Below are 57,204 nucleotides of genomic sequence, written 5' to 3'. Positions count from 1 at the left end.
CCAGAGGCTGTGACGCAGATTCAAGCAGCCGCGCAAATGCCCAACGCCGCATGTAAGGCGGTATTGGGCCTCCTCTACGAAAATGGTAGGGGCCTGCCCCAGGATTACCCCAAGGCTAAAGCCCTGTATCAAGACGCCGCGGCTCTGGCCCCTGCCTTCTATAGTCAGCTGGGGCGGATGGCCGAGGAAGGCATTGGCGAGCCCGTCGACTATGTAGCCGCCCGACGTTACTACGAGCAGGCGAGCAAGGTAGCCGGCGAAACCCAGGCCCCTTTGCGCCTGGCCAGCCTGATGGAGCAAGGCAAAGGCGGCCCGAAAAACCCGCAAGGGGCGCTCTCCCTTTACCTACAGCAGCCAGCAGATTACCTACAGCAGCCAGAAGACACCCTGGAAGCATTGAGTGGTATACAACGGCTGCGCATGGGAGGCCTGGCACTCTCCGCCGAGCAAGCGAAGCGCTATAACGCCCTATGGGTGCGGGGTGTATCGACCGGCTTGAGGCATCATCTTTCCATGATGTACCCCGCATTGCCGGAAGAACTCAAGACTGCACCGGATGCCCCATGGGTCAATGTGCAGCTGGAATACACTGTAGGTTCACTGGTTCCGCAAGTTTCAATCCTTGAAAGCTCAGGCAAGGCTGTTTTCGATCGGATGGTACTGCAGCAGCTAAACAGCTTTCGATTTCCCGCAGACCCTATCTTGGCTGAAGGCCAGAACACGGTAAAAGTCGCTACGAAGGTTGTTCTACCCAAGTCCACCACAGCGAATGCCGCCCGACGCGGCCGTGAACTTAAGTAAGGATGATCACCCGATAGTGGCAGCCGGTGAGATCATCAACTATAACGACGAAAAGATACGTGGCACGGTGCCACTTCCTATCCATGGAGCTGCCCATGCGTGTTTCAGGCGTCGTTGCTTGTGTGCTGCTGTCGGCGCTTTCAGTGGCGCAAGCCAAGCCATCTCAGCCTTCTGACGATGAAATCGCCAGTCGCATCATCGCCGAGTCCATCGCATCGTATTCCGGCGCCTGCCCTTGCCCCTATAACCAGGCGCGCAATGGCAGCTCGTGTGGCCGCCGCAGTGCTTACAGCAGGCCGGGCGGTTTCTCGCCCAAGTGTTATCGAGATGACGTAACCGTCGAGGACATCAGGCAATACAAGCAGCGGCTGCGCCAGCCGTAGCCGCACTTGGTGCCCGGAATCGGCCCCACGAAGGGCCGCCCGGGTGCCGCGGTTGCCGCGGTTGCCGCGCAGTTCTGACGCTGGCGATCCTGGCCTGCCTTCCAATGTTTGCCTCCGGCCACGTACCCTTAGGCTTCCACCCGCTAACGCCGCGCGCCCATGCCCAGCACTTCCCATACCCACGAAACCGTTCTGCGTTATCACCTGGCCTGGAAGCACCGCGACCTGGAAGCCATCCTTGCCCTTTACCACCCGGACGTGCAGTACAACGACTTCTTCCAGAACCGCACCATGGGCCTGGCGGAGTTGCGTGAGTATGTGGCCAGCACCTTGCCTCGGCATCCAGAGGAGTACCTGGAGCACACCGACCGTATTCGGATCGACGGCAGCACGGCCTTTATCCAATACCAGACGGCCCTGCAGGGTGGTGGGCAGCGGGTGGTGTTTCGGTCCAGCGAAGCGATCACCGTGCGGGATGGGTTGATCTGGCGCATCAACGAGTACGCCTCGCTGGTGCGCGAGGCCCCGGCGGCGAGCACCAGCCGTGCGCCGGCGATCAGCAAGCTGGGGTTATCGGCGCGACAACTGAGCTACATGGCGCGAGACCTGGACGACTATTTCCAGCGGCAGCGGCCCTTTCTCGACCCTGATCTGGACCTGCAAGCCGTGGCCGCTGCCACTGGCTACAGCCGCAACCAGATTTCCTACCTGCTCAACCAAGTGCTAGGGCAGAGCTTCTATCGCTATGTGAACCAGGCGCGCGTGCGCTACCTGTTGGGCCGGCTGGCCGAGGAGGGCGAGGCGGCCCCCGTGGATGCCCTGGCCGCGAGTGCTGGGTTCAACTCGATTTCCGCGTTTTACAAGACTTTCCGCGCACACACCGGGTGCACGCCCAAGGCTTGGCTACAGGCGCATTACACGCGTACCCGCAGATAAGACAGCGCGCCGGTGCGCTGCTTACACTCCTCGCCGAATCAACAAGCGGGGTGTGGCATGGCTGGGTGGCGCGGAGTGAGTTTATGGATGGACCAGTTGCAGGAGCCGCTGCAACCGCGAGCCGCGCTGGCTCAAGACCTCCAGGCGGACGTAGCGATCATCGGCGCTGGCTACACCGGCTTGTGGACCGCCTACTACCTCAAGCGCCAGGCGCCCGACCTCAACGTTGTCATCGTTGAAGCGCAAATCGCAGGCTTTGGTGCCTCCGGCCGCAACGGCGGCTGGTTGATGGGCAACCTGCTGGGTGAAGATCGGCTGCTGGGCAAGCTGCCCGCGGCCCAGCGCGCAGAAGGCTTCGAACTGCTGCATGGCATCCCTGACGAAGTCGCCAGCGTATGCCGGCAGGAAGGCATCGACTGCGACCTGCGCAAGGGTGGGGTGCTCTACTGTGCTGCACGCTACCCCGAGCAAGAGCGCCGCCTGCGCGAGCAATTGGACGCCTACCGCCGCCTAGGCCTGGGTGAGGCGGACTACCGCTGGCTGGGCCGCGATGCCTTGTGCGAGCAACTGACCGTTGCCAACGCCTATGGCGCGCTGTACTCGCCGCACTGCGCGACTGTGCAGCCCGCCAAGCTCGCCCGTGGCCTCGCCCGCGCCGTGGAAAAACTGGGCGTGCGAATCTTCGAGCAGAGCCCGGTGCTGCGCTGGCAGCCCGGTGAGCTGACCACGGCGCACGGGCGGGTTCGGGCCAGTTGGGTCGTGCCGGCGGTGGAAGGTTATTCCAGCGAGCTGCCGCCCTTGGGCAAGCACCAGTTGGCGGCGCAGAGCCTGATCGTTGCCACCGAGCCGCTGCCGGCGGACCTATGGGCGCGGATCGGCCTGAGCCGCGGCCAGGCCTTCAGTGAGAACAGCCGCCAGGTCACCTACGGCCAGCGCAGTGCCGACGACCGCCTAGTGTTCGGCGCTCGTGGTGGCTATCGGTTTGGCGGCCGCTTGCGGCAAGACTTCAACCTCAGCGCGGACGAGCGGGAGCTGCGCAAGCGCCTGTTCGGCGACCTCTTCCCCGTGTTGCGCAACGCTCGCCTGACCCATGCCTGGGGCGGCAACCTAGGCGTCGCCCGGCGCTTTCATCCACATATGTTGGTCGATCGCCGCCAGCAGGTGGCGCTGTCGGGCGGTTATGGCGGTGAGGGCGTGGGCGCCAGCAACCTCGGTGGGCGCACCCTGGCCGAGTTGATCCTTGGGCGCGACAGCCTGCTCACTCGCCAGCCGTGGGTGCTCAAGGAGCGGGCCGTCACTTCACTGCCGCGCTGGGAGCCCGAGCCGCTGCGCTGGCTGGGCTACAACGCGATCATCCGCAGCTTCGTGCTCGAAGACCGGCTGCTGGCCAGCCCACACACCCCAAAGTGGCGCCGGCAGATGGCCGAAGGCCTGGCCGCCGCCATGGAAAGCCTGATGCACTGAGGAGCCGCGCATGAACATCGAACATTTTCGTAACACCGCCCAGTTGGCGCTAGGCGAGGCCAGCCCCGTGGCCGTGCCGATCGGCGAGCCCGTGGCCAAGGTCGCCAGCCGTGGCGTGGAACGCGACGACGGCGTGGAAGCCGGGGTGTGGGAATGCAGCCCCGGCCGCTGGCGCCGCCAGATCGTGCAGCAAGAGTTTTGCCACTTCATCCAAGGGCGTTGCACCTTCACCCCCGATGACGGTGAGCCCATCGAGATCCAGGCCGGCGACGCGTTGATGTTCCCCGCGAACACAACGGGCATCTGGGACGTACAAGAGACCGTTCGCAAGAGCTACGTATTGATTTTCTGACTGCCCCTTCCATAACGCTTAAAACAAAGGTTGAGGTATTTGCATGTTGAAGCTGATCGCCCCCCTGTTGTTGGCCAGTGCTACCGCCCAGGCAGCGGACATCGTGAAAATCTACAACTGGAGCAGCTATATCGCCCCAGATACCCTCCAGCAATTCACCGCCAGCACCGGCCACCCCACCCAATACGACCTCTACGACAGCAACGAGATGCTCGACGCCAAGCTCATGGCAGGGCACTCCGGCTATGACGTGGTGTTCCCGTCCAACCACTTCATGGCGCACCAGATCACCGCGGGCGCGCTCAAGCCACTGGACCGCAGCCGCCTGCCGAACTGGAAAAACCTCAACCCTACGTTGATGAAGGCGCTGGAAGCCAACGACCCGGGCAACCGCTATGGCTTCCCTTACCTGTGGGGCAGCACCGGGATCGGTTACAACCTGGACAAGGTCAAGGCCGTACTCGGCGATGTGCCGGTGGATTCCTGGGACCTGGTGTTCAAGCCAGAAAACATGCAGAAGCTGGCGCAGTGCGGGGTGGCGTTCCTGGACAACGGCCCGGAGATCCTGCCCATCGCCCTGAACTACCTGGGCCTGCCTCACCACAGCCAGAACAAGGCCGATTACGACAAGGCCCAGGCGCTGCTGATGAAGGTCCGCCCCTACGTGCGCTACTTCCACAGCTCCAAGTACACGGGCGACCTGGCCAACGGGGACATTTGCGTGGCGGTAGGTTTCTCCGGCGACGTGATGCAGGCGGCTTCACGCGCGCAAGAGGCCGGTAACGGGCAGAAGATCGCCTACGTCATCCCCAAGGAAGGCTCGCCCATGTGGTTCGACATGGTCGCGATGCCGGCCGATGCGCCAGATGAAGCCGCCGGCTACGCCTTCATGAATTACCTGCTCGAGCCGAAGGTGATGGCCGACATCAGCAACCACGTGCAATACGCCAACGGCAACGCCGCCGCCGAACCCTTGGTGAACGCGAACATTCACGACAACCCGATGGTGTACCCGCCGCAAAGCGTGATGCAGAAGCTGTTCGTGCTCCAGGCGATGCCGCAGCCGGTCGACCGTATGCGCACCCGGATCTGGAGTGCAGTCAAGAACGGCGGGTAGCCGCCAACGCGGCAGGAGATTGCAAGAAATTATTTCGCGTGTTAAGTAATTACTTCACACGCGAAATAATTACGGATGCGCCCATGACTACTGTCCCGGTTTCCATCGCTTGCGCCGACGGCCTTGAGTTGCAAGGCACCCTGCACCCCAGTGCCCAGGCAGCCGCCGCGGTGGTGATCCTTCACCCCGCCACGGGTGTCACCGAGCGCATGTATTTCGCCTTTGCGCGTTATTTGAGCGAGCAGGGCTTTCATGCCTTGACCTACAACTACCGCGGCGTTGGCCTAACGGCCAGGCAAGTGTTGGCGGGTTTCAGCACCTGGGCTGATCAGGACGTGGAAGCCGTGACCGGCTGGGTAGCGGCGCAGTATCCGGACCTGCCGCGCTTCGCCATCGGGCACAGCTTCGGCGGCCACGCCATCGGCTTATGTGCCAGCAGCCAGCAGCTGCAAGGCGCGGTGCTCATCGCCTCGCAGGCAGGTTGCCTGCGCTTTATCACGCCGCTAGCGGAACGCCTAAGGGTCGCTGCCTTGCTCAAGGTCATCGGGCCGCTGTGCGCGCGGCTGCTCGGTTATGTGCCGGGCAAAAGGCTGGGCATCGGCGAAGACCTACCAGCCCAGGTGATGCTGGAATGGTGCCGATGGACCTCCTTGCCGCGCTACTTCTTCGACGACCCGAGCATGAACGCGGCCGCTCGCTTCAGCCGGCCGCGCATGCCGGTGTTGGCCATCGGCCTGGACGATGACCCCTGGGCGCCGCCCGCCGCCATCGACCTGATCAGCCAGCAGTTGACCGGCTGCCAGGTAGAGCGGCGGCAATTGAGCCCCGCGCACAGCCAGGGCCAGGCCATCGGGCATATGGGCTTCTTTCGCGAGCGTCATGCCGCCACGTTGTGGCCTGGGGTGGCCCAGTGGTTGCAGCGCCAGCTGGCGGTGAGCCCATGAGCGGGACCCACGACCGCCGCTATATTTTTCTGCTCAACGTGGCACAGCGTCGCATCCAGCGGCAGATCGAGCGCCGCGCCGAGGCCCAACTGAAGATCAGCGCCGTACAGGCCGGCGCGCTCTTCGCCATGGCTCGCCAGGACGGCGCCCTCAGCGGCGACCTGGCCGCCGCCCTGGACATTGCGCCTTCGGCCATGACCGGCCTGGCGGACCGCTTGATCAAGGCCGGGCTGGTCATGCGCCAGGCGGACGCCCAGGACAAGCGCATCAACCGGCTATGGCTGACCGCCGCCGGCCGCGAAACGGCCAGCAAGGCCATGACTGAACTGGCAACGCTCAACGATGGCCTTACCGAAGGCTTCAGTGACGAGGAAATGGGCGTTGTATCGCGCTGGTTGGAGGCGATGGCGAAGCGGTTCTAAGGGATGGTGAGTTTTTCTCGGAGCGGGCACGCCCCGAACAGGGCCTCCCTGAAGTTTCTTTCCTGCACATTAACCGAACCCGCCGCGAGATGGCCGGTCGACCCATGGGTGCCCCAGACGCTTGCAAGGAGTATTCATGTCGTCATTTCCCCGCGCCACCACGTTGGCAGTTTCCATCACCCTAGCGACGATCTATGGCTGCGCTAGCCCGGCGCAACAAGTGCAAGGCCCACAGTGGTCCTGGCAGGAGGTGTCCGCCGGCCGGGAAGTGCCGCCGGATCAGGCCTACCCAGAGCTGTTCCTAGCGGTGCAGCAAAGCGGGCTGTTCACCGATCAGAAGCACTTCGTCGATGCGCTGCCCCGGCAGGCACCGGCGAACATCCGCGCGGCCTACCTGAGCCAGAAGGACCGGCCCGGTTTTGACCTCAAGGCGTTCGTTACGGCGAATTTCGAGGAGTCTGGCACCGCGGATGTGCAGCCGCCCAAGCCTGGCGCCGACCTGCCCACCCATATCAATGATCTGTGGCCAGTGCTCAGCCGCCATTACCAACAGGTGCCGGCCTATAGCAGCCTCTTGCCCTTGCCGCGGCCGTTCGTGGTCCCGGGTGGGCGCTTCCGAGAGATGTATTACTGGGATTCGTACTTCACCATGCTGGGCCTGGCCGAAAGCGGCCGTACCGCCCAGGTGCGCGATATGGTGGACAACTTCGCCTACCTGATCGATACCTATGGGCATATCCCCAACGGCAACCGGACGTATTACCTAAGCCGCTCGCAGCCGCCGTTCTTCGCCTACATGGTCGACCTGCTGGCCCGCCTGGAAGGGGAGTCGGCCTACCAGCGCTATCTGCCGCAGTTGCAGAAGGAATACGCCTACTGGATGGAAGGCGCGCAAACCCTCAAGCCAGGCGAAGCGACCGAGCATGTGGTCAAGCTGGCCGACGGCACCGTGCTCAACCGTTACTGGGATGCCAACGACACGCCGCGCCAGGAATCCTGGGCCGAAGACCGCGCCACGGCGGCCGAGGCGCCGGACCGTCCAGCGGCCGAGGTATACCGTGACCTGCGTGCCGGCGCCGAAAGCGGCTGGGACTATTCGTCGCGCTGGCTGGGCGACGGCAAGACCATGGCCAGCATCCGCACCACAGCCATCGTTCCGGCAGACCTGAACAGCCTGCTGTTCCACCTTGAACAGACCATCGCCAAAGCCTGCCAGCAGGGTGGGCAGGCGGCCTGCAGCCAGCGTTACACGCAGTGGGCGCAAGCGCGGCAAAGCGCCGTGGAGAAACACCTGTGGAACCCCGCCGGGTTCTATGCCGATTACGATTGGAAGAAACAGGCGCTCAGCGACAACATCACGGCCGCCAGCCTCTACCCGCTGTACACCGGCCTGGCCAGCCAAGCCAACGCCGAGCAGACCGCTGCAAGCGTCAACCAATGGTTGATCCGCCCGGGTGGCCTGGCCACCACGACGATCCACAATGGCCAGCAATGGGATGAGCCCAACGGCTGGGCGCCGTTGCAGCTGATCGCGGTGGAAGGCTTGCGTGCCTATGGCCAACCGGCCCTGGCCGAGACCATCGGCCGCCGCTTCCTGGCCCAGGTGCAGGGGCTGTACGACCGGGAAAACAAGCTGGTGGAGAAGTACGACATCGAAGGCGGGAAGGGCGGGGGCGGTGGCGAATATGCCTTGCAGGACGGCTTCGGCTGGACCAACGGCGTGACCATGGCCCTGCTGCGCCTGTATGGCCCGGCGCAGCAGCCCAAAGCAGATAGCGCTCAATGAGCCAAGCAAGCTCTGGCGCTGGCGAGCGACAGCCCGCCTGCGCCAGGGACCTCGGGCTGGACCTGCAAACCGACGGCGACGAGGCCCTGTTCGGCTGGTTTTTGGCCAGCTACCTGTTTGGCAAGCGAATCTCCCAGGGCATCGCCGCCGCGACCTGGGAGGTAATCTTTTGCAAGTACGGCTTCAACAGCGTGCGCAAGCTGGGGCAGTGCCCTCGGTCGCGGTTGGTGGCGATGCTCAATGAGGGCCGCTACAGCCGCTACGACGAGTCCACTGCCAGCCGTTTGCTCGAAGTGTGCGGTGTGCTCGAGGCAACCTGCGCCGGCAGCCTTGGCACGTTGGCGGCGGGCAGCGCTGGGCGATCCGCGTTTGAGGCGCGCCTGCTGGCCTTGAAGGGGGTAGGGCCGAAAACCCTGGAGATCTTCATGCGCGAGGCCGGCCCCGTGCTGTTTCCGCCCTCACCATGAGGCCTCAGCCCCAGAAGTTGTTGCAGATCCTTTGAGTCGCGGCGCTGGCGGCACGGGGGTCGAAGGTCTCCGGATCGAACCCTTCCCCTGCCCATTGCACAAAGGCCTGCGCTTCTTCGTCGTTAGGCGTGCGCTTGAGCAGCGCGAGCATGTCCTGATACATGGCCACGCCGCCGCAATCTTCCGGCGGGCAGGCACGTTCCCCTCCAAGCACCTCACACCAACTCCCGGTGCTTTGGTCCGGCTCTTGGGCTTCGACTGCGATCACGTGTTGCCAGCTGTCGCCAAAATCGTAGGTGTAGCGCAGGCGATCTCCCACGTTCAGCACACGGCTGAGTTTGAACTTGCGGTCGTCGCACAGCCGCGGGTCTGGAAATTCCCGGTCCGGTGGGCCATAGCGCTGTTCGTTGAGGTCGAATTCGTACAGGTGCTTACTGGACCAGCCCATGGCGGCCTGGATGAAGTGGTGCAACTTGCGCAGGGTCGCGTCGCCACTGACTACCATGCGCCGCCATACTGGCGGGTTCAGTTGCAGAGGTTCGAGCTGCACATACAGCACGAAACGGGTAGGGGCTGTGGCCATCGAAGGTCCTAGGGCAGCAGTCAATAGGCGCGGGCGGCCCATCGGCCAAAGCCCCGCGCACTTATTACACTATATTTCGCCGGCCTGCGGGCTCGCTGTGCGGGTGATCATGCGCCCTTGGTGGCGTCGCAGCGATAGAGCACAGAGAGGTCGGTGCGCTTGCCGTTGAGTTGGGCGGCCTTTTCCTGGCATTGCTCGACCCGCTTGTCTTCCCGGATAAACGTCTCTGCGGCCCAGACGAACTGAGCCGGCATGCAGGTGGTATGAGCTTCACTGGTGCAGAATACGGCGTTGAGGAACAGGGCGGGCAAAGGCATCGCGAAACTCCAGGCGAAATACCGCGCCTTGTTGGCGCGTCACGCAGGGGACCATGCGCAGGCCATCTCGGTTCAGCGCACCGGCGAAAATGTTGCAGGATATGTGAACCAGCTCTAAGCTCGCGCCCGATTATTGTTCACATTAAGCCAAGCGACGATTTTTTAGTGTCCCAATCTTGGCTTTGCAAATCCGCCCGATCGGCGGAGCGCAGGCTGGCTCAAAGGCGTGGAACGTTAGGGCGCGTCGTCATGCCCAACCTGTGAACGGTCGCCAGCGTGCAGCTTTTGGCGCACGGCGCGGTCACTACCTTCTCTACAAGGGCATTTGTGCTGTCGGAGGCTATCCTGAACACAACGGGCAGGCAGTTTGAAGGGGCCCACAGGGAAGAGGCACGATGACCACACGGACACGTTCCAGTTTCTATCCGACCGCTTTGGTCACCTTGGTGGTCGGGCTGATCCTCTCCGCCACCTGTGCCTGGCTGATCGCCCGGGCCAACGAAATTCGGGTGAGCCAAGCGGTAGACGACGTGGTACAGGACACGGTCGACGCCGTATTCAACCGCGTGCAGCTCTATCAATACGGTTTGCGCGGGGTGCGCGGCGCTGTGCTGACGGCCGGCGACTCGCTATCGCTCGATCTGTTCCACCGCTATAGCGAGTCGCGTGACATTGGCGTGGAATTTCCCGGCGCCCGTGGCTTCGGCTACATCCGCCGGGTGCCGGTCGAGAGCGAGGCGGCGTTCCTGGCCAAGGCGCGGGCGGACGCCGGCGCAGACTTCAAGATCAACAGCCTGGGGCCCCACAACGGCGATCGCTGGGTCATCCAGTACCTCGAGCCAACCCGCGGCAACCGCAGTGCCTTGGGCTTTGACATCGCTTCGGAGCCGAACCGGCGCAAGGCCGCTCAGGAGGCGGTCGACACCGGTGAGGTCCGGCTGACGGCGCCGATCACGCTGATGCAGGAACAATCCAAGCCCCAACAGTCCTTCCTGATGTTGATGCCGGTTTATGGCGGCTCGAAAACGCCGACAACCCTCGAAGAGCGTCGCAGCGACCTCATCGGCTTCAGCTATGCGCCGCTGGTGATGTCTGAAGTGCTGCAGGGCCTGCGCCTCGACGATCAGCTGCAGGTACAGCTCTCGGACCTCTCCGATTCCGGTGGGCTACCTGTCACCTTCTTCAATAACCACTTGGATCAAAGCCGGCTCGCCGGGCTATACCCGCATCGGTTCCAGCGAGACATCTTTGGCCGGCAGTGGTGTTTTGAATTCAGCGTTACCCCGGCTTTCATCGCACGGCAGGGCATTATTCCCCCAGCGTACTTTTGGCTTGGAGGCATTCTCGCAAGCTTGATGCTAGCGGGCCTCACGGGCGCCATCGCGGTCAGCCGGGCGCAGCGGCGGGAGATCGCCTATGCGCGGATGGAGCTGGGCGCCATCGTCGAGAGCGCCTCCGACGCAATCATCGGGAAAACCCTCGACGGCGTCATCAGCAGCTGGAACCGCGGTGCCGAGCAGCTGTTCGGCTTCACCGCCGAGGAGGCCATCGGCCGGCCGATTACTCGGTTGATCGTGCCCGCCGACCGGGCTGAAGAAGAGAACATCATGCTGGCCCGCATCTCCCGGGGCGACCCCGTCACCCATTATGAAACGGTGCGGATCCATAAGGTTGGCCACCAGATGCAGGTGTCCATTACCCCTTCGCCCGTGCACGGGCCGAACGGGCAGGTGGTCGGTGCCTCGGTGACCGCGCGCGACATTACCCTGCAAAAGGCGCAGACCGCACGCATCCAGGTGCAGAACGAAGAGCTCAAGGAGCAGGTGCACGACAGCCAGGCCACCACCCAGGCGATCCTCGATACGGTGGTGGACCCGGTACTGAGCATCAATGAAGTGGGGACCGTGCTTTCGTTCAACCCGGCCAGCAGCCGGGTATTTGGCTATGAGGCGGGTGAGATCATCGGCCAGCACGTGACCCGGTTGATTCCGCAAAGCCACTGGTCGGCCTACGAGCGCTTCGTCGCGCGTACCCTCGAGAAGGCCACGCCGTCCTCGCGGAGCCAGGAAATCCAAGGGCTGCGCAAGGATGGCAGTGTGTTCCCGGCGCGGGTATCGGTGGGGCTCAAGCATGCGGCCGAAGCTCGGGTGTTCGTGTGCGTGGTGACCGACATCACCAGCGAGATCAAGCAGCGCAACGAGCTGCTCGCGGCGCGGGATCACCTGCTGTTGGCCGCCGATGCCGCCGAGCTAGGCATCTGGACGCTGAACCTCGCCGACCGCTCGCTGAGCTGGAACACCCGCATGTTCGAGATGTACGGCATGCCGCCCAACTCAGCCGAGCGCACGCTGCACTACGAAGACTGGCTGCGCTGCCTCTATCGGGATGACCTGGGCCGCTTCGATCAGGCCATGAATACCCTGCTCGATGATGAACAGCCCTACTCGCTGGTCTTCCGCGCGCGCCTACCCAGCGGCGAGATCCGCTATATCCAGGCCAGCGCCCGTGCCGAACTCGACCCCGACGGCAAGCCGGTACGCGTCACCGGCATCAACCGCGACATTACCTTGCAGCACGAAATTGAAGCCACCCTGCGCCAAGCCAAGGCCAGTGCGGACGAGGCCAGTGCGGCGAAGTCCGCCTTCCTGGCCAACATGAGCCACGAGATCCGTACGCCTCTCAACGCCGTGCTGGGCATGCTGCAACTGGTGCAGCGTACGTCCCTGGACGCCGCGCAGCGTGACTACGTGGCCAAGGCGCGGCAGGCGGCGCGGTCATTGCTCGAGCTGCTCAACGACATTCTCGACTACTCCAAGATCGAGGCCGGCAAGCTCAAGCTGGACAGCCATGCCTTCGAGCTGGACGAGCTGCTTACCGAACTGGCGGTGATCATCGCTGGCAACCAGGGCACCCGCGAGGTGGAGGCGGTGTTCGACATCGACCCCGCAGTGCCGTCGATGCTGGTGGGCGATGCGCTGCGCCTCAAGCAGGTGTTGGTGAACCTGGTAGGCAACGCTTTGAAATTTACCTTGAGCGGCGAAGTGGTCATCCGCCTGACGGTGGAGCGCCGTGAGGACGGCCACGTCATCCTCAGGTTCAGCGTCGCCGACAGCGGCATCGGTATCAGCGCCGAGCAACGGGAACGCATCTTCGAAGGCTTCAGCCAGGCCGAAACGTCCACATCCCGACGCTTCGGCGGCACTGGCCTGGGCCTGGTGATCAGCAACCGGCTGGTCGCCCTCATGGGGGGAGAGTTGAAGCTCGAGAGCGAAGTGGGCGTCGGCAGCCGCTTCTGGTTCGACGTGCCGCTCAAGGTTGAGGACGGCGGCGACGTACCGCAGCCACTGCCCGGCCGACGCCTGCCGCTGCGGTTGCTGGTGGTGGACGACAACCCGACCAGCGCCGATGTGCTTTCGCGGACCGTGCACGCCCTGGGCTGGACCGCGCAGCATGCGCTCTCTGGCCAGGATGCGCTGGAGCGTATACGCCGCGTTGCCGGCACCGCAGCGCCCTATGACCTGGTGCTGATGGATTGGCGCATGCCAGAGGTGGATGGCGTGGCTACCGCGCGGATGATCCACAGCGAGCTGCCCAAGGACCAGGTGCCGCACATGGTCATGGTCACCGCCTATGCCGACCAGCTTTCGCTGCTTGAACCCGCCCTGCATAAAGGGCTGTTCGCCACCACCCTGAGCAAGCCAGTGACGCCACGGCAGTTGCGCGATTGCGTGCTGGGTGTAGTGGAAGGGCGGCCAATGGTGCCTAACCCCCCACCGCCGGAGCGCCAGCCCAAGCGCCTGGCCGGGCTTCATGTGCTGGTGGTGGAAGACAACGCGGTCAATCGGCAAGTGGCCAGTGGGCTGCTGCACCTCGAAGGCGCCAATGTCACCCTCGCCGGCAATGGTTTCGAGGCCCTGGCGGCATTGGCCGACGCGCCCAATACCTATGACGCGGTGCTGATGGACGTGCAAATGCCGGAAATGGATGGCCTGGAAGCCACCCGGCGCATCCGCCAGGACCCTCGCTTCAAAGCCCTGCCGATCATTGCCATGACCGCCAACGCGTCCAGTGAGGATCGCCAGAGTTGCCTGGCCGTTGGCATGGACGATCACATCAGCAAACCAGTGGACCTGGCCGGCCTGGTCAAATGCCTCAATGAATGGGTGGGGCGCACCCGCGTCGCCCCTGCGCCGGCTGTGGCCATAGAGGCTGACAGCGGCCTGCTCGAAGCGTGGACCACAGTGACAGGCCGCTTCGGCGGCGATCTGGACCTGCTGCGTAACGTGCTGGGGATCTTCGCCACCGACACGCGTGAGCTGCTTAAGCGGCTCGAGGAGCTGGCACGCAGCGGGGACCGAGCTGCCGCCCGGGCGATTTTCCACGCGATCAAGGGCAGCGCCGCCAATATCGGCGCCAAGGCCTTGTCGCAGCGAGCTGGCAAGCTGGAGGCCAGTCTGGAAAGAGGCGACCTGGAAACCGTCGAAGGCGTGGCCACGGGGGCTTTCGCCCATGAGCTGGCGACGCTGCTCGAGGCCAGTGAAGCGCAAATGCAGGCGCGGCTGGAGTAGCTGTGCCAACCACGCCATTCGTCTCGCTGGGGGCACCATCGGTTGCGTATGCCTTCCAATGGCTAACCCCAGCAAAAGAGAGACGACCATGGCTATCGAAGGCAAAGATCCACAACGTCAGGATCAAGGCTTGGCCCCTGATCGCATCGAACCGGACCTGACCCCGGCACCGGGCACTCAACGCCAGGGCGCGGCTGGTGGGCGCACCGACGGCAATGACCTTGGCTTCGACCCGGACTCCCCAGACCTGGCCGACCCTCAGGTGGACCCCATCGGGCCCGCCAAAGTCCCTAACGGGCCGGCAGGTAGCACCGACAAGCGCGCGAAAGGCGACGCCTATCCGCCCTATGGCGACAAGGGCCAGCAGGGCGGCCGTGGGTAGCGAGTTCCGTAGAGGCGAGCGAAACCCACGAGCCCAAGCGGCCGCGGGTTTTGCCAGCTAGCGTCAGCGCCTACTGGCGGTCAGGGGCGTCCGGTGCATCGTCCTTGGCAGTCAGGGTGGTCTCTTCTTGCAGGAGCTCCACCTTTTCCCCTTGGCCCATGCTCTTGTATTGCTTGCGAATAGTCTTGAGCTCGTGGGCGTCAAGGTCGTCCAGGTTCACCACTGCCATGCGTGCTTCCTTGGTGGCACGCAGCAGCTCGTCGATCTTGATGTGCAATACGTCGTTATCGCGGTTTTGCGTGTTCTGGATCACGAACACCATCAGGAAGGTGATGATGGTGGTCGAAGTGTTGATGATCAGCTGCCAAGTGTCGTCGTAATGGAACCAGGGGCCAGTGCAGGCCCAGACGGCGATAAGGATGATCGCGGTAGCGAACGCCTTGGGGCTACCGGCTTTTTTGGAAATGGCCTGGGAAAAGCTGGAAAAATTCATTGCGGGTTACCTAATTGTTTCCTCAGGTAAAAGACCGCGCCGCAATTGAAAAGGCTCAGGCCCTGGATGATATTTCATTCAGCCTTGCGGCGCAGGCTGGCCGGGCGTTTAACCGCCTTGCCGCTACTGGTTCCGCGCTTACCCCCTGTTTTGCGTTTCTTGCGCCAGGTCGGGGCCGGTGCTTGCCCTGCGATCACGACGTTCAACCCGCGGCATCGCTCCACCAGCTTGCCCATCCAGGCTGACTGCCGGGCGAGAAAATCGTCCAGGGTCATTTCGCCGCTCTGCACCATGTCTAGCGCCTGTTCCCAGATCGCCGTGGTGCCGGGGTCGGTAATCGCCCGTGGCACGGCGTCTACCAGGCTGCAGCCGGCGGCCGAAGCGTTCAGCGCCTTGCCAACCTTGTGCAGGTAACCGCGGTCGAGTAGCCCCTGGATGATCCCCGCGCGCGTGGCTTCGGTGCCGATGCCCGTGGTTTCCTTGAGTTTTTGCTTGAGCTTTGGGTCTTCGACCAACCGGGCGACATTCTTCATGGCGCTGATCAGGTCGCCCTCGGTGAAGGGTTTTGGCGGCTGGGTCCAGTTGTTCTTCAACTGCACCTCGCGCACCGGGCAGGCATCGTCGGCCGCGAGCGGCGGCAGGGGTTGAGGAGGCTCGCGCCCGGGCAACTGGGAAAGCGCCTCGGGCAGGGCGCGCTTCCAGCCCGGCTCGAGCACCTGCTTGCCCACGGCCTGGAGAGTCTCGCCTGCGCAGTCGAACGTCACGCGGGTTCGGTCGTAGGCGTGGTCCGGTAGAAATTGCGCCAGGTAACGGGCGCGGATCAGCCCATATACCGCTTTGTGCTTGGCGGGCAGCCGGTCCAGGTTGAGCGAGGCTGCCGTGGGAATGATCCCATGGTGGGCCGAAACCTTGGCATCGTTCCAGGCGCGGGAGCGCAGGCTGGGGTTGAGATGAGCGAACAGGGGCACCAGGCTGTCGTCGGCGCGCTTGAGGGCCGCCAGTATCGCTGCCGCCTCCCCGTGCTGGCTGAGGGGCAGGTAACCGCAGTCGCTGCGCGGGTAGGTAATGGCCTTGTAGGTTTCATAGAGTGCCTGGGCGATGTCGAGTGTCTCCTGTGCACCAAGGCCGAGCTTTTTCGAGCACAGTAGCTGCAAGGTACCCAGGTCGAAGGGCAGCGGTGCGCTTTCCTTCACGCGCTCGGTGCGCACCGTGATGACCCGCGCGCTGTGTGCCTTGGCCATCTTCTCTGCGGCGGCCACCGCCAATGGCTGCTGCAAGCAGCGCCCCTCGTCGTCGCAGGCAGCCTTCGGGGCTTGCCATTGGGCAACGAACGGCGGCTCGTTCGACGCCTGGCCAGCGGCGTTCAGGCGCACATCGATGCCCCACCAGGGCACAGGCTCGAAGGCCGCGATGCTGCGATCGCGGTCCACTACCAGGCGCAGGGTCGGGGTTTGCACCCGGCCGACGGGCAGCACCCCTTGATAGCCGGAACGACGGCCCAGCAGGGTGAAGAGGCGGCTAAGGTTCATGCCGATCAGCCAGTCCGCCCGGGCGCGGCCCAGCGCGCAATGGTAAAGGCTGAAGGTCGCCTCGCCGGGGCGCAGCGCGGCCAGTGCCTTGCGAATGGAGGCCTCGTCCAACGCAGATAGCCATAGCCGCTGAATCGGGCCCCGATAACGGCAATGGTCGAGCAGCTCCCGGGCGATCATTTCCCCTTCGCGGTCCGCGTCCGTGGCGATCACTACCTCGGAGGCTTGCCCCAGCAGGCGTTTGACGGCCTTGAACTGGCTGGCGGTCTTGGGCTTGACCTGCATGCGCCACTGTTCCGGCACAATCGGCAGGTGCTCCAGGGACCATTGCTTGTAGCGAGGGTCGTAGGCATCTGGAGGGGCGGTTTCGAGCAAGTGCCCGATGCACCAGCTGACGGTGATGCCAGCCCCGACCAGGCACCCGTCGCCCTTGCCACGCGCGCCGAGCACCTTGGCGATATCCCGCGCCTGGGAAGGTTTTTCACAGAGGAACAGCCGCATCACAGTCACCTATTGCCAGACCCGACAAGGATGGCCGGGCTGGGCGCAGGATGCAAGGCTTTATGTGTATGTTTATACAGTGCTGAACCTGGCCCTAGCCGCGCTTGAGTTCGATAGGCACAGCGCCGGCTTCCATGGCCGCGCGCATCAGCGTGACCGGAATCGACTTGGCTGCCGGCACCTTGCTCTTTTCGGCGTAATGCCACACCGGCACCAGCGGGTTGCATTCAGGGTAATAACCGCCGCAGCAACCCACAGGGATGTCATAGGGCAAGACTTGCAGCGGCCCCACCGTGCGCGCCACTTCGGTTTCCACGGCGGTCGATACCTTGACCCAGTCGCCGGGCACGAAGCCCAGGCGGGTAATATCGCTGGTGTTCATCAGCAGCACCTTGCGAGTGCCTTTGACGCCACGGAAGCGGTCGTCGTACCCGTAGATGGTCGTATTGAATTGGTCGTTGCTGCGCAATGTCATCAGCTGCAGCACATCGCGGCGCGGCATGCCGGTGCTCACGTCTTCATCGGTGTCGAGGGTGGGCATCAAGGTGAACTGGGCCTTGCCGCTTTCGGTTTTCCATTGTCGTTGGGCTGCCGGGAGCGGGCGATGGAAACCGCCCGGCTCGGCCATGCGCGTTTCCATGTCGTGGAAGGTTTCGGCATATACGGCGGCAATGGCTTGGCGTACCTGGCGGTAGTCGCGGCGCCAGGCGGCCCAGTCCAGCTTCGGATTAGGCGCCAGGGTGGCTTCGGCGATCCCGGCGATGATCGCCGGCTCCGAAAGCAGCTGCTCGCTTGCCGGCTCCGCCTGGCCATGCCAGCCGTGGATGCAACCGGTGCTGTCCTCCGTGGCCCACTGCTGTTCCACGCCCTCTTGGCGGTCGATTTCAATCCGCCCCAGGCACGGCAGCAGCCAGGCATCCGCGCCCGGCAACAAGTGGCTGCGGTTGAGCTTGGTGGCGATCTGCACGTTGAGCGAGAGCTGCTGCCAGGCAGGCTCCATGCGTGAGGTATCGGGCACCGCGCGGATGAAGTTGCCGCCCAGGCTGACAAAGCCTTTCACCCGGCCATCGAGCAGGCCTTCGCACGCCTCGACGGTGCAAAAGCCCTTTTTCTTCGGAACGTTGATACCCAGCACCTCGGCGATTTTTTCGCCGGGGACCTTTTTCGGGTCTTCGGTAATGCCCACGGTGCGCTGCCCCTGCACGTTGGAATGGCCGCGCACCGGGCACACACCAGCCCCCGGCTTGCCGATGTTGCCGCGCAACAGCAGCAGGTTCACCAACATCTGTACGTTTGCCACGCCATGCCGGTGCTGGGTCAAACCCATGCCATACACACCCATTACCCGCTCGCTCTGGGCGTAGACCTTGGCCGCCGCTTCCAGCGCGCTACGGCTCAGCCCTGCGCGGCGCTCCAGTTCCTCCCAGCGATAACCGTTGATTTGGGCCACCAGGGCATCGAAGCCGGTGGTGTGTTCGGCGATGAACGCGCGGTCGAGAACGCCGGGTTCTCCTACGGCCAACGCCTCTGCATCGAGGGCGAACAGCGCCTTGATCATGCCCGCCATGGCCGCCAGGTCGCCACCGATCGCAACCTGATGGTACTGAGTGCTGACCTGGGTGGACTCAGGGCCGAGCATCTCAATGGGGTTCTGCGGATTGACGAAACGCTCCAGCCCACGCTCGCGCAAGGGGTTGAAGGTGATGATCTGGGCGTTGCGCTTACGGGCGTCCTGCAACTGATGGAGCATGCGCGGGCTATTGCTGCCCACGTTCTGGCCGAAGAACAGAAACAGGTCGGTATGCTCGAAGTCAGCCAGGGTGACGGTGCCTACCGGCACGCCGATGCTTTCCTGCAAGCCGACCGAGGTGCTTTCGTGGCACATGTTGCTACTGTCGGGCAGGTGGTTGTTGCCATACGCCCGTGCCAGCAGCTGGTACATGAACGAGGCCTCCAGCGAGGCCCGGCCGGAGGCGTAGAACACCACGCTCTCAACCGGCAGCGCCTTGAGCCGGCTGCCGATCGCGGCGAAGGCCTGGGCCCAAGGCACGGGTTGGTAGGTATCGCTAGTGGCGTCGTAGCGCAGCGGATGGGTAATCCGGCCGCGCTGCTCCAGGTCATAGTCGGGCCAGGTACGCAGCTCGGCCAGTGTGTGCTTGCTGAAGAAAGCCGGGTCGGCCCGCAGTGAGGTCAGTTCCCACGCGGTGGCCTTGGCGCCGTTCTCACAAAACTCGAGGGGGTGAGGGTGGCCGGGCTTGGCCCAGGCGCAGCTGACACAGGCGAAGCCATCAGGCTTGTTCTGCTTGAGCAGGGCCGCTGCGCCCTTGCCCAGGGCTTTTTCGCGCCACAGGATGGAGGCCACGGAACGCGCCGACCCCCAACCGCCCGCTGCGTGAGTGTAGGGTTTGAAGCGGGCGTGGGGGTGCATGGGGTTAGCCTTCATCGCAGTCATATTTTGTTACGACGTGACGAAGCGGGCGAAGGTTCGGTCGGCCCGCGGGCCGGTGCACAGGCCCCCGGGCGTACCCGGCCCATAAGGCCCAGGCGCAACGCTTACGGCGCGGGGTTGGGCTGCTGGGTGTGAATCGCTTCGATGCCGGCACGAACCTCGTCGCTGAGCTTGACCTCGATACTGCCCAGGTTGCTGAGCAGCTGCGCCAGCGTGGTAGCACCGATGATGTTGCTGGTCACGAAGGGTTGTTCGGTGACGAACTGCAGCGCCATCTGGGCAGGGTCCAGCCCGTGCGCCTGGGCAAGCTTGACGTAGGCCTGGGCCGCGGCCTCGGCTTGCGGGTTGTTGTAGCGTTGGAAGCGCTCGAACAGCGTCAGCCGGCCCTTCTCGGGGCGGGCACCGCCCAGGTATTTCCCCGACAGCACACCGAACGCCAGGGGCGAGTAAGCGAGCAAGCCGATGCTTTCGCGCAGGGCAATCTCCGCCAGGCCGATTTCAAAGGTGCGGTTGAGCAGGTTGTAAGGGTTCTGGATGGACACCGCCCGCGGCCAACCACGGGTTTGCGCCAAGTGCAGGAACTGCTGGGTGCCCCAAGGGGTTTCGTTGGACAGGCCGATATGGCGGATCTTGCCTGCCTTGACCAGCTCATCGAGCACTTCGAGGGTGTCTTCGATGGGGGTGAACTGGTCCTCGGCATCGTGCTGGTAATTGAGCACGCCGAAGAAGTTGGTTTTCCGGTCCGGCCAATGCAGCTGGTACAGGTCCAGGTAGTCGGTGTTCAGGCGCTGCAACGAAGCGTCCAGCGCGGCGGTGATGTTCTTGCGATCCAGCCGCGGGTCGCCATCGCGGATGTGGTCCATGCGGCCCGGCCCGGCGACCTTGCTGGCCAGCACCCAATCCCCGCGGTCGCCGTGCTCACGAAAGTAATTGCCGATGATCTGTTCGGTCTTGGTGTAGGTCTCGCCGCGAGGAGGCACCGGGTACATCTCTGCGGTGTCGAGGAAGTTCACCCCTGCATCCTTGGCCAGGCGGATCTGCTCGAAGGCTTCGGCCTGGGTGTTCTGCTCGCCCCAAGTCATGGTGCCGAGCGCGATGGCGCTGACCTTGAGCTCGGTTTTGCCCAATACGCGAAATTGCATGGAAGCTCCCATGTGAAAGTGGGCCCGGGGCCCGGAAGTGAATGGCCAGGCGCGGCGCCGAGCGAAGAGGATGAGGCGGATTGCCGCACACTGTTCGTCGTAATGCCTAGCAGGCTAACTATTTGGTGAGTTTACGTTCGGTTATCATACAACCGCCTCGGCCCATTCTCGCTATTGCGTCCTTCAGCCGCAACCAGCGGTCGCGCGTCGGCTGAGCCACTTCACGTCTGCGTCATTCAAAAGAGGTTCGAACGATTACCATGGGGCGCCAAGTCTTGCTCTACTTGACTCATTTCTTCAAACGCATCCAGGACATTTTCCTGTCCCCTGCCCAGGAGGACGCCGAAGCGGGTTCCTCGCCTTTGGCCGTGCTGACCATCCTCGTGCTGTGCCTTTACATCGCAGGCGGCTTGGGCTTCTACGTCAAAACCCACTACTGGGACCGCTTGACCGACGCTCAGAAAACCGTAGTGATCGAGTCGATGGCTGCGAACGATCAGGCGCTCTGATCGCGGCCTGAGCCATGCCGCTGCACCGTCCGCCTCGCGGGCCCCTTCAATAAAAATAACTCTCACACCGGTGGTTGACGCTCGATTTCCTCAGTCTTGACGGGCTGATGCGCATCGGGGCGGACTGTCTTCGTCTGCAGTTCGGCGCGCACTTGCGGCAGGCACTGTGGAAACTCATGGTTGATGAAGGTAATCAGCCGCTCGCGCATATGGCAGCGGGCATCCCAGTTCCTGGACGAATCCAGCGAACTCAGGAGAATGCGCAGCTGCATGGATTTTTCGCTGGTGTCGGTCACTTGCAGCACGCATACGCGCCCATCCCACAGGTGCGGGATCTCCTCACAGATCAATTTCACCTGATCGCGCAACACGTCCAGCGGCAACGAGTAGTCCACCCAGAGGAACACCGAGCCGATCAGGCTCGAGGCGCTGCGGGTCCAGTTCTGGAAGGGCTTTTCGATAAAGTAGGTGAGGGGGACGACCAGTCGGCGCTCGTCCCAGATTTTCACCACCACGTAGCTGCCGGTGATTTCCTCGATACGCCCCCATTCGCCTTCCACGATCACCACGTCGTCGAGGCGAATGGGCTGGGAGATAGCGATCTGCAAGCCTGCAATCAGGTTGCCCAGCACCGGCTTGGCGGCAAAACCTGCCGCCAGGCCAGCGAGCCCGGCGGAGGCGAGCAGGCTGGTGCCGACCTGGCGCACCGCCGGGAAGCTCATCAGGATCAGGCCGCTGCCAAAGAGGATGACTACCACGTTCAGGCAGCGCACCAATACCCGCACCTGGGTCTGGATGCGCCGTGCGGTCAGGTTGTCTTCGATGTCCAGCGGGTTGCGGATCGCAATGGTGTCGGCCACCGCCGCCACGCAGCGCAAGCCCAGCCAGGTAAAGGCCACCACCACGAACAGGCCGTTGACGTGGCGTACGGTGTTGATCAGCGGCAGGTCGTCTGGAGCGGACGTCCAAACCGACTGCAACGCCAGCAGCGGCATCAGCCACAAGGTGGGGCGCTGCGCCTTGGTGATCAGCTGCTGGGCCAGCACCATCCGCCGTGCGACCCGCCGCAGCACGATATGCCCCAGCCAGCGTAGCAACAGCGTAAAGGTGACGGCCGCGGCGGCGGCGATCAGGGTGCCAAGCCAGGGGAGGGGAATGCGGTCCAGCCAGGTTGCGGGAATAAGTTCCATCGGTCGGCCTCGGTTCGCATATCACTGGATACCGACCCAGGCTGACCGTCGCGGTTCCCCCGAGGTGTCTATTTAGCGGGTGCCAGCCTCCACCGAAGAAAGCGTGCCTGTGGTTGCCGCTGCGCTCGCTACGGCGCTCGCTGCTGCGCTTGCTGCTGCGCTCGCATTCTTTTTCAGGCCGCGGAAATTCATGATGCACAGGCACACCTGCAGCACGATCAGCGCCCAGGCGTGGCTTGAAAGGCCCCAGATGACCCACAGCAGGTTACTGACCAGAAACAGCCAAAAGCCTGCCATGCGTCGCCGGGGGCGCTGCGAACCGATCAGCCATGCGGCGACCACCGTGGCGAGCATGGCTGGCCACTGAATCCAGTCGATGTACGCCATGGATCAGTCTTTGCCGGTTTCAGAGGAGGTTTCAGGGGCCGTTTCAGGGATCAGGGGCACCCGAGCTTCATCCAGGCCCCAGCCAGGGTCTTCGTTGCCAGGATCGTTGAGGACCTTGGCATTCGCCGGCTTGGCGGGATCGTTCACGAACGGAACGCGGCTTGGGCCTTGCTCTTCAGTGCCGTCGGTGTTGGGGTTCATGGCTGCGGACTCCTTTGCCAGTTGCAGGGGTATCCGAGGGAGAGGGATCTCAGGCCAAAGGTTCCCGCCACTGCAACAGATTGCCTTCGGGGTCGTACCCCTCGCAGGCGCGGAAACCCGGCCCCACCCACTGGGCCTCTTCGCTTTCGACACCGCCGCCGAGCATAGGGCTCAATGTTTGCACCACTGCCAGGGACGCCACCGGGAAAATCAGCTTGACCGGCACATCGGTACGGCGCAGTGGCGGGGAGGAGATCACCAGGTTGTCCGCCACGATCTGCGGCAGGGCGTGCAGCACCAACAGGTAATGGGCAGACTCGAGTACGATGCGCCCCTCGGCGTGCACCTTGACCGTCAGCCCCGCGACCTGCTCGTAGAATGCAGCCATGCGTTCCAGGTCTTTGGCGAACAGCAATGCACCGGGTTTGGGCAGTTCGGACATCGACAATCTCCACGACAAGGAGCCTAACCCTACGAGAGGGGGTCAGGCCTGTCTAGTCTAGTGCCCTGTACGAAGCGCGGCCCGGCTGCGAGACTGTATGTTTTTGGCAAACGGGAAGGGCTCATGCAGAACCGCTTCGTTGTGCTGATGGTCTCTATCTTCGGCGGTGCGGCGCAGGCGCTGGCGGGCGATAGCACCATCGCCTGGCCGCAGGGTTGGCAGGTCGAACCGATCCCGGTAGAGCCCGGCAGCGAGGTCAGCCGCCAGCGCGCGGTAAAACTCGACGCCCGGGGCGAACCAGCGATGGTGGTTGAGCTGAGCCAGAGCCCGGTGGAGGCTGGGCATGTGGTGAACGTCGCGGGGGTGGTGTTGGAGATGCGTAAGGCGGTACAACAGAATTTTTCCCGGGGCGGCTATCAAAGCGCCTGCACCCGCGTCAAACCCAGTACGCTCAACGAGGTGCCCGCGGCAGAAACGACCTGCACCATTACCCTCAACGGCGGGCATGTGATTACCCAGACCCTCGTGGCGGCCGCCGGGCCGAGCAAGGCGTGGGCGCTGTCCTACGCTGGCACGCCGGACGGTTATCAGGCCAATGAGGGCACCGTGCTGGAAATCCGTAGCTCGCTGGTACTCGACGCAGAACATTGACCGGGCCGGTACAGGAGCACGCCATGGCGCGATTCGAACACTTTGGGCCCAACCCTGATGGCCGTGATTATGCCGTGGGGGACATTCACGGGCATTTCACCCGGCTGGAAGCGACCCTGGACCGGGCGCGGTTCGATCCGGCGCGTGACCGGCTTTTCAGCGTCGGCGATCTGGTCGACCGGGGGCCGGAAAGCCCGCGGGCGCTGGAATGGCTAGAGCAGCCCTGGTTCCACGCGGTCCAGGGTAACCACGAGGTATTGACCCGGCAGTACGTGGACGGGGACCCCCAGCTCGACCCGCACGACTACCGCAGCAGCGGCGGCACCTGGTTTATGGAAAGCAGCCCGGCCGAGCAGATGCTTTACGCCGACCGCTTTTCACAACTGCCCATCGCACTTGAAATCGAAACCGCCCAAGGCCTGGTGGGCCTGGTGCACGCCCATTGCCCGTTTTCCAGCTGGACGACCCTGCGCGAGTACCTCACCGGCGCCTTGCCGTATGCCATCGAACTCGAAGAAGCCTTCCAGTGGTCGCGCGCGCGCCTCAAGCAGCGCGATGAAAGCGAGGTGCGTGACGTGCGCGCGGTGGTGGTCGGCCACACGCCGCTGCGGCGGCCGCGGCGCCTGGGCAATGTTTGGCACATCGACACCGCCGGCTGGAGCGAGGGGTATTTCAGCCTGCTCGAGCTGGGCCAGTTGAAGGTGGTGCCGGCTTAGTCCTGGCTGGAGGCCGCGGGCAAGGGCGCGGCTAGCGGATACACCTGGTTACGGCCCCCCGCCTTGGCGCTATACAGTGCCGCATCCGCAGCCTCTACCAACGTTTGTGGTCGCGGCGGCAGCTCACGGTCGAACCAGACGTGGGCCCCGGCACTCAGGGTCACTATCCCGTATGGGCTACCGGAATGCGGGATGTTCAAGGCGCGCACGGCTTCCACGATGCGCTCCGCTACCCGGATGGCTCCTGGCAGCTCGCACTCGGGCAACAACACCAGCAACTCTTCGCCGCCATAGCGCGCCACCAGGTCCCCTGCGCGGCCCACGCTGGCGGTAACGGCCTGGGCCACGTCACGGATGCAGGCGTCGCCGGCGGGGTGGCCGTAAATGTCGTTGTAGGCCTTGAAGTGGTCGATATCCAGCATGATCAGCCCGAGCGGCCGGCCGTTGCGTCGGGCCCGGCTGATTTCCCTCGGCAGGGCCTGGTCCAGGTGCCGACGGTTGGCAAGGCCGGTGAGGCTGTCCTGCATGGCCATCTGTTCAAGCGCGGCATGGGCGTCACGCAGCTCAGCCTCGGTTTGCGAGGTTTGGCGGATCTGCCGGATCAGCATGGAGCCGAAGATGCCGGTGGCGCTGAGCAACAGGCAGATCACCAAGGCCGTGCGCACCAGGTTGGCTCGCCAGTTGGCCAGCAGGTAGTTCTTGGACTCCGCCGCCAGCACCACCACGGGGTAGTTGGTGATCGCCCGGTAGCCGTACAGGCGCTCCACACCATCGACCACCGAGGTCAGCATCTGGGTGCCGGCGCTGGCGTTAGGCAACAGCTGGGAAAAGATCACGCCCTTGGCGATGCTGGTGCCAATCAGTTTTTCGTCATAGGGCCGGCGGACCAGCACGGTGCCGTCGGCCAGCGCCAGGTTGATCACGCCGTCGGGGTCAAGGGCGTAGGCTTCGTAGAAGCGCTTGAAGTAGTCCACCTTGAGGGTCGCCAGGGCAACCCCGGCGAAGCGGCCCTCGCTGTCGTTGATGCGCCTGGACAGGGTGATGATCAGATCGCCGCTGGAGCGGCTGCGGATCACCCCGCCGAGGTGAGCGGCTGGGTCGGCATGGGTGCGGTGATATATGAAGTAATCGCGGTCGGCGTTGTTGGCGTTCGGCGGGTTGATGTCGTTGGAACTGACCAGCCAGCGGCCGTCGCGGTCATAGATGAACAACCCCTGGAGCTGTTCCAGCGAGCCGGTCAGGCGTTTCATCAGCCGGTGCAGGCGTTGCCGCTGTTCGTCGCCGGCGGTGCCGTCGACCTGAACCCGTTCGACCATGCCGATCAGGACCGTGTCGGCTTCCTCGATGGTGTTGCCAGCATGCTCGGCCAGGGACCGCGCCAGGTTCGAGGCATTGGCCTGGGCAGCGACCAGCGCCTGGTTGCGAGAGGTCCAGCTTTGCCAGATATCCAGGCCTACCAGCGACAGCACCACGATAACGATCAGGATGAGCGCGACCGTGACCGGGCTCTTGCGGGCGGCGGGAAGAGGGGGGCGGCTATCGGACATGCGCGCTCGCTGTGCAAATACGGGGTCAAGGCGGGCCACCAGGATCGCCGCCAAGCGGCGCCGAAGGCGGTGCTTACAGCGGGCGCGGCGGTGGCCGTCGCTGCGAATGATGACCGTCGCGCCTGCCCACTGCAACCATAGGGCGCGTTTTCCCTGCCATTGCCGCCCTCGGCCTGCAGCCCTAGGGGTTCGCGCCCCTAGGCGCAGCGGCCGAGTTAGCGCCGATGCAACGTTCGCCGCTGGCAGCACTCTCAAAGCTAGCGTGGTGTTTCAGAAGTTCGCGCAGGCATTGGCGATGGTGCGGGCAGCTTCTGAATCACCAACCAGACTCATTTCAACGGAAGGTAGCCTATGACACCCCCGGATCCGGATCATGTGCGGTGGCTGGTGGAGCGCTCGATGCTCCACGCGGCGAAGCAACGGGCCAAGCTCTACTCAGGGCAGGCTCGCCTTTGGCAGCGACCTTTTGCCCAGGCACGCCCGCGAGATGCCTCGGCGATTGCGTCGGTGTGGTTCACCGCCTACCCGGCGTCCATCGTGACCCGCGAAGGCGGCTCCGTGCTGCAGGCGCTCGGGGACGAAACCCTGTGGCATGCCTTATCGGAAATCGGCATTCAAGGAATCCACAACGGCCCGCTGAAGTTGTCGGGCGGCCTGCGCGGGCGTACCCATACGCCGACCATCGACGGTAATTTCGACCGTATCAGCTTCGACATCGACCCGGCCCTGGGCACCGACACCGAACTCGTCGCCCTGGCTCGCTTGGCGGCCGCGCACAATGCCGTGGTGATCGAGGACGCGATCCCGTCCCACACTGGCAAAGGCGCGGATTATCGCCTGGCGGAGATGGCCTACGAGGAATACCCGGGGCTGTTCCACATGGTGGAGATCCGCGAAGAGGACTGGCCGCTGTTGCCGGAGGTGCCGGCCGGCCGTGACGCGGTCAACCTGCCGCCAGCGCTGGTCGATCTTCTGCGGGACAAGCACTACATCGTCGGGCAGCTGCAACGGGTGATTTTCTTCGAGCCGGGGGTGAAGGAAACCGACTGGAGCGCCACCCCGGTGGTGATCGGCGTCGACGGCAAACCGCGACGCTGGGTGTACCTGCATTACTTCAAGGAGGGGCAGCCCTCGTTGAACTGGCTGGACCCAAGCTTCGCGGCGCAGCAGATGATCATCGGTGACGCCCTGCATGCCATCGACGTGGTCGGCGCACGCATCTTGCGCCTGGATGCCAACGGCTTCCTGGGCGTGGAGCGGCGCCCGGAAGGTAACGCGTGGTCGGAGAGCCATCCGCTGTCGGTCAACGGCAACCAGCTGCTGGGCGGCGCCATCCGCAAGGCCGGCGGCTTCAGCTTCCAAGAGCTGAACCTGACCATCGACGACATCGCCGCCATGTCCCACGGCGGCGCCGACCTGTCCTACGATTTCATCACCCGGCCTGCCTACCAGCACGCGCTGCTGACCGGCCGCACCGAGTTCCTGCGGCTGATGCTCAAGGAAATGCACCGCTTTGGCGTGGACCCGGCGTCGCTCATCCATGCCCTGCAAAACCACGACGAGCTGACCCTGGAGCTGGTGCACTTCTGGACGCTGCATGCCCATGACCAGTTCATGTACCAAGGCCAGACCTTCCCCGGGAACATCCTGCGCGAGCATATCCGCGAAGAAATGTACGAGCGCCTGGCCGGGGAGCATGCGCCCTACAACCTTAAATTCGTGACCAATGGGGTGTCCTGCACCACCGCCAGCATCATTACCGCGGCGTTGGGGATTCGCGACCTGGACACCCTGACCGCCGCGGACATCACTCGCATCCAGCACATCCATTTGCTGCTGGTGATGTACAACGCCATGCAACCCGGGGTATTCGCGCTGTCCGGCTGGGACCTGGCCGGGGCCCTGCCACTGCCGGCAGACCAGGTGGCGCACCTGATGGGGGATGGCGACACCCGCTGGATTCATCGCGGCGCCTACGACCTGGCCGAACTGGACCCCACCGCCGAGGTATCGGCCGGAGGCATGCCCAAGGCACGCAGCCTCTATGGCAGCCTGGTTGAGCAGCTGCAACGGCCAGACTCCTTCGCTTCGCAGCTCAAGAAAATTCTCGCGGTTCGCCGCGCCTACGACATCGCGGCGAGCAAGCAGATCATGGTGCCAGACACCCAGCACCCTTCGCTGCTGATCATGGTCCACGAGTTGCCCGCCGGGAAAGGCACGCAGATCACTGCGCTCAACTTCGGCAGCGAGGCCTTGGTGGAAACCCTGCACCTGCCGGGCATTGCCCCGGGCCCGGTGGTGGACATCATCAACGAGCGGGTAGAAGGGGACCTGAGCGAGGATGGCGCCTTTACCATCACGCTGGACCCCTATGAGGGCCTGGCGCTGCGGGTGGTGAGCGCGTCCTTGCCGCTATGATCGGCGTTCTGTTCGCGGGCTTTGCCCGCTCCTACAGGTGGGCAGGTGGGAGCGGGCGAGGCCCGCGAACTTTGAAGCGCTTGGAATCTGGACCTCTATGAGAGGCTAGCGCTGCGGGTGAGCGCGTCTTTGTTGCTATGGCTGGGCGTTTTGTTCGCGGGCTTTGCCCGCTCCTACAGGTGGACAGGTGGGAGCGGGCGAGGCCCGCGAACTTTGAAGCGCTTGCAATCTGGACCTCTCTGAGAGGCTGGCGCTTCGGTTGAGAGCGCGTCTTTGCCGCTATGGCTGGGCGTTTTGTTCGCGGGCCTTGCCCGCTTCTACAGGTGGACATGTGGGAGCGGGCGAGGCCCGCGAACTTTGAAGCGCTCGGAATCTGGACCTCTCTAGGAGGCTGGGGCTGTGGGTGGTAAGTGCGTCTTTGCCGCTATGGCTGGGCGTTTTGTTCGCGGGCCTGGCCCGCTCCTACAGGTGGACAGGTGGGAGCCCTACAGGTGGACATGTGGGAGCGGGCGAGGCCCGCGAACTTTGAAGCGCTTGCAATCTGGACCTCTCTGAGAGGCTGGCGCTTCGGTTGAGAGCGCGTCTTTGCCGCTATGGCTGGGCGTTTTGTTCGCGGGCCTTGTCCGCTCCTACAGGTGGACATGTGGGAGCGGGCGAGGCCCGCGAACTTTGAAGCGCTCGGAATCTGGACCTCTCTAGGAGGCTGGGGCTGTGGGTGGTAAGTGCGTCTTTGCCGCTATGGCTGGGCGTTTTGTTCGCGGGCCTTGCCCGCTCCTACAGGTGGACATGTGGGAGCGGGCGAGCCCCGCGAACCTTGAAGCGCTTGGAATCTGGACCTCTCTGAGAGGCTGGCGCTTCGGTTGAGAGCGCGTCTTTGCCGCTATGGCTGGGCGTTTTATTCGCGGGCTTTGCCCGCTCCTACAGGTGGACTGTGGGAGCGGGCGAGGCCCGCGAACTTTGAAGCCCTCGGAATCTGGACCTCTATGGCGGGGTGGGGCTGCTGGTGGTGAGCGCGTCCTTGCCGCTATGGCTGGGCGTTTTGTTCGCGGGCCTTGCCCGCTCCTACAGGTGGACATGTGGGAGCGGGCATAGCCCGCGAACCTTGAAGCCCGCGGAATCAGGCGCCGTGCAGCTGCTCCTTGGCCAGCTTCACGATGTTCTCCACGGTAAAGCCGTACTTGGCCTGGAGCTTGTCGATCGGCGCGGAAGCGCCGAAGGTGCTCATCACCACCTTCGCCCCGGTATTGCCCACGTACCGGTCCCAGCCCATGGGGCCTGCCTGTTCGATCGCTACTCGGGCAGTAATCGCCGGCGGCAATACGCTGTCCTTGTAGGCGGTGTCTTGATCCTCGAACAGCTCCCAGCACGGCATCGATACCACGCGGCTATCGATACCTTCGGCCCGCAGCTTCTCGTACGCCCCCACGGCGAGGCTCAATTCGCTGCCGGTGGCCAACAGCAGTACCTTGGGTGCGTCGCTGTCGGCCAACACATAGCCGCCCTTGGCGACCAGGTCTGCGCTTGCGTATCGCTCGCGGTCCAGGGTGGGCAGGGGCTGGCGGCTCAGCACGATGCACGAAGGGCGGTGGGTCTGCTCCAGGGCGACCTTCCAGGCCTGTGCGGTTTCATTGGCGTCGCCTGGGCGCAGGGTCAATACGCCAGGGGTGGCGCGCAGCTGCGCCAGTTGTTCGATCGGCTGGTGCGTCGGCCCGTCCTCGCCCACGCCGATGGAGTCGTGGGTGAACACGAACACCACCGGCAGCTCCATGATCGCGGCCAGGCGGATCGGCGGCTTCATGTAGTCGCTGAACACCAGGAAGGTCGACGTGTAGGGCCGCAGGTAGCAGAGCGCCAAGCCATTGGCAATCGCGCCCATGGCATGCTCGCGCACACCGAAATGCAGGTTGCGGCCCTGATATTGCCCGGCCTGGAAGCTGCCCGCCCCCTCGAACGTCAGGTTGGTCTTGGTCGAGGGCGACAGGTCCGCCGAGCCGCCCAGCAGCCATGGGATTCGTTCGGCGTAGGCGTTCAATACCTTGCCGCCCGATTGCCGGCTGGCGATGCCCTTGGCGTCTGTGGCAAAGGGGTCGATGTTGGCGTCCCAGCCCTCGGGCATCTGCCCGGCGCGCATGCGCTGGAGGTCATCGGCAAGCTTGGGCTGCTGGCTTTGCAGTGCGGCCTGGTTGGCCTCCCACGCGGAGTACGCTTCCTGGTTGCGCTCGCGCAGCACCGCTTGCAGCCAGCCCTTGGCGTCCTCGGGCACGCTGAATTGCGAGTCCGGGTCCCAGCCGTAGGCTTTCTTGGCCAAGCGAATTTCTTCTTCACCCAACGGCTCGCCATGGGCTGCCGCGGTGTTGTGTTTGTTCGGCGCGCCGTAGCCGATCACGCTGTCTACCACGATAAGCAGCGGCGCCTCGCCACCGCCCTCGAATTGCGCGAAGGCTTCGGCAAGGGCGGCGGTGTCGTTGGCGTCGGTGACGTGCAAGGTGTTCCAGCCATAGCCCTGGAAGCGGGTGATGACGTTTTCGCTGAAGGCCAGCTCAGTGTGGCCTTCGATGCTGATGGTGTTGTTGTCGTAGATCCAGCACAGGTTGCCGAGCTTCAGGTGCCCGGCCAGCGAGGCGGCTTCGCTGCTCACGCCTTCCATCATGTCGCCGTCGCCACAGAGGGCGAACACCCGGTAGTCGAACAGCGTGCCGGCGGGGCGATTGAAACGCTGCCCCAGCCAATGCCCGGCCATGGCCATGCCCACGCTGTTGGCGCAGCCCTGACCAAGCGGCCCGGTGGTGGTTTCCACCCCTGTGGTCATGCGGTATTCCGGGTGCCCCGGGGTTTTCGAAGACATCTGGCGGAACTGCTTGATGTCCTCCAGGCTGACCGCCGGCTCCCCGCTGGGCTTGCCGTCGGCGTTGATTTCCACCACCTGCGCCAGGTGCAGCAGCGAATACAGCAGCATCGAGGCGTGGCCGGCCGACAACACGAAGCGGTCGCGGTTTGGCCAATCGGGATGGTCGGGGTGGTAGCGCAGGAAGCGGCTCCACAGCGTATAGGCCACAGGCGCGAGGGCCATGGGGGTGCCGGGGTGGCCAGAATTGGCCTTCTGCACCGCATCCATGCTCAGGGTGCGGATGGTATCGATACAAAGCCGATCCCGCGCTTCGCGGTCGGCGGCAGGCAGGGAGGAGGGTGCTTGCATGGTTGGGGTCCTTGGTCGACGGTGAGTCGATTAGCGGACCGGCACGCGGCCGGCTCCGTAACCGTGCTGGTTATGAAGCTGACCGCGGGAGGGCTTTCGAGTTGCTTTGAATTGGCGCTTGCAACCTGCCGGCCTGGCTGTCACGCCATGCCAGGCAGCTCATGCGGGCGCAGGTCGAACACCAGCACTTCGGCGTCCTGGCCTTGGCTTAGGGTCAGCACCTGCTCGTTGCGTACCCGCACGCCGTCGCCTTCGACCAACGCCTGGCCATTGAGGCTGACGCTACCGCGTGCCACGTGGACGTAGGCATAGCGGTCTGCGGCTAACTCCAGCCGCGCGCTTTCGTCACCGTCCAGCAGCCCTGCGTACACCCGTGCATCCTGGCGCACCGACAGCGAGCCGTCGGCGCCGTCCGGCGAGATGATCAGGCGCAGGCGGCCGCGCTTGTCTTCGGCGCTGAAATGTTGCTGCTGATAGCGCGGTTCGGCGCCGTGCTGCGAAGGCACGATCCAGATCTGCAGGAAGTGCACCGGCGCCTCGGCAGAGTGGTTGAACTCGCTGTGGGTCACGCCGCGGCCGGCGCTCATCAGTTGCACGTCGCCAGGGCGGATCACCGAGCCGGTGCCCAGGCTGTCGCGATGCTCCAGCGCGCCTTCGAGCACATAGGAGAAGATCTCCATGTCCCGGTGAGGGTGCTGGCCGAAGCCCTTGGCAGGCGCAACACGGTCGTCGTTGATCACCAGCAGGTCGGAAAAGCCTTGCTCGCGTGGGTCTCGATAGGAGGCGAAAGAAAAGGTATGGAACGACTTCAGCCAGCCGTGATTGGCCAAGCCGCGTTCGGTGGATTTGCGCAGTGCGAGCATGTTGTGCACCCCTTATTGGTTAGGTATGGGTTCAGTCTACTGTCCCGACGCCGCTGTATTAAGTAGGTGGCACAGGCCATACTGTCGCGCAGGAATTGACAATGGACGGCTGCTCCCATGAACCCTTTCGAAGACATGCGCCTGTTTACCCAAGTGCTGGAGTCCGGCAGCTTCACCGCCGCGGCTGAGCAGCTAGGCGTCTCCAAGCAGTTGATCAGCCGGCGGATCATGCAGCTGGAAGAGCGCCTGGGCGTTCGCCTGCTCAATCGTTCCACCCGCCGGCTGGACATCACCCCGCTCGGCCACGCGTACCACGAGGCGGCGCTGCGCTTGCTCAACGAGGTCGAGCAGGTGGAGCAGAGCATCGCCGGCGCCCACGGCCAGCCGCGCGGCACCGTTCGCTTGAGCGCGCCGTTGTCCTTCGCGGTCGAGCACTTGAGCGGCTTGTTTCCGTTGTTCATGCAGCGCTACCCGCAAGTGAGCGTTGAGGTGGACCTCAGCGACCGCTCGGTGGACCTGCTGGCCGAGGGGTTCGACATGGCCCTGCGCATCGGCGAGCTGGAGGATTCGAGCCTGATCGCTCGGCGAATCGCCGAGGTGGAGCGGGTATGGGTATGCAGCCCGGGCTACCTTGCCGAGCACGGCGAGCCGGACAGCCCCGCGGCCCTGGCGCACCACGCCTGCCTGCCTTACGGTCACGGTCGCACCTCGCAGTGGCGCTTCGAGCGCGACGGCAAGGTGCAGGTGCTGCAACTGAGCGGCCGCTTGCGTGCGAACAATGGCGAGGTGCTGCGCGACGCTGCCATGGCCGGGCTGGGTATCACCTACCTGCCGCTGTTCATCGTGCGGGGCGCGCTGGCCGATGGCCGCCTGTTACGGGTGCTGGACCCGTGGCGGCCGCCGGCACTGACGTTGTCCGCGCTTTATCCGCAGCATCGCCAAGGCTCGAGGGCGGTCCAGGTGCTGGTGGAGTTTCTTCGCGAGCAGCTGCAGGGCGTGTTATAGGCGGCCGCGCGAGCGAGCCAGGAACACCGCTAGCCCCAGCAACGGCAGGGCCATGCCCAGTGCGACCACGCCACCCCAACCCGCACGCTCATAGAGGCTGCTGGCAAACGCGGAGCCCAGCGCGCCGCCGATGAAGATGCTGGTGACGTATAGCCCGTTGAGGCGCGCCCGGCTGTGGGCGTCCAGGCCATAGATGATGCGCTGGCCGGTGACCATGCTCATCTGCACGCCGAAGTCGAGCAACACGCCGGTCAGGGCCAGGCAGAGCACGCCGCCCCCTGGCCACTCGCCCAGGGCGAAGGCCACTGGCGCCAGCAGCATGGCCAGCAAGGTGGCTGCACGGCTATGCCCCGCGTCGGCCAGGCGCCCGGCCACCGGTGCGGCCACCGCCCCCATGGCGCCGACCAGCGCGAACAAGGCGATCTGGGTTTGGCTCAGCCCATACACCCGGGCCAGCTCCACCGGCACCGTGGTCCAGAACAGGCTGAAGGCAGCGAACATCAGCGCCTGATAGAACGCGCGTTCGCGCAGTGCCGGGTAGCGCTTGAGCAGCAGGGCCATGGACAGCAGCAACTGGCCATAGCTTGCGCTATGCGCCGGCTGGCGACGCGGCAAGGTAAACGCCAGCAGGGCGAGGATCGCGACCATGGCCGCCGCCGCCACGATGAACACCGCACGCCAGCCAAGGTGGTCGGCGATCACACTGGCCAGCGGCCGCGCCAGCAGGATACCCAGCAGCAGCCCGCTCATGATGTTGCCCACCACGCGCCCGCGAATGGCCTCGGGCGCCATGTGCGCGGCCATGGGGATCAGCATCTGCACGGCGACCGAGCTGAAGCCGATCAACAGCGAGATCGCCAGGAAGGCATCGGCGCGGGCGCTGAACGCGGCGCCCAGCAGGCTCAACACAGCTAGCACCAGCGTGGCGAGGATCAGCCGGCGGTTCTCCAACAGGTCCGCCAGCGGCACCAGCAGGAACAACCCTAGGGCATAGCCCACTTGGGTCAGCGACACCACCAGGCTGGCGGCGTGGGCGGAAAGGCCGATTGCCGGGGCGATCAATTCGAGGATGGGCTGGCTGTAGTAGATGTTGGCGACGATGGCGCCGCAGCAGAAGGCAAACAGCAGTACTAGCGCAGACGTCAGCGGCGGGTGGCCAGGGGAAGTCGAGGTCATGGGAATGTCCGGCAGGGGGGCGGCAGCCCGCGCAGGGCGGGCTCGGGAAAGCGGCCAAGCATAGCGCGTGGCGGCGCCAGGCCGAAGCTCGGCCGTGGCCTGTTCAGCCCGAGGTGCCGACGGCCTGGGCCATGATCACCAGCTCGGCGAACGTCCGCGCGGCCATTTTCTTCATGGCGCGGGCGCGGTGGATCTTCACCGTGATCTCGCTCAAGCCCAGCTCGCTGGCGATCTGCTTGTTCATCAACCCCGTTACCGCCATGTGCATGACCTGCCGCTCACGCAGGCTGAGTTGCTCGTAGCGGTGCAGGCGCTCCGCCTCGCCCTGGCGCACCAGACGCCGCTGCCGGTCGGCTTCGAGGGCTGCATCAACGGCGGCCAGCAAATCCTGGTCGCGAAACGGCTTGGGCAGGAAGTCCACCGCGCCGGCCTTCATCGCCCGCACGGTCATGGGAATGTCGCCGTGGCCGGTCATGAAAATGACCGGCAGTTCGGCGCCCTGGCTGATCAGCTGCTGCTGCACGTCGAAGCCACTGCTGCCTGGCAGGCGTACGTCCAGCAGCAGGCAACTGGGGGCTTCGGGCAAGGGCGTGGCCAGGAGTTGCGCGGCGCTGGCGAAGGTTTCCACCGGGTGACCGGCCGAGCGCAGCAAAGCGCTGAGCGAGTCGCGCAGGCTGTGGTCGTCATCGACCACCAGCACCTTGTGCGGCTGGCTGGGGGCAGCGCTGGGGCGGGTGTTCATGCGGGTGATCCAGCGTTTGCCAAGGGCAGCCAGAACGTCAGGCAGGCGCCGCCTTCGGGCCGGTTACTGGCCCAGATGCGCCCGCCTTGTGCCTCGATGATCGACCGGCAGATGGACAGGCCCATGCCCATGCCGTCCTCGCGGGTGGTGAAAAACGGGGTGAACAGCAAGGGCAAGGCCGCTGGCGCGATGCCGCTGCCGCAGTCGCATACCGTGACGCACACCCATTGCCCCAGCACCGAGCTGTTCAGGCACAGCTCCCGCTCACGCGGGGCGATCTCGGCCATGGCTTGGCAGGCGTTGATCAGCAGGTTGATCAGCACTTGGCGGACCTGTACCGGATCGATCTCGACCCGCGCCTCGTTCGCTTGAAGCTGGACGCAGGCACGCACCCGGTAACGCGTGAGTTCGCCGGCGATCAGCGCCAGCGTCTCGTTGATCAACGGGTCCAGGCACAGCCGTTGCCGGGCTGGCGCACCCTTGCGGGCCATGGCGCGAATACGCGCGACCACCTCGCTGGCGCGGTGCGCGTCCTGGGCGATGCGTTGCAGCGATTCACGGGCTTCGTCCAGCTCAGGCTCCGGGCGGTCCAGCCAGCGCAGGCCGGCGCTGCTGTTGTTGGCGATGGCTGCCAGTGGCTGGTTGACTTCGTGAGCAATGGATGCAGCCAGCTCGCCCAGGGTGGTTACCCGGGTGGCGTGGGCCAGTTGGGCCTGGGCGCCGAGCAATGCCTCAGTGGCGCGCTTGCCGCGCAGGGCCAGTAGCGTGGCAATGGCGATGGCGGCAAGGCTGATGAGGCAGCGCGCCCACCGGCCGTCGAAATTCCCCGCAAAGTGGCCATGGCCGATCAAGAAGGCGGCCAGGGTCAGGCCGGCGCATAACGCGGCGGCCCATAACAGGGCCTTGGTCGAACTGCCCTTGGCCACCATCAGCAGCACCGCCACATACAGCACGGCGATAGCGGCATCCAGGTGCGTGACGGTGTCGACCACGAAAATGCAGCAGGCCACCAGCAGGGCATGGAAGCCCCACAGGCTGTGTCGGCCCAGCGGGTTGAGGCGCGTTGCGCTCAGGCTGCTCATACAGGGTTCGGCCTCCGTGCGGGCGGGGCGCGAGCGGCACGCGGACGCCAGGTGGGCGCGCTCGGGACAGGGACAGGATGTATGTAAATGTATCCGGTTTATTCCTATAACGCCACACAGGCGAAACACCTGTGGCAGAGCCGTCCTAGCCTGGCAGCGGCGCCAACGCCGAAGCCGCGAGCAACTCCCGTGTATAAGGGTGCTGCGGCGCCTCGAACAGCTCATGGCTGGGGCCGCGCTCCACCACCTGGCCATCCTTGAGCACGATGATGTCGTGGGCCAACGCCCGCACCACCGCCAGGTCATGGCTGATGAACAGGTAGGTCAGGCCATGGCGCTCTTGCAACTGTCGCAGCAAGGCGACCACCTGCTTTTGCACGGTGCGGTCCAGGGCGGAGGTGGGCTCGTCCAGCACGATCAGCTCAGGCTTGAGCACCAGGGCGCGGGCAATGGCGATGCGCTGGCGTTGGCCACCGGAAAACTCGTGGGGGTAGCGGTGCCGGGTGCTAGGGTCTATGCCGACTTCCCGTAGCGCCTGGGAGACGGCCTCCTCGCACTGGCGAGTGTTAGCGTCCAGGTGCACTTCCAGGCCTTCGGCGATGATCTGCGCCACTGACATGCGCGGGCTGAGGCTGCCGAAAGGGTCCTGGAACACGATCTGCATCTTGCGCCGCCAAGGCCGCATCTGCTTCTGGCTGAGGCCTTGCAGGTCCTGCCCCTGGAAGCGGATGCCGCCTTCGGCGTCGATCAGCCGCAGGATCGCCTGGCCCAGGGTCGATTTGCCCGAACCCGATTCGCCGACGATGCCCAGGGTTTTGCCTTTTTGCACCGCCAGGCTTACACCATCCACCGCCTTGACGTGGCTCCATGGCTTGCGCAGCAGGCCACCACCTAAGGCATACCAGACCTTCAGCGCGCGTACCTGCAGCACCTCCTCGCGGTCGTCCCGGGGCAGGGCCTCGCCGGCGGGCTCTGCATCGAGCAGCAGGCGGCTGTAGGGGTGGTGGGGGTTGGCGAACAAGGCCTCGCACGAGGCCTGTTCAACGATTTCTCCGCCGCGCATCACGCATACCCGCTGGGCGATGCTGCGCACCAGGTTGAGGTCGTGGCTGATCAGCAGCAACGACATGCCCAGCCGGTGTTGCAGGGACTTGAGCAGGGCGAGGATCTTGCGCTGCACGGTAACGTCCAGGGCGGTGGTGGGTTCGTCGGCGATCAGCAACTCCGGCTCACAGGCCAGCGCCATGGCGATCATCACCCGCTGCCGCTGGCCGCCAGACAACTGATGGGGGTAGGCGTTGAGCCGCGCCGCCGGGTTGCTGATGCCCACCAGCTCCAGCAACTCAAGGATGCGCGCCTTGGCGGCCTTGCCAGCGATGCCACGGTGCACCAGCAGCGTCTCGCCGATCTGCCGTTGTACGGTGTGCAACGGGTTAAGCGAGGTCATCGGCTCCTGGAAGATCATCGCGATGCGGTTGCCTCGGATGTCGCGCAGGGTGGTGGGGTTGGCGCCGATCAGCTCTCGTCCACGGTAGCGAATGCTGCCCTGGCTGTGGCTGGGCGTGGGCAGCAATTGCAAGATGGCGTTGGCGGTCACCGACTTGCCCGAGCCCGATTCTCCCACCAGCGCCAGGCATTCACCCGGGCGGATATCCAGCGACAGGTTGCGCACCACGGGCTCGCCATTGAAGGCCACCCACAGGTCACGAATCTCGATCAGGTGTTCGCTCATGGCAGGCTCCGGCTCAGGCTCGAGGGTCAAAGGCGTCACGCAGCGCTTCGCCGATAAACACCAGCAGGCAAAGGATCACCGCCAGCGAAAAGAAAGCTGTCAGCCCCAGCCAGGGCGCCTGCAGGTTCTGCTTGCCCTGGCCGATCAATTCGCCCAGCGAGGCGCTGCCGGCGGGCATGCCGAAGCCGAGGAAATCCAGCGCGCTCAGGGTGGTGATAGCGCCGGTGAGAATGAACGGCAGGTAGCTCAGGGTGGCGTTCATCGCGTTCGGCAGAATGTGCCGCACGATCACCGTGGTGCTGGGCAACCCAAGCGCCCTTGCGGCCTTGACGTATTCCAGGCTGCGCCCGCGAAGGAACTCGGCGCGGACCACGTCCACCAGGGCGAGCCAGGAGAACAGCGTCATGATCCCCAGCAGCCACCAGAACCCTGGCTCCACGAAGCCAGACAAGATGATCAACAGGTACAGCACCGGCAGCCCGGACCACACTTCCTGCACGCGCTGGCCGAGCAGGTCCACCCAGCCGCCGTAGTAGCCCTGGAGCGCGCCGGCGGCGACCCCGATCACCGAGCTGAGCAGGGTCAGCGCCAGGGCAAAGAGGATCGACACCCGCGCACCGTAGATCACTCGCGCCAGCACGTCGCGCGCCTGGTCGTCGGTGCCTAGCCAGTTCACCTCGGTCGGTGGGCTGGGCGCTGGGCGTGCCAGCTCATAGTTCGGGGTTTCCGGGCCGAAGGCGATCGGCGGGAAGAGCATCCAGCCGCCTTGCCCGGCGACCAGCTTGCGCACGTAGTCGCTGCGGTAGTCGGGCTGGAAGGGCAGTACGCCGCCCAGCTGCTGCTCGGTGTAGCGCTGCAATACGGGGAAGTAATAATGGCCGCCTGCCTTGAGCACCAACGGCTTGTCGTTGGCCACCAGTTCCGCGCCCAGGCACAGCACGAACAGGGCCGTGAACAGCCACAGCGACCACCAGCCCCGGCGGTTCTTGCGAAAACGTTCCAGGCGCCGCCGCGCCAGCGGAGACAGGCGCATCAGGCGTTCCTCGAAAAATCGATGCGGGGGTCGACCAGGGTGTAGCACAGGTCGCCCACCAATTTGATCAGCAGGCCGAACAGGGTAAAGATGAACAGCGAGCCGAACACCACCGGGTAGTCCCGGGATACCGCGGCTTCATAGCTCATGCGGCCCAAGCCATCGAGGGAGAAGATGACCTCAACCAATAAGGAACCGGCGAAGAACACGCTGACGAACGCTTGCGGCAGCCCGGCCACCACCAGCAGCATGGCGTTGCGCAGCACGTGGCCGTAGAGCACCCGGTTCTCGCTGACACCCTTGGCCCTGGCCGTTACCACGTATTGGCGGGTCACTTCATTGAGAAAGGCGTTCTTGGTGAGGATGGTCAGGCTGGCAAAGCCGCCGATCACCAGGGAGAGCACCGGCAACACCAGGTGCCAGAAATAGTCCGCCAGCTTGCCCAGGGTCGATAGCTGGTCGAAGTTTTCCGACACCAACCCGCGCACCGGGAACCAGTTCAGCCCTGTGCCGCCGCAGAACACTACGATCAGCAACATGGCGAACAGGAACGACGGCATCGCATAGCCGACCACTACCGCGCTGCTGGTCCATACATCGAAAGAGCTGCCATGGCGCACCGCCTTGCGTATGCCGAGCGGGATCGACACCAGATACGTGATGAGGGTTGCCCAGAAGCCCAGCGAGAGCGTGACCGGCATTTTTTGCAGGATCAGGTCGGTCACCTTGGCGCCACGGAAGAAGCTGTCGCCGAAATCGAAGGCGGCGTAGTGCTTGAGCATCAGCCATAGGCGCTCGTGCGCCGGCTTGTCGAAACCGTACTGGCGCTCGATGTCCTTGATCATTTGCGGGTCCAGGCCGCGGCTGGCGCGCGAGCTGCCCTGGGCGGTGTCGCCACCCCCGGCACCCACCCCTTGCAGGCGGGCGATGGCCTGCTCCACCGGGCCACCAGGCGCGGCCTGGACGATCACGAAGTTCACCAGCAGGATCACCAGCAGCGTGGGCACGATCAGCACCAGGCGGCGCAGGATATACAGCGTCATGGTCGCCCCCCTTGGGCCTTGCGTTCGGCCATCTGCGCGTCGGTCAGCGCCGTGGGGCTGAGCTCCCACCAGGTTTCAGGCGCTTCGTCATAGGCCGCCTGCACCTGGGGGATGCCGAAGCGGTTCCACCACACCGTGGAGGTTCCCGGCGGGTAATAGTTGGGTATCCAGTAGTAATTCCATTGCAGCACCCGGTCCAGGGCATGGGCATGGTTGACCATGTCTTCGAAGGTGGTGGCCTTGATCACGCCGTCGATAAGTTGGTCCACCGCCGGGTTGCGCAGCACCATGTAGTTGCCTGAGCCGGTATCGGTGGCAGCCGCCGAACCGAAGTAATTGGCCAGCTCCAGCCCGGGCGAGGCGGATACCGGGTAGCCGGCCACAACCATGTCGTAGTCCCGGGCCATCAGCCGGTTGAGGTACTGAGAGGGATCGATGCGGCGGATCTGCATGTCGATACCGATCTGCGCCAGGGTGCGTTTGTAGGGCAGCAATAAACGCTCCAGGCTGCCCTGGGCGTTAAGGAAGGTGAAGCTCAGGGGCTCGCCCTGCGCGTTGACCAGCCGATCGCCGTCTGGGTGCCAGCCCGCTTGGGCGAGCAGGTCCAACGCTTGCAACTGTTTGTCGCGGATAAATCCGCTGCCATCGGTGGTCGGCGCCCGGAAGGGCGGGCCGAACACCTCTGGCGGCAACTGATCGCGCAGCGGTTCGAGGATGCGCAGTTCGGCGGCGGTAGGGGGGGCGTTGGCGGCTAGCGGGCTGTTGGAGAAGAAGCTCTGCTGGCGGATGTACAGGTTGCGCATCAGCTGGCGGTTGCTCCACTCGAAATCCCACAACAAGGCCAGGGCCTGGCGCACGCGGCGGTCCTGGAACACCGGGCGCGCCAGGTTGAAGACGTAGCCCTGGGCGGGTTGCAGGCCCTTGGGGGCGAGATGCGCACGCTGCAAGCGCCCGTCATCCAGCGCCGGCCCCGCATAACCGATGGTGTAGCCGGTGGCGGAAAACTCACGGTTATAGTCGAAACCGCCCCCGCGCAGTATCTGCCGCGCTACCTCGATGTCGCCGAAGTATTCCACGCTGAAGTGGTCGAAGTTGTACATGCCGCGGGCGACTGGCAGGTCCTTTCCCCACCAGTCCGGGTTGCGCTCGAAGGTCACGCTGCGGCCGTTGTCTACCTTGCCAACGCGATAAGGGCCACTCCCAAGGGGCGGCTCGAAGCCGCCACCGTTGGCAAAGTCCCGGGTCTTCCACCAGTGCGCCGGAAGCACCGGCAGGGCCGCCACGTCCAGTGGCAGTGTGCGGCTGTCACGGTTCTTGAACTCGAAGCGCACTTGCCGTTCGCCTTCGACCACCACTTGGCTCACGTCGGCGAATTGCGAGCGGTAGCGCAGGCTGCCTTGGGTCATCAGCAGGTCGAAGGTGTAGCGTACGTCCTCGGCGGTGATCGGCGAGCCGTCGGCGAAGCGCGCGCGGGGGTCCAGGTAGAAGCGCAGGGTCAGGCCGTCTTCGCTCAGCTCCATGGCCTTGGCGATCAGGCCATACACCGTGTACGGCTCGTCCAGTGACCGAGTGGCCAGCGGGGCATACACCAGCCCGTCGATCTGGGAAACGCCGATGCCCTTGTCGATATAAGGCATCAGGTGATCGAACTGGCCGATGTCCGTGGCTGCGCGACGCAGGCTGCCGCCCTTGGGTGCCTGCGGGTTTACGTAATCGAAGTGCTCGAAGCCGGGGGCGTATTTGGCAGGCTCGCCGTACACGGTCAGCGCCTGTTGGGGAGCGGCCAGGGCACAGGCCGTGGCCGAAAGCGCGAGTGCGCAGCACACAAAGAGAAAAACCGATCGCATTGGCTGCCTTGAACGAATCTATAGGAAATGTCCGGTTGCCATCATGCACGTCTGTGCGCGGAAACAAAACGGCTCGCACCAGGCGAGCCGAGATTCATTGCAGCTTTTTTGCCGACGTCAGTCAGTCTTGGCGGCTGGTCACTTCCAGCAGGTGATAGCCGAACTGCGTTTTCACCGGGCCTTGAACGGTGTTGACCGGGGCGCTGAACACGACCTGGTCGAACTCTTTGACCATCTGCCCCGGGCCGAAAGAACCCAGGTCGCCGCCCTGGCGGCTGGACGGGCAGCTGGAGTTGGCCTTGGCGACCTCGGCGAAATCGGCGCCGCCTTCGATCTGGGCTTTGAGTTCGTTGCACTTGTCTTCGCTGGAAACCAGGATGTGGCGTGCGGTGGCTTTGGCCATGGGGAGTACTCCTTTATAGATGACGAAACAGCCTAACCCGCGCGGGCCGATGAGGCCAGCGCGAATAAGCCGCGGGCGGTCAGGCGCAGGCCGCGCGCAGGGTGGCTTCGGTCGCCTCCCAGCCCAGGCAGGCATCGGTGATCGACACCCCATAACGCAACTCGGGCCCCAGGCTTTGCGCACCTTCGAACAAATGGCTTTCGAGCATCACGCCGAACAGCTCACGACTGCCCTGGCGGCGCTGGCGTAACACTTCGGCGAGTACCTCGGGCTGGCGCAGCGGGTCTTTGCCGCTGTTAGCGTGGCTGCAATCGACCATGATCCGAGGGCTGACCCCAGCCTTGCGCAGTTGCGCCGCGGCGCTGGCTACATCGGCTTCGCTGTAGTTCGGCCGACCATGCCCACCGCGCAATACCAGATGACAATCAGGGTTGCCGTCGGTGCGCAGCAGGCACGGGTGGCCGTGCAGGTCCAGGCCGAAATGGCGGTGTGGGTGGGCCGCGCTGCGGATGGCGTCGCAGGCAACGCCCAGCGAGCCATCGGTGCCGTTCTTGAACCCCACAGGCAGTCGCAGCCCGCTGGCCATTTCGCGGTGGATCTGCGACTCGGTGGTGCGCGCGCCCACCGCGCCCCAGGCCAGCAGGTCTTCGAAGTAGGTGACAGCCATCGGTTGCAGCAGCTCGCCGGCCAGGGGCAGGCCGAGGTTCAGCAGGCCAAGCATCAGTTCGCGGGAGAGTGCCAGGCCTTGCAGCATGTCGTCGCTACCGTCCAGGCGCGGATCGTACAGCAGGCCTTTCCAACCGACGGTGGTGCGGGGTTTCTCGACGTAGGCCCGCATCACGATCAGTAGCTGATCTTGCAAAGCGTCGGCCAGGCGTGCCAGCCGCGCGCCGTATTCCAGCGCGGCCTTGGGGTCGTGCAGGGAACAAGGGCCTGCGACCACCAGCAGGCGCTCATCGCGGCCGCAAAGGATGTCTCGGATCTGTTCGCGGTGATCCTCGACCTGGGCGTGCAGCCGATCAATGCGAGGCAGGGCCTGGCGCAGTTCGAACGCGGTCGGAAGGCGTTGGCCCACGCCGTGTTGCTGGGCGGCCGCAAGGGGCAGGGCAGGGGTGGAGGCGGTAAGGCAAGGGGTGACCAGGGTATTCATGGGGCGATCCTTTTTCGCCCGCTGCATGTCAGGCACGCAAACGGGTTGTTAACGGTGTTCGTGGGCGCGGTCGCGCGCAGGCAAGGGGTTCGCCACCTTGGGTGGACCGGTCGGAGGCGGCGGGCTGTACCGAACGGGAAGCGCTAAATCGCCAGGCAAAGGTTGGGATAAAACGGTAAGCGGTGTAATACATGGTCAAATCTCCAAGCTGTGAAAAAGGGCTGAAAAAACAAAACCCCCGATCGGGTGGCCGACCGGGGGTTTCGAAAAACGCTGTCAGGCTGCCCGGTGAATGGGCGCCTTTATCGGGGACTCAGGCGCGCCAGTGACTAAACCAATAGCCAAAATAAAAGCGGGCGTAAGCATGGGCAGCGCGCACAACTACACCAACCGCGCGCGGAGCGACGGCAACGGGGTGAGTGAGGGTGCGAATGGCCAGCGGCATGCTAGTGTCTCCAAGTGAGGTTCGGAGCTTACGTGAGCCCTCAAGCAACCGCAATGCCCGCCGTGCCGGTAGTCGCCAAGCCAGTGAGAGCACTCCATGGAACTTTGTTTTCAGCCGGCCGCCGAGGCTGACCGAACGTTCGCCCGAACCTTGGCGCGGCGAACGATGATGCCGTACTACACCCGCCACGGCCTGCTCTGGCGCGATGGCGATTTCGACGAAGGCTGGAGCTGGCGAGAAAATTACCTGTTGCACGTTGGCGGTGAGCCCCTTGGCTTCGTGAGCCTGAGTGCCGATCCCCGTGCGTTGTATATTCGTGAACTGCATCTGCTCGAGCATGCCCGGGGCCAAGGCATCGGTTGCGCGGTGCTCGATCACGCCATCGCGCTGGCCGCGCGGCGGCGGCTGCCGCTATTGCGGTTGATGGTGTTCAAGGACAATCCGGCCCAGCGCCTCTATCGGCGCAAGGGGTTGCAGGTGGTAGGTGAGGATCCGTGCTTCTGGCGAATGGAGCGCCCGATCGCTGCCAATGTGACAGGCGCTGCGCCTGCCGCTACGCACAACGGAAAATGACGTGTACAACGCTGCGCTTTCTGTACAATTCGCGCCGCGAACTGGCGGTGCGGCTACGCTTTAGCCGACCGGCGGCCCCAGCGGTGGATACAGCGCTGGCATCTGCAGCCGATAGCAATATAGTAGCGATCCTTTCACGCCAGGCTCGACGAGCCCGGCGCTATCGGCCGTTCGCACGTTTGCATTGAGCTGTTCCGAGCCATGGCCTCGGATCGCCGGGCAAGGATGCTGTTCATTACAGGTTGTCTGGTAAGCCCCATGCTAATAGGTACCTATTCTCCCGCCGTGATCGCCGTCTCCTTTCTAGTGGCGATGCTGGCGGCTTATACCGCGCTGGACCTCACCGGCCGCATCGCCAGTGCGCGGGGCCGTGTCGCCTGCTGCTGGATGGCCGGAGGCTCGCTGGCGATGGGCGTGGGTATCTGGTCGATGCACTTTATCGGCATGCTCGCGTTCCGCCTGCCGATCGAACTGGCCTATGACCTGAACATCACTGTGGCGTCCTTGCTGATCGCCATCGGCAGCTCCGGCTTCGCCTTGTGGATGGTCAGCCAGCCGAGCCTGCCCTGGCCACGCCTGGCCGCCGGTGCGTTGATCCTCGGCGCCGGCATCGCGGCCATGCACTACACCGGCATGGCGGCGATGCGCCTGCAGCCCGGCATCCAATACCATCCAGGCCTCTTCATCGCTTCGCTGCTCATTGCCGTTGGCGCCTCGGCGGCGGCGTTGATCATTGCCTACCGGCTGCGCCGACATACGCCGCATGTGCGGCTGGTGCGCGCCGGCGCGGCGGTGATCATGGGCCTGGCGATCGTTGGCATGCACTACACCGGCATGGCGGCGGCGCGGTTTCCGGTTGGCAGTTACTGCGCCGCGTTGGGTGACGGAGGGCTGACCGGAAGCGGCCTGTTGTACCTGGTGGTGGTCACCACGCTTTCGGTGCTGGCCGTCGCGCTGTTGACGTCGGTGCTCGACGCCCGCCTGGAGAAGCACACCGCGGACCTGGCCAGCTCGCTGAGCGCGGCCAATAAGAAGCTCACCCGCCTGGCCCTGCAAGACACCCTCACCGGGCTGCCCAATCGCATTCTGCTGGGTGATCGCATCGCCCAGGCCATGCAAAGCGCGACCGAAAGCGACGGTTGCTTTGCCATGATGTTCATCGACCTGGACGGCTTCAAACCGATCAACGATGCCTTCGGCCATCACATCGGCGATCAACTGCTGCTGGCTGTGGCCGATCGCCTGCGTGCCGGGCTGTCTGCCCAGGACACCTTGGCGCGCATTGGCGGCGATGAGTTCGTGCTGCTGGTGCCGCTGCGCTGCCCGGACGACGCGGTGTCGGTGGCCGCGACCCAGGTCGCGCTGCTGGCCGAACCGTTCGTGATCGGCGAACACGACCTGCAAGTTTCGGCCAGCGTCGGCGTTGCCCTCTACCCAGGCTGTGGCGATGACCAACACCAGCTGCTGGTCAATGCCGACGCGGCCATGTATCACGCCAAAAGCAGCGGCAAGAACAGCTATTGCTTCTTCGACGAGTCGATGAACAGCAACGCCCGCAAGCAATTGCAGCTGATCCAGGACCTGCGCCTGGCTGAGCATCGAGGCGAGTTCCGGCTGTTCTACCAGCCCAAGTTCGACGCCATCAGCGGGCAGCCTATCGGCGCCGAGGCGCTGTTGCGCTGGCAGCACCCGAAGATGGGCCTGCTGGGGCCGGATAGGTTCATCGACCTCGCTGAAAAGACCGGGATGATCATTTCCATCGGCGACTGGGTGCTCAACGAAGCCTGCCGGCAGATGGCGCAATGGGTGCGCGAAGGGTATGTGGACTGGCGCATCGCCGTTAACCTGTCGGCGCTGCAGTTCTGTCATGTGGGCCTGGTGCAGAGCGTGGCCGAGGCGCTGGACAACAACGGCCTGAGTGCGCGCAACCTGACCCTGGAAATCACCGAAACCACCGCCATGACCGATGCCGACGCCAGCATGACCGTGCTGCAGCAGCTGTCGGAGATGGATGTGGACATTTCCATCGATGACTTCGGCACCGGCTATTCGAGCTTGATGTACCTCAAGCGGCTGCCCGCCAACGAGCTCAAGATCGACCGCGGCTTCGTCCGCGACCTGGAGCAGGACAGCGACGACGCCGCGATCGTCTCGGCTATCGTGGCCTTGGGCCAGGCGCTGGGCCTGCGGATCGTCGCCGAGGGCGTAGAAACCGACACACAGCAGGCCTTCCTCACCCGCCTGGGGTGCGATTCCCTGCAGGGCTACCTGCTGGGGCGGCCCCAGCCGGCGGAGCGGTTCATTGCAGAGATACGCGATAGAGCCCGATCACCAGAGCAGGCCTGAGGATTGCGGTGCGTCCGTGTTGGCACGGGCGCCATCCCAGGCAGCTCCCGGGCGTTGCCCGGTCTTACAGGTGCCTGTTGCCAGTGCCAGATGCGCACCGGCCCATCGGAGCGGCCGTAGCCGGCGAACAAAGACCCTAAGAGGCGCCAGTCAACTACGCACCCACCAGAGCAGGCCTGAGGATTGCGGTGCGCCCGTGTTGGCACGGGCGCCATCCCAGGCAGCTCCCGGGCGTTGCCCGGTCTCACAGGTGCCTGTTGCCAGTGCCAGATGCGCACCGGCCTCATCGGAGCGGGCATAGCCCGCGAACGAGGGCCCTAAGGGCACCAGTCAACTACGCACCTGAGGTGCCGCTTGCGAACGCATTGCGTCGTAGTCCCGCTTCTCTAGCGGCACCGCGTTGCGCTTGCCCAACTCTTCCATCGGGATGCGGTAGGTTTCCCGGGCGGTATAAGCGGCCAGCGCTGCTACCGCGGTCACCGCGAACGCGATGCTGCCGACGGTCAACGGGATGTTCTCCGAGCCCGGTGGTGCCACCGCGGCGAACAACGCGGGAAGGAGCGCGGTGATCATGGTGCCCACGTTCTGCGAAATGGCCATGGCCGACACCCGGTAGCGGGTCTGGAACAGCTCTGGGTAGAAGCTGGGGAACACGGCGTTGTAACCCTGGTACACCACGCCCCACATCAGCAAGGACATGCAGAACGCCAGCGGCACGTTATGGAGGCTGATGGCGTACAGGTAGCCAAACGACAGCAGGCCTGCGCCCAGCGCGCCCCCAATGATCATCGGACGCCGTCCGACCTTGTCGGACCAATTCCCCACGAACGGGATGACGAGCACCGCCACCAGGTTGCCCACCACCGGAATCCACAGGTACACGCTTTTGGTGAAGCCAATGCCGTAGGCCGGCTGCACTGCATACGCGGCCCCGAACACAGTGGCCACTACCGGAATCACGTTCATCAGGGCCATGCAGGTCACCAGCCCCATGTTCTGCCAGTTCTTCTGGAAGGCTTCGGCCACCGGGGACCGGGTAACCGCGCCCTTGGCTTCAGCCTGAGTGAAGGCTGGGGTTTCGTGGACCTCACGGCGGATGATCACGCCTGCGATCAACACTACCGCGCTGAGCAGGAACGGGATACGCCAGCCCCAGCTATTGAAGGCGTCGTCGGGCATGAAGTAGGCCAGCGGCAGGAAGATCGCAGCGGCGAAGATCTGCCCGGCCTGCACGCCCTGAAGGGTGTAACTGGCGTAATAGCCCCTTCGGCCGAAGGGCGCGTGCTCCATGATCATGGAACTGGCACCCGAGATCTCACCGGCTACCGCAAACCCCTGGATCAGCCGCAGAACCACCAGCAGCGTTGGCGCGAGCATGCCCACCTGGCTGTAGGTAGGCAGCAGCCCGACGGCCATGGTGGCGAAGCCCATTAGGAACATGCACATCAGCAGTACGTTCTTGCGCCCGCGGGTATCTCCCAGGTGGCCAAGCACGAAGGCACCAATGGGGCGCGCGACGTAACCGACCCCATAGGTGGCCAGCGAAGCGACGATCGCGACCTTGGGATCGGTGGAGGGGAAGAAGATCTGCGGGAAGATCAGGGCTGCCGCCTGGGCATAGATGAAGAAGTCGTAGTACTCGAGCGCGGAGCCGACCCACCCGCTGGCGGTGGCCTTTTTCGTTTGCTGCGAAGGTTGCGAATGGATGTCATGGCTAGCCATGTTTGTCTCCGTTGTTTTTATTATCAAGCGTGGCCGTTGTCGTGCCTGGATGCAAAACTAACCGGGTGGTACATGAATATCAGCCGCCTTCAGGTGCGTCAATAAGACGAAGTAGGGCCGCCGGAAATGCGTTCGATTAACGGACGTACCCTGGCGCTAGCTTCCTCTTCATACGCAAGCGTCAGGCAGAGGGCGCTCCTGGCACTTGCGGCTTCGCTTCGGGTCCAAGCGTGATTACCGCTACGGAAAACCTTATGGACGCTTGGTGGACTCAAATATTGACGGCCCTGCACGAGGAGTTCGCAGACATCACCGAAGTTGGCCAACTGACCAAAGTGACCACCCGGTTGCTGATCGCCGCGGTGCTGGGGGGCATTCTCGGCTATGAACGTGAACATAAAGGCAAAGCCGCTGGCGTGCGTACGCATATGCTGGTGTCCATCGGCGCGGCGTTGTTCGTGCTGGTGCCAAGCATGGCCGGCTCCCAGGCCGACGCCATGAGCCGGGTGGTCCAGGGGATCGTGGCCGGCATCGGCTTCCTTGGGGCGGGGACGATCCTCAAGGGCAATCGCCTCGATACCCACGACGTCAAAGGCCTGACCACCGCGGCGGGCCTCTGGATGACCGCGGCTATCGGCATCGCCGCTGGGATGGGCCGCGAGGCCACCGCGGTGCTCAGCACACTGCTGGCGTGGGCGGTCCTCGCGTTGGGACCATTGCTGTTCGAACGGGCCGATCGCGGTGCGGATGACTGACGGTGCCTCACGGCAGGATCTTCACCGTGCGCACTGCGATGGTTTTATAGGGCACGCTTATCTCGGTTTTGTTGGCCAGCTCCGGATGCCGCGCGATCAGTTCGCGCACCTCGGCAAGGATCCTGGCTTTATCGGCCTCCGGCGCGGCGGCAATGAAACTGATCGATTTGATCCGTCGCACGATCACGTCTTCGGGGGTCCCGGTATGCAAGTGGTCCCAGGTCGCCTCTTTGAGAGGGGCATAGCCGCGCTTGATCCCCTCGTTCAGGGCTAGGCGCCATTCGCCGCTGTAGTAACGGGGATGGTCCCCGGCATATCGATTGACGATCTCGGCCAGTTCGCCTACCCAGCCCACGCTAGCGTCGCGGACGTTCCAGAACAGCCCCAAATGCCCGCCGGGCTTGAGCACCCGGTGGATTTCCCGGATCGCCTGCGGGTTGGCGAACAGGTGGAAGGACTGCGCGCACACCACGGCGTTCACGCTTCCGGAGTCCAGTGGAATGGCTTCTGCACTGCCCTCCAGCACAGTGACGCCTGGCAAGTTGCTTTCGAACTTCGCCCTCATCGTTGGCTCGGGCTCCACCGCGGTCACTTTGGCATGCAGGTCGACCAGTAGCCGGGTGAACTTGCCGGTGCCGGCGCCAAGGTCCAGCACCGGGGTTTCGTTCTTGATCTGCATTTCATTGGTGAGCCATTTTTCGATGGCAGGTGGATAACCGGGGCGGCCTTTATCGTAGGCATCCGATACCAGGCTAAAACCCGAAAATTTTGGAAAATGAAGAAATTCGGCGACGGTCTTCATGTGGGTTCCTCAAGCAACTGAGCGAGGCGGGCTGGCAGGCCGGCGGGGCCGGGCGCATAAGGAAAGCGTAGCGTAACTGCACCACCCTGCAGGCGGGCGCTACAGCCACACGTCGCCAGTGGCCGCGGCAGGGCAGGGCAAGGTTCAGGCGCGGTGGTTCTGTTCGGTCAGCCGCTGCACCGCCAGGCGGCGGTAATGGGTCGGGGTCATGCCCTTTAGCTGCTGAAAGCGCCGGTTGAAGTTGGAAATGTTATTGAAGCCGGATTCGAAACACACTTGGGTGACGGGCTTGTCGCCATCGGCAAGCAACTCGCACGACTTGCTGATCCGCAGGCGGTTGACGAACTCGACAAAGCTACGTCCCGTGGACTGCTTGAACACCCGCGAAAAATAGGTCGGTTTCATGCTCAGGTGTTCCGCCACTTCCTCAAGCGACAGCTCTCGGCCGTAGTGCGCGAAGATATAATCGACTGCACGGTTAGTGCGATCCACATTGCTCTCGTCGCCGAGGTCGGCGGCGCTGGCGGCTGACAACAGGGAGTAATCTTCACTGTTGGCCAGGGCCTCCATGAGGATCAGGAAATAGCCTAGCCGGCTTATTCCCTGGCTGGCGGCAATCAACTCCATCAAACGGGTCGCCTCGGCGATCAGCGCGCGGTCGCGGAACTCGATGCCATAACGCGCCCGTTCCAGGAGCGGTGAGAGCGTCTTCAGTTCCGTGAACACCAAGTGCCCCGGCTCAAAAAGAGCGTCGGTAAAGTTGACCAGCATGTCGCGCTGGGGAAAGTATTCACAGCCGTCCACCTGGCTGATCCAGTTGTGCGGCAAGTTCGGCCCGGTAAGAAACAGGCTGCCTGGATTGAAGTTGCCGATGTAGTCCCCGATGAAGACCTTACCGGAACTTGCAGTAATCAAGTGCAGTTCGTATTCCTTATGAAAATGCCAGCGGACCAACGGGCAGGGGAAGCCATGTTGCCGATAGATAATGGACAACCCTTCGTGGTCATCCATCAGCTCATAAGAGGGGTCGCTGTGGCGGGCGGGTCGATTCATGACGCGTCCTGTTTCCCGGGCAGTGCAACAGAGTCTGGAGCATAACGGCCACTTTGCAACAAACCAAGCCCGGCAGCGACGCTAATGCCAGCGCCGCACGCTAACCCTTGCCAGCGTGCATGCGAAGACTGTTCAGCGCCTCTTGGGCCTGGCGTATCGCCTGGCTGGCCTTGCCTTCGCAGCGGTGGCGGATCGCGGAAGCCAGGGCCTCGATAATGCCCAGCGCGCTGGAGGTGCTCTCACCCAGCACTGGATGGGTGGTCGGGGCGTACAAGGTCTGGCTCGCCAGGCGGGCGAGGGGTGAGGCAGGGGAATCGGTCACAGCCAGTACGGTAGCGTTGCGGCCTTGGGCGTAACGCGCCAGCGCGGTGACGTCCTCGCTGTAGGGAGGAAGCGAAAACGCCAACAACACGTCCTGTGGGCCGATGGCTGCGAGGCGATAGGCTGCCGCTTCGCCGCCACCGTCGGTGCTTACGGAAACCGCCTGATGGCACACCGGAAGGAAAGCCCCGGCGGCCAGCCCGGCCAGATGGTGGCAGGTACCGAAGCCAAGGGTATAAACCCTATTGGCGTTCACCAACGCGTCGGCCACTTGGCCGAAAGTCGCTTCGGCGTTGGCTGCCAGGGTCGCGTCCATATTGCCCTTTATTACCCGTACTTGAAGTTCCAAGGCAAAGGCGCGGCCCGGGCGCTGGTTCAACTCATGTCGAACCTTGTCGCTGGGGGAGATCAACGCTAGCAAGTTTTCTACAAGGGCCGCCCGCAGGCCAGTGAAACCGGCGAGATCGATCGCATGGGCCAGGCGATTGACCGCTGCCGTGGAGGCACCCGTGGCGGTGGCAATCTCGTCGATGTTCATGGTGGCTGAGCGCATCGGATTACGCAGGATGAAGTCCGCGACCTTACGCAGGGCGGGTTTCAGTGTCGGCGCAACCGTCACGAGATTCCTCATGACCGGCGTGTCATATACCAGGCTGCCGGTAATATTAAGCATGGCCTCTCCCTCATGTAGTGAGGTTGTATAAGAAAATTCCTACGAGAGTGTAGAGGGGAAACGTGACGGATCCAAGGCTCTAAGATAAAAAAACGGACAGGTTCAATACATTGATCAGGAGTTAGAACAAGTCGTTCGAAGTAAGGATATTCAAGAGCGAATTGAAATTTTCATTACAAGTCTAAATTCTACTTAAAAGCCTTGAAAATCAATCAGTTGAGACTAGTTAGAAGACCGGCCGGTCATCTCTCTAAGTGACAATGCAAGGCACCCAGGCGACTTTCCTGAAATGGTTGTCTTACAACTAGGCGGGCAGTTTGGGTGCTGGCCAATTGCAATTTTTCGAAAATCCCCGGGCGGGGCAATTGTGGTGGAAGGGTAGGCAGTGTGTGCATACCCTGTACAAGATTATTAGGAGCGTGCCGCGCGCTGAGGGACCAGTGCGTTGACGGTCTCGCGGAGCTTGTCGAGGTTGAATGGCTTGGGGAGGAGCTGCGCGCCCTGTGGCAGATCGAGGCTGCTGCCATAGCCGCTCGCAACCAGCACTGGAATGGACGGGCGCAACTTCTGCGCCTCGACTACAAGCTCGAGGCCGGTTCGATTGGCGGTGTCGCACAGCCCCACATCGGTGATCAGCAGGTCGATACCGGTGTCGCTTTGCAGCGCTGAGATGGCCGAATCCCAGCCCGCTGCCTCGAGCACCCGGTAGTCGAGCTCCTCGAGGATATCGACCATCAGCATGCGGACGATGTCGTCGTCCTCGACCACGAGAATCGTGGAGTTGTCGGATGAAGGCATGAATACATTCCGTCGGTAGATGAAGAGCGCCGCAAAGGCCATGGCTGACGCGCCCGGGCAAGCGGCGGCACGCGCTTGCGCGAAGAAAAAAATGCGCTGGGGGGGAACGTCCTCGCAGGGTGGGTATCCTACGTCAATTTCAGCACCCGATTAAGAAATTTCCGCGGCGCGGTCAAGGAAACAGGACCCGTTGTAAAATTTCCGGCAGACTTCCGCAGTTGACCCCAGCCAGGCCATGGATATGACCAAACCTTTCTCCCTCGATGAGTCCGCTTTCCGCAAGATCCTGATGCGCAACGTTGCGCTGCCCCTAGGGGTAGGCGTCATCAGCGTTATGGTATTCGCCGCGCTGCTCAGCTATCTGATGTCGGTCATAGGTTGGGTGGATCACACCGACCGGGTGATCAATAACGCCAACGAGGCAGTCAAGCTCTCCATCGACATGGAAACCGGCATGCGCGGGTTCCTGCTGACCGGCGATGAGCACTTCCTCGACCCTTATGAAGTGGCGAAGCCGCGTATCCGCTCGGAACTCGAGGGGCTCAAGCAACTGGTATCGGACAACCCCGCGCAGGTCGATCGGGCCACCCGGCTGGAGGCGTTGCAGGACTCCTGGAACCAGTTCGGCGCCGAGATGATCGCCATGCGCCGGCAAGGCCTGGATTACCGAAGCGCCGTGCAAGCCGGGCGGGGCAAGCGCCTGACGGACGAGATCCGCACCGAGTTCGACGCGTTCGTGGCCATGGAGCAGCAATTGCGGATCCAGCGCAGCGAGGAGGTCACCCGCACGACCTGGCTGGCGGTGATCCTGTATTTCACCTTCGTGCTTGTGCTCAGCGGCTTGCTCGCGTATCGCGGCCGCCGCGACCTGCTTAACCTGTCGGACCAGTACGGTGACATCCTCGAAGCGCAGAATCGCAGCGCCGAGCGCCTGGAGGCCCAGGCCTGGCTGCGCACCGGGCAGACCGAGCTTGCCGAGCAAGTGCTGGGGCAACTGACCGTGCAAACCCTGGGCAATAACGTGCTGAAGTTCTTTTCCCAGTACCTGGGCTGCGTGCTCGGCGCACTTTACGTACGCGATGAGCAGAGCAACCTGCGCAGGGTTTCGACCTATGGATTCTCGCGCGAGCAGGAAGGTCGCGACCATGTAGTGCGCGGCGCGGACGGTATCGTCGGGCAAGTAGCGCAGCAGGGGCGGCTGCATCGCCTCGACGCGGTGCCGGAAAATTACTTCAAGGTCAGCTCCGGCCTGGGTGAAGGGTTGCCTAGAAGCGTGGTCGTTGTGCCGGCGCTCAATGACGGACAAGTCAACGCGGTCATCGAGCTGGGCTTCCTGCGCCCGCTGGGCGAGCGGGACATAGCGTTCCTCGACCTGATCGCCGGCAACGTCGGTACCTCGGTGGAGGCCGCACGTTACCGTCAGCGCTTGCAGGAAGTGCTTGCCGAGACCCAGCAACTCAACGAAGAGCTGCAGGTGCAGCAGGAAGAACTCAAGACTGCCAACGAGGAGCTCGAAGAGCAGTCGCGGGTGTTGAAAGAGTCCCAGGCGTACTTGGAAACCCAGCAAGCGGAGCTGGAGCAAACCAACGAACAGCTCGCTGAACGCACCGATGCCCTGGCCAGCCAGCGCGATGCCCTGGAGCAGGCACAGATCCAGCTCGAGGAGCGGGCCGATGAACTGCAGCGCTCGAGCCGCTACAAGTCCGAATTCCTCGCCAACATGTCCCACGAGCTGCGCACGCCGCTCAATAGCTCGCTGATCCTGGCCAAACTGCTGGCCGAAAACCCAGAGGGCAACCTCAGCGCCGACCAGGTCAAGTTTGCCGAGTCCATCTATTCGGCGGGCAACGACCTGCTGAACCTGATCAACGACATTCTGGACATTTCCAAGGTGGAGGCGGGCAAGCTCGACGTTCGCCCGGAAAACACCAATGTGCAACGCCTGGCCGATAGCTTGCGGGTGCTGTTCCAGCCATTGGCCTCCAACAAAGGGATCGACTTCCAGGTACGGGTCGACGATCAGGCGCCCAAGGCGTTGTTCACCGACCGCCAGCGCGTCGAACAGATCGTCAAGAACCTGCTGTCCAACGCGCTGAAATTCACCGAACAGGGCCAGGTCAGCCTGACCATCGCTCGCGAGGGCGAGAACAACATTGCCTTCATCGTTCGCGATTCCGGCATAGGCATCGCCCCAGACCAGCAGCAGATCATCTTCGAAGCCTTCCGCCAGGCCGATGGCACTACCAGCCGCCGTTACGGGGGTACTGGCCTGGGGCTGTCGATTTCTCGTGACCTGGCGGCGCTGCTCGGCGGCGCGATCAGCGTGACCAGTGCCCTCGGCCAGGGCAGCACCTTCACCCTGGTGCTCCCGGAAAACTACGAGCCTGGGGCGGTGCACACCAGCGGTGCCCCGCGAATCGTCGCCAACGCCATGCCGGCCGTGGCTGCAGCGCCCGCGCCGGTGGCCAAGCCCATTCCGGCGTCTTCCACGGTGCGTATCGCAAGCTTCCCCGATGACCGCGAGCTAGCACCTTCGGGCCAGCGTTGCATCCTGGTGATCGAAGATGAACCAAGCTTCGCCCGGATCCTTTACGACCTCGCCAACGAGCTGGACTACCGCTGCCTGGTAGCGCACGGCGCCGACGAGGGCTTCAACCTCGCCGAGCAGTTCGTGCCGGATGCGATCCTGCTGGATATGCGCCTGCCCGACCATTCGGGCCTGACGGTGCTGCAGCGGCTCAAGGAACAGCCGGCCACGCGGCATATTCCGGTGCATGTGATTTCGGTCGAAGACCGCGTCGAAGCCGCGATGCACATGGGTGCCGTTGGGTACGCGGTCAAGCCTACGTCCCGCGAAGAGCTCAAGTCTGTGTTCGCGCGCCTGGAGGCCAAGCTGACGCAGAAGCTCAAGCACATCCTGCTGGTCGAGGATGACGACCTGCAGCGCGACAGCATCGCCCGCCTGATCGGCGACGAGGATATTGAAATCACCGCGGTGGGCTTTGCCCAGGAGGCGCTGGACCTGCTGCGGGAGAACATCTACGACTGCATGATCATCGACCTGAAACTTCCAGACATGCTCGGCAACGATTTGCTCAAGCGCATGTCTACGGATGAGATTCGGTCGTTCCCGCCAGTCATCGTGTACACCGGGCGCAACCTCACCCGCGAAGAAGAAGCCGAGCTGCTCAAGTATTCCCGCTCGATCATCATCAAGGGGGCGCGCTCGCCAGAACGGTTGCTCGATGAGGTGACCCTGTTCCTGCACAAGGTTGAATCGCAGCTGTCCCATGAGCGGCAAAAGATGCTCAAGACGGCCCGCAGCCGGGACAAGGTGTTCGAGGGTCGCAAGATCCTGGTGGTCGACGACGACGTGCGCAATATCTTCGCGCTGACCAGCGCGCTGGAGCAAAAGGGCGCCGTGGTGGAGATCGGCCGTAATGGTCGGGAGGCCATCGACCGGCTCAATACGGTCGAGGAGATCGACCTGGTGCTGATGGATGTGATGATGCCTGAGATGGACGGCTTCGAAGCCACCCGGGAAATCCGCAAGGACCCTCGCTGGCGCAAGCTGCCGATCATTGCGGTTACCGCCAAGGCGATGAAGGACGACCAGGAGCGCTGCCTCAATGCCGGCGCCAACGATTACCTGGCCAAGCCCATCGAGCTTGACCGGCTGTTTTCCCTGATACGCGTGTGGTTGCCACAACTGGAGCGGATTTGAGTGTGCAAGACCTACAGGATCGC

Annotated in this window: 48 protein-coding genes (1 of these 48 cut by a window edge); 21 read left to right on the top strand and 27 right to left on the bottom strand. The window is 63.9% G+C overall.

Translation table 11 applies throughout. The features are described 5' to 3' along the window. The 10 genes from OGL93_RS16055 to OGL93_RS16010 form a co-directional block, all read left to right on the top strand. Positions 1-801, top strand: the 3' portion of a protein-coding gene (locus OGL93_RS16055) for a sel1 repeat family protein (protein WP_263263800.1). 147 nt of this gene lie to the left of the window's left edge; the window shows 801 of its 948 coding nt (coding positions 148-948); its start codon lies off the left edge, out of view; its stop codon occupies positions 799-801. Between the two features lie 95 nt (positions 802-896). Further along, positions 897-1,184 (top strand): hypothetical protein, encoded by a 288-nt coding sequence (locus tag OGL93_RS16050; protein WP_263263799.1) that lies wholly within the window; start codon positions 897-899, stop codon positions 1,182-1,184. 159 nt (positions 1,185-1,343) lie between these two features. Further along, a complete protein-coding gene (locus tag OGL93_RS16045; protein WP_263263798.1) occupies positions 1,344-2,120 on the top strand; it encodes a nuclear transport factor 2 family protein in 777 nt (258 codons plus the stop codon). A 57-nt stretch (positions 2,121-2,177) separates the two neighbouring features. Continuing rightward, positions 2,178-3,584: an FAD-dependent oxidoreductase gene (locus OGL93_RS16040; protein ID WP_263263797.1), complete on the top strand. Its 1,407-nt coding sequence runs from the start codon at positions 2,178-2,180 to the stop codon at positions 3,582-3,584. A 10-nt stretch (positions 3,585-3,594) separates the two neighbouring features. Then, positions 3,595-3,936 carry a cupin domain-containing protein gene (locus OGL93_RS16035; protein WP_263263796.1) on the top strand — a complete coding sequence of 114 codons (342 nt, stop codon included), beginning with the start codon at positions 3,595-3,597 and terminating at the stop codon, positions 3,934-3,936. A gap of 43 nt (positions 3,937-3,979) precedes the next feature. Continuing rightward, positions 3,980-5,053, top strand: a complete 1,074-nt coding sequence (locus OGL93_RS16030) for a polyamine ABC transporter substrate-binding protein (protein ID WP_263263795.1) — start codon at positions 3,980-3,982, stop codon at positions 5,051-5,053. 83 nt (positions 5,054-5,136) lie between these two features. Beyond that, positions 5,137-5,997, top strand: coding sequence for an alpha/beta fold hydrolase (locus OGL93_RS16025; RefSeq protein WP_263263794.1), 861 nt, complete (start codon positions 5,137-5,139; stop codon positions 5,995-5,997). Then, positions 5,994-6,419, top strand: a complete 426-nt coding sequence (locus tag OGL93_RS16020) for a MarR family transcriptional regulator (protein WP_263263793.1) — start codon at positions 5,994-5,996, stop codon at positions 6,417-6,419. Before OGL93_RS16025 ends, OGL93_RS16020 begins: the two co-directional genes overlap by 4 nt. 136 nt (positions 6,420-6,555) lie before the next feature. Further along, a complete protein-coding gene (gene treA, locus OGL93_RS16015; RefSeq protein WP_263263792.1) occupies positions 6,556-8,205 on the top strand; it encodes an alpha,alpha-trehalase TreA in 1,650 nt (549 codons plus the stop codon). Next, complete coding sequence (locus OGL93_RS16010) at positions 8,202-8,672, top strand: DNA methylase (RefSeq protein WP_263263791.1); 471 nt, start codon at positions 8,202-8,204, stop codon at positions 8,670-8,672. The genes treA and OGL93_RS16010 overlap by 4 nt, the downstream gene beginning before the upstream one ends. Before the next feature lie 4 nt (positions 8,673-8,676). Here OGL93_RS16010 and OGL93_RS16005 read toward each other — a convergent pair whose 3' ends face one another. Together OGL93_RS16005 and OGL93_RS16000 are read right to left on the bottom strand one after the other, a co-directional pair. After that, positions 8,677-9,255 carry a plasmid pRiA4b ORF-3 family protein gene (locus OGL93_RS16005; protein WP_263263790.1) on the bottom strand — a complete coding sequence of 193 codons (579 nt, stop codon included), beginning with the start codon at positions 9,253-9,255 and terminating at the stop codon, positions 8,677-8,679. Positions 9,256-9,362: 107 nt separating this feature from the next. Next, positions 9,363-9,572, bottom strand: a complete 210-nt coding sequence (locus OGL93_RS16000) for a hypothetical protein (protein ID WP_263263789.1) — start codon at positions 9,570-9,572, stop codon at positions 9,363-9,365. Positions 9,573-9,967: 395 nt separating this feature from the next. On the opposite strand from OGL93_RS16000, the gene OGL93_RS15995 reads away from it, so the two are divergent. After that, positions 9,968-14,140: a PAS domain S-box protein gene (locus OGL93_RS15995; protein WP_263263788.1), complete on the top strand. Its 4,173-nt coding sequence runs from the start codon at positions 9,968-9,970 to the stop codon at positions 14,138-14,140. 157 nt (positions 14,141-14,297) lie between these two features. Then, the gene (locus OGL93_RS15990; protein ID WP_263263852.1) at positions 14,298-14,522 is read left to right on the top strand and encodes a DUF6021 family protein; all 225 of its coding nucleotides are present in this window, start codon (positions 14,298-14,300) and stop codon (positions 14,520-14,522) included. A gap of 70 nt (positions 14,523-14,592) precedes the next feature. On the opposite strand, the gene OGL93_RS15985 is transcribed toward OGL93_RS15990, so the two are convergent. The 4 genes from OGL93_RS15985 to OGL93_RS15970 form a co-directional block, all read right to left on the bottom strand. After that, positions 14,593-15,015, bottom strand: a complete 423-nt coding sequence (locus tag OGL93_RS15985; protein WP_263263787.1) for a low affinity iron permease family protein — start codon at positions 15,013-15,015, stop codon at positions 14,593-14,595. Between the two features lie 74 nt (positions 15,016-15,089). Beyond that, positions 15,090-17,045, bottom strand: a complete 1,956-nt coding sequence (locus OGL93_RS15980) for a DNA topoisomerase III (protein ID WP_263263786.1) — start codon at positions 17,043-17,045, stop codon at positions 15,090-15,092. 94 nt (positions 17,046-17,139) lie between these two features. After that, positions 17,140-19,473 (bottom strand): FdhF/YdeP family oxidoreductase, encoded by a 2,334-nt coding sequence (locus OGL93_RS15975; RefSeq protein WP_263263785.1) that lies wholly within the window; start codon positions 19,471-19,473, stop codon positions 17,140-17,142. A 125-nt stretch (positions 19,474-19,598) separates the two neighbouring features. Continuing rightward, positions 19,599-20,636, bottom strand: a complete 1,038-nt coding sequence (locus OGL93_RS15970; RefSeq protein ID WP_263263784.1) for an NADP(H)-dependent aldo-keto reductase — start codon at positions 20,634-20,636, stop codon at positions 19,599-19,601. A gap of 260 nt (positions 20,637-20,896) precedes the next feature. On the opposite strand from OGL93_RS15970, the gene OGL93_RS15965 reads away from it, so the two are divergent. Next, positions 20,897-21,145: a hypothetical protein gene (locus tag OGL93_RS15965; protein ID WP_263263783.1), complete on the top strand. Its 249-nt coding sequence runs from the start codon at positions 20,897-20,899 to the stop codon at positions 21,143-21,145. Positions 21,146-21,207: 62 nt separating this feature from the next. Here OGL93_RS15965 and OGL93_RS15960 read toward each other — a convergent pair whose 3' ends face one another. The 4 genes from OGL93_RS15960 to OGL93_RS15945 all read right to left on the bottom strand — a co-directional run bounded on the left by OGL93_RS15960 (position 21,208) and on the right by OGL93_RS15945 (position 23,365). Then, positions 21,208-22,335: a mechanosensitive ion channel family protein gene (locus OGL93_RS15960; RefSeq protein WP_263263782.1), complete on the bottom strand. Its 1,128-nt coding sequence runs from the start codon at positions 22,333-22,335 to the stop codon at positions 21,208-21,210. A 72-nt stretch (positions 22,336-22,407) separates the two neighbouring features. Further along, entirely contained in the window at positions 22,408-22,722 is a 315-nt protein-coding gene (locus OGL93_RS15955; RefSeq protein ID WP_263263781.1) for a hypothetical protein, read from the bottom strand. A 3-nt stretch (positions 22,723-22,725) separates the two neighbouring features. Further along, positions 22,726-22,923 (bottom strand): hypothetical protein, encoded by a 198-nt coding sequence (locus OGL93_RS15950; protein WP_263263780.1) that lies wholly within the window; start codon positions 22,921-22,923, stop codon positions 22,726-22,728. 49 nt (positions 22,924-22,972) lie between these two features. Then, positions 22,973-23,365: a hypothetical protein gene (locus tag OGL93_RS15945; protein ID WP_263263779.1), complete on the bottom strand. Its 393-nt coding sequence runs from the start codon at positions 23,363-23,365 to the stop codon at positions 22,973-22,975. Positions 23,366-23,488: 123 nt separating this feature from the next. Between OGL93_RS15945 and OGL93_RS15940 the strand changes: the two genes are divergently transcribed. Further along, positions 23,489-24,016: a DUF4946 domain-containing protein gene (locus OGL93_RS15940; RefSeq protein WP_263263778.1), complete on the top strand. Its 528-nt coding sequence runs from the start codon at positions 23,489-23,491 to the stop codon at positions 24,014-24,016. A 23-nt stretch (positions 24,017-24,039) separates the two neighbouring features. Beyond that, positions 24,040-24,732, top strand: a complete 693-nt coding sequence (locus OGL93_RS15935; protein WP_263263777.1) for a metallophosphoesterase — start codon at positions 24,040-24,042, stop codon at positions 24,730-24,732. Here OGL93_RS15935 and OGL93_RS15930 read toward each other — a convergent pair. Next, entirely contained in the window at positions 24,729-26,279 is a 1,551-nt protein-coding gene (locus OGL93_RS15930; RefSeq protein ID WP_263263776.1) for a sensor domain-containing diguanylate cyclase, read from the bottom strand. The genes OGL93_RS15935 and OGL93_RS15930 overlap by 4 nt on opposite strands. A 351-nt stretch (positions 26,280-26,630) precedes the next feature. On the opposite strand from OGL93_RS15930, the gene treS reads away from it, so the two are divergent. Continuing rightward, on the top strand, positions 26,631-28,697 hold the full coding sequence (gene treS / locus OGL93_RS15925; RefSeq protein WP_263263775.1) for a maltose alpha-D-glucosyltransferase: 2,067 nt from the start codon (positions 26,631-26,633) through the stop codon (positions 28,695-28,697). Positions 28,698-29,814: 1,117 nt separating this feature from the next. On the opposite strand, the gene tkt is transcribed toward treS, so the two are convergent. Next, positions 29,815-31,893: a transketolase gene (tkt, locus tag OGL93_RS15920; RefSeq protein WP_263263774.1), complete on the bottom strand. Its 2,079-nt coding sequence runs from the start codon at positions 31,891-31,893 to the stop codon at positions 29,815-29,817. Between the two features lie 140 nt (positions 31,894-32,033). Beyond that, on the bottom strand, positions 32,034-32,756 hold the full coding sequence (locus OGL93_RS15915; protein ID WP_263263773.1) for a pirin family protein: 723 nt from the start codon (positions 32,754-32,756) through the stop codon (positions 32,034-32,036). 117 nt (positions 32,757-32,873) lie between these two features. Here OGL93_RS15915 and OGL93_RS15910 point away from each other — a divergent pair, with 117 nt between their 5' ends. After that, positions 32,874-33,761, top strand: a complete 888-nt coding sequence (locus OGL93_RS15910; RefSeq protein WP_263263772.1) for a LysR family transcriptional regulator — start codon at positions 32,874-32,876, stop codon at positions 33,759-33,761. On the opposite strand, the gene OGL93_RS15905 is transcribed toward OGL93_RS15910, so the two are convergent. From OGL93_RS15905 to OGL93_RS15865, 9 genes are all read right to left on the bottom strand, one after another. After that, positions 33,756-34,937 carry an MFS transporter gene (locus OGL93_RS15905; RefSeq protein ID WP_263263771.1) on the bottom strand — a complete coding sequence of 394 codons (1,182 nt, stop codon included), beginning with the start codon at positions 34,935-34,937 and terminating at the stop codon, positions 33,756-33,758. The two genes, OGL93_RS15910 and OGL93_RS15905, sit on opposite strands and share 6 nt — an antisense overlap. 103 nt (positions 34,938-35,040) lie before the next feature. Beyond that, positions 35,041-35,679, bottom strand: a complete 639-nt coding sequence (locus tag OGL93_RS15900; protein ID WP_263263770.1) for a response regulator — start codon at positions 35,677-35,679, stop codon at positions 35,041-35,043. Next, positions 35,676-36,761 (bottom strand): ATP-binding protein, encoded by a 1,086-nt coding sequence (locus tag OGL93_RS15895; RefSeq protein WP_263263769.1) that lies wholly within the window; start codon positions 36,759-36,761, stop codon positions 35,676-35,678. The genes OGL93_RS15900 and OGL93_RS15895 overlap by 4 nt, the downstream gene beginning before the upstream one ends. A 145-nt stretch (positions 36,762-36,906) precedes the next feature. Further along, complete coding sequence (locus OGL93_RS15890; RefSeq protein WP_263263768.1) at positions 36,907-38,493, bottom strand: ABC transporter ATP-binding protein; 1,587 nt, start codon at positions 38,491-38,493, stop codon at positions 36,907-36,909. A 13-nt stretch (positions 38,494-38,506) separates the two neighbouring features. Continuing rightward, positions 38,507-39,529, bottom strand: a complete 1,023-nt coding sequence (locus tag OGL93_RS15885) for an ABC transporter permease (RefSeq protein ID WP_263263851.1) — start codon at positions 39,527-39,529, stop codon at positions 38,507-38,509. Further along, positions 39,526-40,569 (bottom strand): microcin C ABC transporter permease YejB, encoded by a 1,044-nt coding sequence (gene yejB, locus OGL93_RS15880; RefSeq protein ID WP_263263767.1) that lies wholly within the window; start codon positions 40,567-40,569, stop codon positions 39,526-39,528. Before yejB ends, OGL93_RS15885 begins: the two co-directional genes overlap by 4 nt. Continuing rightward, positions 40,566-42,416 (bottom strand): extracellular solute-binding protein, encoded by a 1,851-nt coding sequence (locus OGL93_RS15875; protein ID WP_263263766.1) that lies wholly within the window; start codon positions 42,414-42,416, stop codon positions 40,566-40,568. The genes yejB and OGL93_RS15875 overlap by 4 nt, the downstream gene beginning before the upstream one ends. Positions 42,417-42,537: 121 nt before the next feature. Beyond that, on the bottom strand, positions 42,538-42,819 hold the full coding sequence (locus tag OGL93_RS15870) for a peptidylprolyl isomerase (RefSeq protein ID WP_263263765.1): 282 nt from the start codon (positions 42,817-42,819) through the stop codon (positions 42,538-42,540). Between the two features lie 79 nt (positions 42,820-42,898). Beyond that, positions 42,899-43,969: a 3-deoxy-7-phosphoheptulonate synthase gene (locus tag OGL93_RS15865; protein WP_263263764.1), complete on the bottom strand. Its 1,071-nt coding sequence runs from the start codon at positions 43,967-43,969 to the stop codon at positions 42,899-42,901. A 541-nt stretch (positions 43,970-44,510) separates the two neighbouring features. Between OGL93_RS15865 and OGL93_RS15860 the strand changes: the two genes are divergently transcribed. Both OGL93_RS15860 and OGL93_RS15855 read left to right on the top strand, forming a co-directional pair. After that, complete coding sequence (locus OGL93_RS15860) at positions 44,511-44,987, top strand: GNAT family N-acetyltransferase (protein WP_263263763.1); 477 nt, start codon at positions 44,511-44,513, stop codon at positions 44,985-44,987. A 258-nt stretch (positions 44,988-45,245) separates the two neighbouring features. Further along, entirely contained in the window at positions 45,246-47,333 is a 2,088-nt protein-coding gene (locus tag OGL93_RS15855) for a bifunctional diguanylate cyclase/phosphodiesterase (protein WP_263263762.1), read from the top strand. A gap of 330 nt (positions 47,334-47,663) precedes the next feature. Here OGL93_RS15855 and OGL93_RS15850 read toward each other — a convergent pair whose 3' ends face one another. After that, a complete protein-coding gene (locus OGL93_RS15850) occupies positions 47,664-49,055 on the bottom strand; it encodes an MFS transporter (RefSeq protein WP_263263761.1) in 1,392 nt (463 codons plus the stop codon). Positions 49,056-49,309: 254 nt separating this feature from the next. Here OGL93_RS15850 and OGL93_RS15845 point away from each other — a divergent pair, with 254 nt between their 5' ends. Continuing rightward, a complete protein-coding gene (locus tag OGL93_RS15845) occupies positions 49,310-49,810 on the top strand; it encodes an MgtC/SapB family protein (RefSeq protein WP_263263760.1) in 501 nt (166 codons plus the stop codon). 7 nt (positions 49,811-49,817) lie between these two features. On the opposite strand, the gene OGL93_RS15840 is transcribed toward OGL93_RS15845, so the two are convergent. The 4 genes from OGL93_RS15840 to OGL93_RS15825 form a co-directional block, all read right to left on the bottom strand. After that, positions 49,818-50,612, bottom strand: coding sequence for a class I SAM-dependent methyltransferase (locus OGL93_RS15840; RefSeq protein ID WP_263263759.1), 795 nt, complete (start codon positions 50,610-50,612; stop codon positions 49,818-49,820). 144 nt (positions 50,613-50,756) lie between these two features. Then, complete coding sequence (locus OGL93_RS15835) at positions 50,757-51,665, bottom strand: AraC family transcriptional regulator (RefSeq protein ID WP_263263758.1); 909 nt, start codon at positions 51,663-51,665, stop codon at positions 50,757-50,759. Between the two features lie 100 nt (positions 51,666-51,765). Beyond that, the gene (locus OGL93_RS15830) at positions 51,766-52,659 is read right to left on the bottom strand and encodes a MurR/RpiR family transcriptional regulator (protein WP_263263757.1); all 894 of its coding nucleotides are present in this window, start codon (positions 52,657-52,659) and stop codon (positions 51,766-51,768) included. A 411-nt stretch (positions 52,660-53,070) separates the two neighbouring features. After that, positions 53,071-53,457, bottom strand: a complete 387-nt coding sequence (locus tag OGL93_RS15825) for a response regulator (RefSeq protein WP_263263756.1) — start codon at positions 53,455-53,457, stop codon at positions 53,071-53,073. Positions 53,458-53,698: 241 nt separating this feature from the next. Here OGL93_RS15825 and OGL93_RS15820 point away from each other — a divergent pair, with 241 nt between their 5' ends. Beyond that, on the top strand, positions 53,699-57,181 hold the full coding sequence (locus OGL93_RS15820) for a response regulator (RefSeq protein WP_263263755.1): 3,483 nt from the start codon (positions 53,699-53,701) through the stop codon (positions 57,179-57,181). Positions 57,182-57,204 lie beyond the last annotated feature (23 nt).

It is taken from the genome of Pseudomonas sp. RIT-PI-S, assembly GCF_025642975.1.
Taxonomy (GTDB): domain Bacteria; phylum Pseudomonadota; class Gammaproteobacteria; order Pseudomonadales; family Pseudomonadaceae; genus Aquipseudomonas.
The sequence above is the reverse complement of the archived record's forward strand: the minus strand, read 5'-3'. Positions and strand labels throughout refer to the sequence as shown.

Coding starts and splice junctions, on each gene's coding strand:
- OGL93_RS15825 (WP_263263756.1), bottom strand. CDS start 53,457: ATGCCTTCATCCGACAACTCCACGATTCTCGTGGTCGAGGACGACGAC.
- treA (WP_263263792.1), top strand. CDS start 6,556: ATGTCGTCATTTCCCCGCGCCACCACGTTGGCAGTTTCCATCACCCTA.
- OGL93_RS16035 (WP_263263796.1), top strand. CDS start 3,595: ATGAACATCGAACATTTTCGTAACACCGCCCAGTTGGCGCTAGGCGAG.
- OGL93_RS15910 (WP_263263772.1), top strand. CDS start 32,874: ATGAACCCTTTCGAAGACATGCGCCTGTTTACCCAAGTGCTGGAGTCC.
- treS (WP_263263775.1), top strand. CDS start 26,631: ATGACACCCCCGGATCCGGATCATGTGCGGTGGCTGGTGGAGCGCTCG.
- OGL93_RS15905 (WP_263263771.1), bottom strand. CDS start 34,937: ATGACCTCGACTTCCCCTGGCCACCCGCCGCTGACGTCTGCGCTAGTA.
- OGL93_RS15950 (WP_263263780.1), bottom strand. CDS start 22,923: ATGAACCCCAACACCGACGGCACTGAAGAGCAAGGCCCAAGCCGCGTT.
- OGL93_RS15820 (WP_263263755.1), top strand. CDS start 53,699: ATGACCAAACCTTTCTCCCTCGATGAGTCCGCTTTCCGCAAGATCCTG.
- OGL93_RS16020 (WP_263263793.1), top strand. CDS start 5,994: ATGAGCGGGACCCACGACCGCCGCTATATTTTTCTGCTCAACGTGGCA.
- OGL93_RS15840 (WP_263263759.1), bottom strand. CDS start 50,612: ATGAAGACCGTCGCCGAATTTCTTCATTTTCCAAAATTTTCGGGTTTT.
- OGL93_RS15915 (WP_263263773.1), bottom strand. CDS start 32,756: ATGCTCGCACTGCGCAAATCCACCGAACGCGGCTTGGCCAATCACGGC.
- OGL93_RS15855 (WP_263263762.1), top strand. CDS start 45,246: ATGCTAATAGGTACCTATTCTCCCGCCGTGATCGCCGTCTCCTTTCTA.
- OGL93_RS15930 (WP_263263776.1), bottom strand. CDS start 26,279: ATGTCCGATAGCCGCCCCCCTCTTCCCGCCGCCCGCAAGAGCCCGGTC.
- OGL93_RS15985 (WP_263263787.1), bottom strand. CDS start 15,015: ATGAATTTTTCCAGCTTTTCCCAGGCCATTTCCAAAAAAGCCGGTAGC.
- OGL93_RS16000 (WP_263263789.1), bottom strand. CDS start 9,572: ATGCCTTTGCCCGCCCTGTTCCTCAACGCCGTATTCTGCACCAGTGAA.
- OGL93_RS16045 (WP_263263798.1), top strand. CDS start 1,344: ATGCCCAGCACTTCCCATACCCACGAAACCGTTCTGCGTTATCACCTG.
- OGL93_RS16005 (WP_263263790.1), bottom strand. CDS start 9,255: ATGGCCACAGCCCCTACCCGTTTCGTGCTGTATGTGCAGCTCGAACCT.
- OGL93_RS15835 (WP_263263758.1), bottom strand. CDS start 51,665: ATGAATCGACCCGCCCGCCACAGCGACCCCTCTTATGAGCTGATGGAT.
- OGL93_RS16025 (WP_263263794.1), top strand. CDS start 5,137: ATGACTACTGTCCCGGTTTCCATCGCTTGCGCCGACGGCCTTGAGTTG.
- OGL93_RS15895 (WP_263263769.1), bottom strand. CDS start 36,761: ATGAGCAGCCTGAGCGCAACGCGCCTCAACCCGCTGGGCCGACACAGC.
- OGL93_RS15830 (WP_263263757.1), bottom strand. CDS start 52,659: ATGCTTAATATTACCGGCAGCCTGGTATATGACACGCCGGTCATGAGG.
- OGL93_RS15970 (WP_263263784.1), bottom strand. CDS start 20,636: ATGCAATTTCGCGTATTGGGCAAAACCGAGCTCAAGGTCAGCGCCATC.
- OGL93_RS15940 (WP_263263778.1), top strand. CDS start 23,489: ATGCAGAACCGCTTCGTTGTGCTGATGGTCTCTATCTTCGGCGGTGCG.
- OGL93_RS15875 (WP_263263766.1), bottom strand. CDS start 42,416: ATGCGATCGGTTTTTCTCTTTGTGTGCTGCGCACTCGCGCTTTCGGCC.
- OGL93_RS16030 (WP_263263795.1), top strand. CDS start 3,980: ATGTTGAAGCTGATCGCCCCCCTGTTGTTGGCCAGTGCTACCGCCCAG.
- OGL93_RS15870 (WP_263263765.1), bottom strand. CDS start 42,819: ATGGCCAAAGCCACCGCACGCCACATCCTGGTTTCCAGCGAAGACAAG.
- OGL93_RS15960 (WP_263263782.1), bottom strand. CDS start 22,335: ATGGAACTTATTCCCGCAACCTGGCTGGACCGCATTCCCCTCCCCTGG.
- OGL93_RS15945 (WP_263263779.1), bottom strand. CDS start 23,365: ATGTCCGAACTGCCCAAACCCGGTGCATTGCTGTTCGCCAAAGACCTG.
- OGL93_RS15860 (WP_263263763.1), top strand. CDS start 44,511: ATGGAACTTTGTTTTCAGCCGGCCGCCGAGGCTGACCGAACGTTCGCC.
- OGL93_RS15900 (WP_263263770.1), bottom strand. CDS start 35,679: ATGAACACCCGCCCCAGCGCTGCCCCCAGCCAGCCGCACAAGGTGCTG.
- OGL93_RS15890 (WP_263263768.1), bottom strand. CDS start 38,493: ATGAGCGAACACCTGATCGAGATTCGTGACCTGTGGGTGGCCTTCAAT.
- OGL93_RS15965 (WP_263263783.1), top strand. CDS start 20,897: ATGGGGCGCCAAGTCTTGCTCTACTTGACTCATTTCTTCAAACGCATC.
- OGL93_RS15845 (WP_263263760.1), top strand. CDS start 49,310: ATGGACGCTTGGTGGACTCAAATATTGACGGCCCTGCACGAGGAGTTC.
- OGL93_RS16050 (WP_263263799.1), top strand. CDS start 897: ATGCGTGTTTCAGGCGTCGTTGCTTGTGTGCTGCTGTCGGCGCTTTCA.
- tkt (WP_263263774.1), bottom strand. CDS start 31,893: ATGCAAGCACCCTCCTCCCTGCCTGCCGCCGACCGCGAAGCGCGGGAT.
- OGL93_RS16040 (WP_263263797.1), top strand. CDS start 2,178: ATGGCTGGGTGGCGCGGAGTGAGTTTATGGATGGACCAGTTGCAGGAG.
- yejB (WP_263263767.1), bottom strand. CDS start 40,569: ATGACGCTGTATATCCTGCGCCGCCTGGTGCTGATCGTGCCCACGCTG.
- OGL93_RS15850 (WP_263263761.1), bottom strand. CDS start 49,055: ATGGCTAGCCATGACATCCATTCGCAACCTTCGCAGCAAACGAAAAAG.
- OGL93_RS15955 (WP_263263781.1), bottom strand. CDS start 22,722: ATGGCGTACATCGACTGGATTCAGTGGCCAGCCATGCTCGCCACGGTG.
- OGL93_RS15975 (WP_263263785.1), bottom strand. CDS start 19,473: ATGCACCCCCACGCCCGCTTCAAACCCTACACTCACGCAGCGGGCGGT.
- OGL93_RS16010 (WP_263263791.1), top strand. CDS start 8,202: ATGAGCCAAGCAAGCTCTGGCGCTGGCGAGCGACAGCCCGCCTGCGCC.
- OGL93_RS15935 (WP_263263777.1), top strand. CDS start 24,040: ATGGCGCGATTCGAACACTTTGGGCCCAACCCTGATGGCCGTGATTAT.
- OGL93_RS15980 (WP_263263786.1), bottom strand. CDS start 17,045: ATGCGGCTGTTCCTCTGTGAAAAACCTTCCCAGGCGCGGGATATCGCC.
- OGL93_RS15995 (WP_263263788.1), top strand. CDS start 9,968: ATGACCACACGGACACGTTCCAGTTTCTATCCGACCGCTTTGGTCACC.
- OGL93_RS15865 (WP_263263764.1), bottom strand. CDS start 43,969: ATGAATACCCTGGTCACCCCTTGCCTTACCGCCTCCACCCCTGCCCTG.